Source organism: Alteribacillus iranensis, assembly GCF_900113025.1.
Classification (GTDB): Bacteria; Bacillota; Bacilli; order Bacillales; family Marinococcaceae; genus Alteribacillus_A; species Alteribacillus_A iranensis.
The window spans coordinates 57672-115342 of sequence record NZ_FONT01000002.1 but is presented as its reverse complement, the minus strand read 5'-3'; the positions used below and the strand labels follow the sequence as shown (position 1 = coordinate 115342).

Annotated in this window: 54 protein-coding genes, 1 pseudogene and 1 riboswitch (2 of these 56 cut by a window edge); of the genes and pseudogenes, 39 read left to right on the top strand and 16 right to left on the bottom strand. The window is 43.5% G+C overall.

The genetic code is table 11. The features are described from left to right. From BM095_RS04675 to BM095_RS16735, 3 genes are all read left to right on the top strand, one after another. Positions 1-976, top strand: partial view of a siderophore ABC transporter substrate-binding protein gene (locus BM095_RS04675; protein ID WP_091658218.1) — the 3' portion only. 5 nt of this gene lie to the left of the window's left edge; 976 of the gene's 981 nt are visible here — the last part of the coding sequence; its start codon lies off the left edge, out of view; the stop codon is at positions 974-976. 509 nt (positions 977-1485) lie between these two features. After that, positions 1486-2442, top strand: a complete 957-nt coding sequence (ltrA, locus tag BM095_RS04670; protein ID WP_245757812.1) for a group II intron reverse transcriptase/maturase — start codon at positions 1486-1488, stop codon at positions 2440-2442. Further along, positions 2439-2819 carry a group II intron maturase-specific domain-containing protein gene (locus BM095_RS16735; RefSeq protein WP_245757811.1) on the top strand — a complete coding sequence of 127 codons (381 nt, stop codon included), beginning with the start codon at positions 2439-2441 and terminating at the stop codon, positions 2817-2819. The genes ltrA and BM095_RS16735 overlap by 4 nt, the downstream gene beginning before the upstream one ends. A gap of 249 nt (positions 2820-3068) precedes the next feature. On the opposite strand, the gene BM095_RS16730 is transcribed toward BM095_RS16735, so the two are convergent. From BM095_RS16730 to BM095_RS04640, 5 genes and pseudogenes are all read right to left on the bottom strand, one after another. Further along, entirely contained in the window at positions 3069-3626 is a 558-nt protein-coding gene (locus BM095_RS16730) for an AAA-type ATPase lid domain-containing protein (protein ID WP_143083181.1), read from the bottom strand. Positions 3627-3719: 93 nt separating this feature from the next. Then, positions 3720-4519, bottom strand: a pseudogene (locus BM095_RS16725) (sigma 54-interacting transcriptional regulator); the annotation flags it as partial. A gap of 631 nt (positions 4520-5150) precedes the next feature. Then, positions 5151-6434: a GntP family permease gene (locus tag BM095_RS04650; RefSeq protein WP_091658210.1), complete on the bottom strand. Its 1284-nt coding sequence runs from the start codon at positions 6432-6434 to the stop codon at positions 5151-5153. A gap of 37 nt (positions 6435-6471) precedes the next feature. Next, positions 6472-7248, bottom strand: a complete 777-nt coding sequence (locus BM095_RS04645) for a 3-hydroxybutyrate dehydrogenase (protein ID WP_091658207.1) — start codon at positions 7246-7248, stop codon at positions 6472-6474. 220 nt (positions 7249-7468) lie between these two features. After that, entirely contained in the window at positions 7469-8836 is a 1368-nt protein-coding gene (locus BM095_RS04640) for a sigma-54 interaction domain-containing protein (protein ID WP_091658204.1), read from the bottom strand. Positions 8837-9684: 848 nt separating this feature from the next. Beyond that, positions 9685-9881: riboswitch (cobalamin riboswitch) on the top strand. A gap of 239 nt (positions 9882-10120) precedes the next feature. Between BM095_RS04640 and cobJ the strand changes: the two genes are divergently transcribed. The 17 genes from cobJ (at position 10121) to BM095_RS04555 (ending at position 26811) form a co-directional block, all read left to right on the top strand. After that, positions 10121-11740 (top strand): precorrin-3B C(17)-methyltransferase, encoded by a 1620-nt coding sequence (cobJ, locus tag BM095_RS04635; RefSeq protein WP_091658201.1) that lies wholly within the window; start codon positions 10121-10123, stop codon positions 11738-11740. 12 nt (positions 11741-11752) lie between these two features. Next, the gene (locus tag BM095_RS04630) at positions 11753-12598 is read left to right on the top strand and encodes a sirohydrochlorin chelatase (protein WP_091658199.1); all 846 of its coding nucleotides are present in this window, start codon (positions 11753-11755) and stop codon (positions 12596-12598) included. Positions 12599-12612: 14 nt separating this feature from the next. Next, positions 12613-13386, top strand: coding sequence for a precorrin-6A reductase (gene cobK / locus BM095_RS04625; RefSeq protein ID WP_091658197.1), 774 nt, complete (start codon positions 12613-12615; stop codon positions 13384-13386). Next, positions 13386-14060, top strand: coding sequence for a precorrin-8X methylmutase (locus tag BM095_RS04620; RefSeq protein WP_091658194.1), 675 nt, complete (start codon positions 13386-13388; stop codon positions 14058-14060). The genes cobK and BM095_RS04620 overlap by 1 nt, the downstream gene beginning before the upstream one ends. After that, positions 14041-15165, top strand: a complete 1125-nt coding sequence (locus tag BM095_RS04615; RefSeq protein ID WP_091658191.1) for a cobalt-precorrin-5B (C(1))-methyltransferase — start codon at positions 14041-14043, stop codon at positions 15163-15165. The genes BM095_RS04620 and BM095_RS04615 overlap by 20 nt, the downstream gene beginning before the upstream one ends. After that, the gene (cbiE, locus tag BM095_RS04610; protein WP_177194690.1) at positions 15162-16367 is read left to right on the top strand and encodes a precorrin-6y C5,15-methyltransferase (decarboxylating) subunit CbiE; all 1206 of its coding nucleotides are present in this window, start codon (positions 15162-15164) and stop codon (positions 16365-16367) included. The genes BM095_RS04615 and cbiE overlap by 4 nt, the downstream gene beginning before the upstream one ends. After that, on the top strand, positions 16367-17095 hold the full coding sequence (gene cobI, locus BM095_RS04605) for a precorrin-2 C(20)-methyltransferase (RefSeq protein ID WP_091658186.1): 729 nt from the start codon (positions 16367-16369) through the stop codon (positions 17093-17095). The genes cbiE and cobI overlap by 1 nt, the downstream gene beginning before the upstream one ends. Beyond that, positions 17092-17883 (top strand): precorrin-4 C(11)-methyltransferase, encoded by a 792-nt coding sequence (gene cobM / locus BM095_RS04600; RefSeq protein WP_091658183.1) that lies wholly within the window; start codon positions 17092-17094, stop codon positions 17881-17883. Before cobI ends, cobM begins: the two co-directional genes overlap by 4 nt. Then, the gene (locus tag BM095_RS04595; RefSeq protein WP_245757810.1) at positions 17876-18988 is read left to right on the top strand and encodes a cobalt-precorrin 5A hydrolase; all 1113 of its coding nucleotides are present in this window, start codon (positions 17876-17878) and stop codon (positions 18986-18988) included. The genes cobM and BM095_RS04595 overlap by 8 nt, the downstream gene beginning before the upstream one ends. After that, a complete protein-coding gene (locus BM095_RS04590) occupies positions 18978-20357 on the top strand; it encodes a cobyrinate a,c-diamide synthase (protein WP_091658178.1) in 1380 nt (459 codons plus the stop codon). The genes BM095_RS04595 and BM095_RS04590 overlap by 11 nt, the downstream gene beginning before the upstream one ends. Further along, positions 20354-21145: a uroporphyrinogen-III C-methyltransferase gene (gene cobA / locus BM095_RS04585; RefSeq protein ID WP_091658175.1), complete on the top strand. Its 792-nt coding sequence runs from the start codon at positions 20354-20356 to the stop codon at positions 21143-21145. Before BM095_RS04590 ends, cobA begins: the two co-directional genes overlap by 4 nt. Then, on the top strand, positions 21135-22169 hold the full coding sequence (locus tag BM095_RS04580) for a FecCD family ABC transporter permease (protein WP_091658172.1): 1035 nt from the start codon (positions 21135-21137) through the stop codon (positions 22167-22169). Before cobA ends, BM095_RS04580 begins: the two co-directional genes overlap by 11 nt. Before the next feature lie 9 nt (positions 22170-22178). Then, a complete protein-coding gene (locus BM095_RS04575; RefSeq protein WP_091658169.1) occupies positions 22179-23114 on the top strand; it encodes an ABC transporter substrate-binding protein in 936 nt (311 codons plus the stop codon). 14 nt (positions 23115-23128) lie between these two features. After that, complete coding sequence (locus BM095_RS04570) at positions 23129-23599, top strand: precorrin-2 dehydrogenase/sirohydrochlorin ferrochelatase family protein (RefSeq protein ID WP_091658167.1); 471 nt, start codon at positions 23129-23131, stop codon at positions 23597-23599. Between the two features lie 158 nt (positions 23600-23757). Next, positions 23758-24843 carry an NAD(P)H-dependent flavin oxidoreductase gene (locus tag BM095_RS04565; protein ID WP_322787593.1) on the top strand — a complete coding sequence of 362 codons (1086 nt, stop codon included), beginning with the start codon at positions 23758-23760 and terminating at the stop codon, positions 24841-24843. 38 nt (positions 24844-24881) lie between these two features. After that, a complete protein-coding gene (locus BM095_RS04560; RefSeq protein ID WP_091658161.1) occupies positions 24882-25796 on the top strand; it encodes a cation diffusion facilitator family transporter in 915 nt (304 codons plus the stop codon). 145 nt (positions 25797-25941) lie between these two features. Next, the gene (locus BM095_RS04555; protein WP_245757809.1) at positions 25942-26811 is read left to right on the top strand and encodes an NAD(P)-dependent oxidoreductase; all 870 of its coding nucleotides are present in this window, start codon (positions 25942-25944) and stop codon (positions 26809-26811) included. 133 nt (positions 26812-26944) lie between these two features. Here BM095_RS04555 and BM095_RS04550 read toward each other — a convergent pair whose 3' ends face one another. Next, complete coding sequence (locus BM095_RS04550) at positions 26945-27727, bottom strand: dioxygenase family protein (protein WP_091658159.1); 783 nt, start codon at positions 27725-27727, stop codon at positions 26945-26947. Positions 27728-27865: 138 nt separating this feature from the next. Here BM095_RS04550 and BM095_RS04545 point away from each other — a divergent pair, with 138 nt between their 5' ends. The 4 genes from BM095_RS04545 to BM095_RS04530 all read left to right on the top strand — a co-directional run bounded on the left by BM095_RS04545 (position 27866) and on the right by BM095_RS04530 (position 31206). Next, complete coding sequence (locus tag BM095_RS04545; RefSeq protein WP_091658156.1) at positions 27866-28414, top strand: helix-turn-helix domain-containing protein; 549 nt, start codon at positions 27866-27868, stop codon at positions 28412-28414. Positions 28415-28629: 215 nt separating this feature from the next. Continuing rightward, on the top strand, positions 28630-29475 hold the full coding sequence (locus BM095_RS04540; protein ID WP_091658154.1) for an ABC transporter ATP-binding protein: 846 nt from the start codon (positions 28630-28632) through the stop codon (positions 29473-29475). Next, complete coding sequence (locus BM095_RS04535; RefSeq protein ID WP_091658151.1) at positions 29408-30172, top strand: ABC transporter permease; 765 nt, start codon at positions 29408-29410, stop codon at positions 30170-30172. The genes BM095_RS04540 and BM095_RS04535 overlap by 68 nt, the downstream gene beginning before the upstream one ends. A gap of 14 nt (positions 30173-30186) precedes the next feature. Further along, positions 30187-31206, top strand: a complete 1020-nt coding sequence (locus BM095_RS04530) for an aliphatic sulfonate ABC transporter substrate-binding protein (RefSeq protein WP_091658149.1) — start codon at positions 30187-30189, stop codon at positions 31204-31206. 74 nt (positions 31207-31280) lie between these two features. Here BM095_RS04530 and BM095_RS04525 read toward each other — a convergent pair whose 3' ends face one another. The 3 genes from BM095_RS04525 to BM095_RS04515 all read right to left on the bottom strand — a co-directional run bounded on the left by BM095_RS04525 (position 31281) and on the right by BM095_RS04515 (position 34517). Further along, on the bottom strand, positions 31281-31760 hold the full coding sequence (locus BM095_RS04525) for a YugN family protein (protein WP_091658146.1): 480 nt from the start codon (positions 31758-31760) through the stop codon (positions 31281-31283). A 91-nt stretch (positions 31761-31851) separates the two neighbouring features. After that, complete coding sequence (gene uvsE, locus BM095_RS04520; protein WP_091658143.1) at positions 31852-32817, bottom strand: UV DNA damage repair endonuclease UvsE; 966 nt, start codon at positions 32815-32817, stop codon at positions 31852-31854. 374 nt (positions 32818-33191) lie between these two features. Beyond that, on the bottom strand, positions 33192-34517 hold the full coding sequence (locus tag BM095_RS04515) for a short-chain fatty acid transporter (RefSeq protein WP_091658141.1): 1326 nt from the start codon (positions 34515-34517) through the stop codon (positions 33192-33194). 166 nt (positions 34518-34683) lie between these two features. On the opposite strand from BM095_RS04515, the gene BM095_RS04510 reads away from it, so the two are divergent. The 6 genes from BM095_RS04510 (at position 34684) to BM095_RS04485 (ending at position 39467) form a co-directional block, all read left to right on the top strand. Beyond that, a complete protein-coding gene (locus BM095_RS04510) occupies positions 34684-34941 on the top strand; it encodes a hypothetical protein (RefSeq protein ID WP_091658138.1) in 258 nt (85 codons plus the stop codon). Further along, positions 34938-35318 (top strand): retropepsin-like aspartic protease, encoded by a 381-nt coding sequence (locus BM095_RS04505; protein ID WP_091658136.1) that lies wholly within the window; start codon positions 34938-34940, stop codon positions 35316-35318. The genes BM095_RS04510 and BM095_RS04505 overlap by 4 nt, the downstream gene beginning before the upstream one ends. Before the next feature lie 101 nt (positions 35319-35419). After that, positions 35420-36127, top strand: a complete 708-nt coding sequence (locus tag BM095_RS04500) for an aspartate/glutamate racemase family protein (protein ID WP_177194689.1) — start codon at positions 35420-35422, stop codon at positions 36125-36127. Between the two features lie 178 nt (positions 36128-36305). Further along, the gene (locus BM095_RS04495; protein WP_091658130.1) at positions 36306-37688 is read left to right on the top strand and encodes a vWA domain-containing protein; all 1383 of its coding nucleotides are present in this window, start codon (positions 36306-36308) and stop codon (positions 37686-37688) included. A 272-nt stretch (positions 37689-37960) separates the two neighbouring features. Then, entirely contained in the window at positions 37961-38569 is a 609-nt protein-coding gene (locus BM095_RS04490) for an IMEF encapsulin system ferritin-like cargo protein (RefSeq protein ID WP_091658128.1), read from the top strand. A gap of 49 nt (positions 38570-38618) precedes the next feature. Next, a complete protein-coding gene (locus tag BM095_RS04485; protein ID WP_091658125.1) occupies positions 38619-39467 on the top strand; it encodes a family 1 encapsulin nanocompartment shell protein in 849 nt (282 codons plus the stop codon). Between the two features lie 64 nt (positions 39468-39531). Here the strand turns inward: BM095_RS04485 and BM095_RS04480 are convergent, their stop codons facing one another. Continuing rightward, on the bottom strand, positions 39532-39996 hold the full coding sequence (locus tag BM095_RS04480; RefSeq protein WP_091658122.1) for a hypothetical protein: 465 nt from the start codon (positions 39994-39996) through the stop codon (positions 39532-39534). 227 nt (positions 39997-40223) lie between these two features. After that, positions 40224-40610: a heme-copper oxidase family protein gene (locus BM095_RS04470; protein WP_091658117.1), complete on the bottom strand. Its 387-nt coding sequence runs from the start codon at positions 40608-40610 to the stop codon at positions 40224-40226. A 169-nt stretch (positions 40611-40779) separates the two neighbouring features. On the opposite strand from BM095_RS04470, the gene BM095_RS04465 reads away from it, so the two are divergent. Further along, positions 40780-40980 carry a YjfB family protein gene (locus BM095_RS04465; protein WP_091658115.1) on the top strand — a complete coding sequence of 67 codons (201 nt, stop codon included), beginning with the start codon at positions 40780-40782 and terminating at the stop codon, positions 40978-40980. Between the two features lie 633 nt (positions 40981-41613). Here BM095_RS04465 and BM095_RS04460 read toward each other — a convergent pair. The 4 genes from BM095_RS04460 to fdhA all read right to left on the bottom strand — a co-directional run bounded on the left by BM095_RS04460 (position 41614) and on the right by fdhA (position 46894). Further along, positions 41614-43077 carry a sodium:solute symporter family protein gene (locus BM095_RS04460; RefSeq protein WP_091658113.1) on the bottom strand — a complete coding sequence of 488 codons (1464 nt, stop codon included), beginning with the start codon at positions 43075-43077 and terminating at the stop codon, positions 41614-41616. Between the two features lie 124 nt (positions 43078-43201). Beyond that, entirely contained in the window at positions 43202-44836 is a 1635-nt protein-coding gene (locus BM095_RS04455) for an amidohydrolase (RefSeq protein WP_091658110.1), read from the bottom strand. 403 nt (positions 44837-45239) lie between these two features. Further along, positions 45240-45653 (bottom strand): GlcG/HbpS family heme-binding protein, encoded by a 414-nt coding sequence (locus tag BM095_RS04450; RefSeq protein WP_091658107.1) that lies wholly within the window; start codon positions 45651-45653, stop codon positions 45240-45242. A 23-nt stretch (positions 45654-45676) separates the two neighbouring features. Next, positions 45677-46894 carry a formaldehyde dehydrogenase, glutathione-independent gene (fdhA, locus tag BM095_RS04445; protein WP_091658104.1) on the bottom strand — a complete coding sequence of 406 codons (1218 nt, stop codon included), beginning with the start codon at positions 46892-46894 and terminating at the stop codon, positions 45677-45679. 223 nt (positions 46895-47117) lie between these two features. On the opposite strand from fdhA, the gene BM095_RS04440 reads away from it, so the two are divergent. Continuing rightward, positions 47118-47504 (top strand): winged helix-turn-helix transcriptional regulator, encoded by a 387-nt coding sequence (locus tag BM095_RS04440; protein ID WP_091658101.1) that lies wholly within the window; start codon positions 47118-47120, stop codon positions 47502-47504. 328 nt (positions 47505-47832) lie between these two features. Then, complete coding sequence (locus BM095_RS04435) at positions 47833-49392, top strand: sensor domain-containing diguanylate cyclase (RefSeq protein ID WP_091658098.1); 1560 nt, start codon at positions 47833-47835, stop codon at positions 49390-49392. A 92-nt stretch (positions 49393-49484) separates the two neighbouring features. On the opposite strand, the gene BM095_RS04430 is transcribed toward BM095_RS04435, so the two are convergent. After that, a complete protein-coding gene (locus tag BM095_RS04430) occupies positions 49485-50768 on the bottom strand; it encodes a Na+/H+ antiporter NhaC family protein (protein ID WP_091658096.1) in 1284 nt (427 codons plus the stop codon). A gap of 219 nt (positions 50769-50987) precedes the next feature. Between BM095_RS04430 and BM095_RS04425 the strand changes: the two genes are divergently transcribed. The 6 genes from BM095_RS04425 to BM095_RS04400 all read left to right on the top strand — a co-directional run. Beyond that, positions 50988-51692: a FadR/GntR family transcriptional regulator gene (locus tag BM095_RS04425; protein WP_091658093.1), complete on the top strand. Its 705-nt coding sequence runs from the start codon at positions 50988-50990 to the stop codon at positions 51690-51692. Between the two features lie 284 nt (positions 51693-51976). Beyond that, positions 51977-53380, top strand: coding sequence for an FAD-binding oxidoreductase (locus tag BM095_RS04420; protein ID WP_091658091.1), 1404 nt, complete (start codon positions 51977-51979; stop codon positions 53378-53380). Beyond that, on the top strand, positions 53373-54695 hold the full coding sequence (locus tag BM095_RS04415; protein ID WP_091658089.1) for a (Fe-S)-binding protein: 1323 nt from the start codon (positions 53373-53375) through the stop codon (positions 54693-54695). The genes BM095_RS04420 and BM095_RS04415 overlap by 8 nt, the downstream gene beginning before the upstream one ends. A gap of 24 nt (positions 54696-54719) precedes the next feature. Then, on the top strand, positions 54720-56000 hold the full coding sequence (locus BM095_RS04410; RefSeq protein ID WP_091658086.1) for an aspartate aminotransferase family protein: 1281 nt from the start codon (positions 54720-54722) through the stop codon (positions 55998-56000). A 22-nt stretch (positions 56001-56022) separates the two neighbouring features. Then, a complete protein-coding gene (locus tag BM095_RS04405; RefSeq protein WP_091658083.1) occupies positions 56023-57447 on the top strand; it encodes an NAD-dependent succinate-semialdehyde dehydrogenase in 1425 nt (474 codons plus the stop codon). 162 nt (positions 57448-57609) lie between these two features. Then, on the top strand, positions 57610-57671 hold the 5' portion of the coding sequence (locus BM095_RS04400; protein ID WP_091658080.1) for a class II aldolase/adducin family protein. The gene runs 706 nt beyond the window's last position; the window shows 62 of its 768 coding nt (coding positions 1-62); it begins with the start codon at positions 57610-57612; the stop codon falls past the right edge of the window.

Sequence of the window (57671 nt, the reverse complement as noted above, 5' to 3'; positions counted from 1 at the left end):
GAAATTTCGTAATGTGGCAGGGATGTTATTGATGGCTTTAACGGTTTCGGCGTGTGGCGCTGGTGGAGAGGAAGAGGGATCCACAGAAGCTTCCGGAAGCAGCAACGGCAGTGAAGGGGGAAACAACGAAGCTGCTGAAGAAATCGTTATAGAACATCAACTTGGAGAAACAACCGTAGAGGCTAATCCTGAGGAAGTTGTCGTTTTTGACTTTGGCAGTCTCGATACACTAGACACATTGGGAGTGGACGTGGCCGGAGTACCTCAAGCAAACATTCCTTCATACTTAGAAGAATATGAAAGCTCCGACTATGAAAACGTGGGTGGCTTAAAAGAACCAGACTTTGAAAAAATCGCCAATATGGCACCGGATCTCATCATTATTTCTGGACGTCAGCAAGATGCCTATGAAGAATTCAGTAAAATTGCTCCAACCGTTTTCTTGGAAGTGGATACTCAGGACTACATGAATTCTTTTGAAGAAAACGTCACAACTCTCGCTAAAATTTTTGAAAAAGAAGCAGAAGCTGAAGAGCACCTAGCAGAAGTGAAAGCAGATGTAGAAGCATTAAATGAAAAAGTATCTGCGAAAGACGAAGAAGCTCTTATCGTTCTTGCCAATGATGGTAAAGTCAGCGCTTATGGTTCCGGCTCCCGCTTTGGCATCATCCACGATGAATTTGGGTTCCCGGAATCGGATGAAAATATCGAAGCATCGACACACGGACAAAGCGTATCCTTCGAATATATTGCAGAACAGGACCCGGATTACTTGTTTGTTATAGATCGCGGGGCGGTAGTAGGCGGTCAATCCTCCGCTCAGCAAGTTGTTGAAAATGAACTCACCGAAAAAACAAAAGCGTACCAAAATGACCGTATTATTTATCTTAACCCTGACTTCTGGTACCTCTCCGGCGGCGGCTTCGTATCCGTATCCGAAATGGTAAAAGAAGTAGAAAGTGTCATAGAAGGATAGAAGGGAAGCTGCCTAGGCTAATGAATAGCCAGGGCAGCTTTTTTAGTGCGCCCGGCATGGGCTATAACTTGGTGGTGAAAGTCCACTACAGGCTTGGCAGTGGGAACTGTTAGCCAAAGGCAAGGATGTCCATCGCGAGGTGGAATCTGAAGGAAGCCGGAGGCAAATTCCCGAACTGACGGACAGAAACTGTATACAAGGCTGAATTGGAATGGACGAGTTTGCTAAACAAAACGAAGTCCGATACTGCCCGAGTTCCATACAGTAAATACAGCAGTTACATGGGATGAAGGTTATAGCTCTTACCCGGGGAGGCCTCACGGACGGGTAACCCCCGGTTGAAATAAGATTTATCGTGAGGAGTCAGCAGAGGCCATAGTAGTTTCTGAATGGAAACGAAGGGCTGAACAATCTTAAATCTTGGAAAACAAGGAGGTGTAGGCATCGCCGCCTAAGCGCAGAAAACATCGCGGTACTGACCAAAAGATGGCTGCCTGTGGAGAGATAGGTTGGAAACCAAAGGGTACACAGGAGCGCGCAGGGATGCCGACATGGACATGAAAGAACAAGACGGTATCGAACTGATTGACAAAGTTATTGCAGGTAAAAACCTTTGGAGCGCCTATAAGAAAGTAAGAAAGAATAAGGGCGCCCCGGGAATCGATGGTATTACCGTATATCAACTGAAAAGACATATGGAAACATACTATCAGCCACTTAAAAAGAAATTAAAAGAGGGAACCTATCAGCCTCAGCCAGTCAAAAGAGTTGCCATCCCCAAACCTGATGGCGCGAAACGTTACCTGGGCATTCCATGTGTACTGGATAGAGTAGTACAACAAGCTATACTTCAAGTAATCGAACCCATCATAGACCCACACTTTTCTCAGAAGAGCTTCGGATTCCGTAAAGGCAGAAATGCCCATCAGGCAATTAAGCTTGCGGAACAATATTACGAGGATGGTTACAAGGTCGCGGTGGATTGCGACCTGAAAAGTTACTTCGATACAATCCACCATCAAAGAGTTAGAGCGTATCTGGAGGAGTTCATCCTGGATAAAACTGTCCTTAAACTGATCTGGAAATTCCTTCGATCAGGAATCCTTGACAAAGATATCTATATTGAGACGACAGAAGGTGCCCCGCAAGGGGGACCCCTCTCTCCAATATTGGCAAACGTCTATCTAAATAAATTAGATAGAGAACTTGAACAAAGAGGACATCGTTTCATTAGGTATGCCGATGACTTCGTTATATACGTAAAGAGTTCGAGGGCCGGTGAGCGAGTGATGCAAAGCGTCACAAAGTTCATCGAGAAAGACCTTAGACTCATTATAAATCAAAAGAAAAGTAAAGTCTGTGGGGCAACTTCAGCTATATTCCTTGGATTCAACATACAAAATCACATGGGAAAGTCGGGTGCCGGCCAAGCAAGCCGGCAAAACAGCGATTCAAACTTAACTTGAGGAAACTGACCAGTCGGAAACGTCCGGGAACATTCAGACAGATAATCAAAGAAATCAATCAGGTAACAGTTGGATGGATTAACTACTACGGGGTTTCTAGAATGAAGTATTTCATCATCAAAATCCAGCAATGGTTACACCATCGACTGCGACAACTCATCTGGAAAAGGTGGAAAAAGGTTAAAACAAAATACAGGATGCTTCGAAAATATGGAATCAATCACGACAACGCCATGAAATATGCAAATTCCCGGAAGGGATATTGGCGAATATCACGAAGTGAAGTCCTGCATATCGCAATAACAAAAGAAAGACTCACAAAGTGGGGATTAAAAGACATGTTCCAACTTTATGAGTCTCGATACTCAAAAGATTGAACCGCCGTGTACGGAACCGTACGCACGGTGGTGTGAGAGGTCGGCTAATCAAATAATGATTAGCCTCCTACTCGATTATTATCAACGGTTGCTGAAGCTAGAATTTGAAAGAATGACATACGTCGCATGAAAGGTTCATAGAGCAAAGAAATCGAGGGACGCGATGGGTACATGTCGTATGAACGCTTCATGAGACAAGAAATCAAAGTTGAGAGCTGAAATCCTGCTGTATAGACAGTGTTTTGCCGTTCATACGACAAGCATCTGATAGAATGCAAGAAAAATATGTCGCATGAAAGTTTTATAGAGCAAAGAAATCATGGAATGCGATGGGAACATGTCGTATGAGTGATCCATGAATGTTGGAGAGAAGTGATTACACTTCTCTCGTGAATAACGAGTCGGGGTTTCACCAAACACTGATTTATATTTTTGTAACTTTCTTACGACCGTTGGCTGGGTAACGCCAAGATACTTAGCCATGGCGGTGGTACTATTACAACGTTCCAAAGCCTCTCCGAGCACCCTCATTTCTGTCTCTTTCATAATCTCCGGTAGAGGTTTTCGACCTAAGGCATGTAACGAAACTGATAAATAATTGGAGTCGATTTGTTCTGGTAAATGTTCAGGCAAAATTGTTTGGTCGTCGACAGTTAAAATAAGTCTTTCCATAATGTTTGATAATTCACGGACATTACCAGGCCAATGATACTGGAGGAGACAATCAATGGTTTCATGTGAGAATTCTTTTTGTGTTTTATAGCGTTTAATAAATGTGTTTGTTAACTCCATAATTAACGCTAACAAATCTTCTTGACGTTCTTTTAAAGAAGGAATCGGGATATGAATAACAGATAGTCTGAAATACAGATCTTCTCTAAATAAATTTTCATTAATCCGTTTTTCTAAATCTCTATTTGTTGCCGTGATAGTCGGAAATTGACTGTCTTCGCTTCCGTTTCGCCAATACGATAAAATTTCTTTTCTTGTATAAGAGTTAGCAGTTTTGACTGCAAGCTAAAAGGCATTTCTCCGATTTCATCTAAGAAGAGAGTACCATCATGCGCTTCTTCGACAAGGCCTTTTTTTCCTTTTGGATTAGCTTCAGTAAATGCGCCGGGTGTATATCCAAAGAGCTCAGATTCTAAAAGTGATTCGGGAATGCTGCCACAATTGATGGAGACAAACTTCCCTTCTCGTTTACTCGTTTTGTGTATATGCTCGGCAAGTATTGTTTTTCCGACCCCTGATTCTCCAGTTAACAATACAGTTGCGTCTGTTTCGGCTACTTTATCAATCGTTCGCAACACATTTTTCATTTTCTCACTCTTCGCAATGATAGAAGACGGGGTTGTTTTCTTCAGTTGCAGCTCTACTAATTCTTTCTTTATGCTATTCAGCTCGCCTTCTACTTTTTTTACATATGCTTTTAGTTCCTCTAATTCGGTAACGTCTTGAGAATAGCAAGCAATATATTTAATTTGGTCATGATCATCATAAATAATATTTCCCGTCACGAGAAGTTTTTTACCATTCCGCGTTGTTTGAATTAAAGTTTGTTTCTTTTCTGTCTCAAGCACTTTTCGAGTAATGGAAGGCACAAACACTCCTTTTTTTTCCAAGTCGAACACAGAACTTCCGATAATTTCTTCTCTTTTCATATCAAACCAGTATTCCGTAGAGTCATTTGCATACAACACTTTCCGAAAAAGCGGGGCAATCGCATATGAATTACCTCTGCCTTTTTTCTTTTAAGTCTTTGTGCAAAATTTGGTTAGCTCTCCAAACCCCTTGCATTTCTTCCACCGTTGCTTTTTTATCAAAACTCCAAAAATCACCAAAAAATTGAACATTTCTAATAAATCCCTTTTCTTTTTTTAAAGGGTATGCTTGTTGACATTTGGTGTTTTGACATAAAATGAGCGTTGCGTTAGAAATTTCATCTATAAGTTTATTATCAGCTTTGATTGTTTTGGGTTTTCACAATGCTCACAAGTTATCATTATTTTTTTCATCTATATCACTCCAACTAAAACAATTAATCGCATTCTTGGAATGGTAATATTAAAAAATACCTTTTCCAAAAATTTCACCTGTCTTACACCCATATTAGCATACCTATTAACAGTTATGGAACGTTTGTTCTCAACTTTTTTGATCACGATGAGATTTATCATGCAGTTTTGTATACTAATACCTCTTAAACAAATAACACTTAAAAATAGGGTGCGAAAATCATTGCGATTTAGCACCCTATTGCTATTTCCTGTTTTGCACTCTTAAAGAGAACCTATTATCCTAACGAGTGACCGCTTTTCATTTTTGGCTATCCTAATAAATACCGAATGATGCGAGAAGAATAGCGACAGCGACGGAGAGAACGGGGATCAGGACAGCTACGATAAAGATGTCTTTGTAGCTGTCTTTATGTGTCATTCCTGTGATCGTCAAAAGCGTGAGAACTGCACCGTTATGCGGCAGGGCATCGAGTCCGCCGGATGCTAGTGAGGCGACGCGGTGAAACGCTTCAGGATCGATGCCGGTATCCATCGCGATTTCATAATAACGGGCACCGAGGGCTTCGAGAGCAATTCCCATTCCTCCGGAAGCAGATCCTGTGGCTCCAGCTAAAATATTTACCGCCACCGCTTCAGAGATTAATGGGTTGCCACGGATACCCATTAATAGGGCAGTGAGTCGTTCAAACCCAGGAACGACTTGCACGACGGTTCCAAAGCCGACAGCGGCGCTCGTGTTAATGATCGCAATAACAGAACCGCCTGCTCCTTCATTAATCGAATTCACGAATCCTTTGAATTTTGAAAGGTTTAATAACATGATGAGAACGATTCCTGAAATAAGAGCGACGACGATATCCCAGCCGAATAGGTTTAAAGTGACGAGAACAGTGAACAAAGGAAGAAGAGAAAGGACAAAATGCGGTGTGTCGCCTTCTACATCAAATATTTTGTTATCCTTCGGTTCTGTATAGGTTTCTCCCTTTTCTGTTAATTGCTTTTCACGCCAACGTAAGTAAAGATACCCGCCTACAGCCATGACGATGGCGGCGACGATTCCCATGATTGGGGCTGCCATTGCGTTTGTGCCGAAATGCTCCGTCGGAATCAGGTTTTGAATTTGAGGGGTGCCCGGCACTGCTGTCATCGTAAAGGTGAAGGCTCCTAATGCGACAGTACCGGGAATAAGACGCCTGCTTATGTTTGCTTCCCGGAATAAGGTTAAAGCCAATGGGTAAACAGCGAAAACAACAACGAATAAACTAACGCCTCCATATGTTAAAACGGCACAGGACACGAGAACGCCTAAAATGGCTCGTTTCGTGCCAATTACTTTTGTGAACGCAACAGCTACAGACCTTGCCATGCCTGTGTCTTCCATCAGTTTTCCAAAAATAGCACCAAGCATAAAGACAGGGAACCAGCTTTTTGCAAAGTTGACAAAGCCACTCATATAGGTGTCTGTGTAGGCTTCCAGCAGGTCAAGGCCTCCCGTCAATGCGACGACACCGGCCGCAATAGGAGCGACCCAGATAATTGACCAGCCAAGGTAGGCAAGCCCCATCAATACAATCAGGCCTAAAATGATGCCTAGCATGCAAACTCCTCCTTTTCAAATTATCCCGGTTCGTCAATTACTGGGCCGTGTAGCCGCCGTCGAGAACCGTAGCTTGCCCTGTAATTCCCTTCGCTTGTTCGCTTGCTAAAAACATTACATAATCAGCAATTTCATCCACACCGATGAGGCGCTTTTGTGGGACGAGGGGATAAATGACTTCTTCTAATGCTTTTTCAACGGAAACTCCACGATTTTTCGCTAAGTCTTCCATTTGGTTCCGAACGAGCGGTGTATCCGCATAGCCAGGGCACATCGCATTCACCGTAATTCCGTGCTCTGCCCCTTCCAAAGCAGCCACTTTTGTTAAGCCGATAACACCGTGTTTGGCACTGTTATACGCGGCTTTTCCGGCAAAACCAATGAGGCCATTAATGGAAGCCATATTAATGACACGGCCGCCGCCTTGTTTTTTCATGATCGGAAAGGCGTGTTTAATAGCCATGAAAGGAGCGACAAGCATCACTTTCGTAATCAATTCAAATGTTTCAGTTGGGAATTCTTCAATCGAAGCGACGTGCTGCAAACCAGCATTATTGATTAACACATCGAGTCGTCCATATGTTTCGACCGTTTGATCGATCGCTTGTTGCAGGTCTTCTTCTTTCGTGACGTCACAAGGTAAGCCAACGCACTCATACCCCTGCTCGACAAGCTCTTCGGTAACCGCTTTCAATTTTTCATGATCAATATCAGATAGAACGACTTTCGCTCCGTTGCGTGCGAAAGCGGCACCGATTTCATATCCAATTCCGCTCGCAGCTCCTGTAATAAATACAACTTTATTTGTAACCATAAGGCATCCTCCTTTTTTTCTATGCCTTATTTAATAAGCAAAAATTATGCCAGTTTGCTGAAAAGCGGTAAGAAGGGATATATCGAGATTTTTTATCAAAAATATAAAAAACTCTTTCCGAGATTTCGGAAAGAGTATGGTTTGTTATGTAACATTTTTTATGAGAGAAGGGATGGTGTACTTTCCGGGTTTTTGGAAAGTTTTCCGCGGACGTGGAAATTTATAGCTGGTATTTCTTTACTTTATCGTAAAAGCTTGATTTTCCAATTTTTAATTTTGCGGCGGCTTCTAATTTATCCCCATTTGTTTCTTGAAGTGCTTGAAGGATCGCTTGTTTTTCAGCTTGTTCCAGGATGTCTTTTAAGCTTTCTCCCTGTACATATGAGGGGGAGGGAGCGGGCTGCAAATAGTCAGGAAGATCTTCTAATGTAATGATTTCTTCGTTTGTTAAATGGACAGCTGATTCAATGACATTTTCAAGCTCTCGCACATTGCCGGGCCAAGAATAAGTGGTGAAAAACTCCATCACCTCGGAGTCAAGGTCGACGACGCGTTTGCCCGTTCGATTCGTAATATGGTGCAACAAATACTTAGCGGTAATTCGAATGTCTTCCGGACGAGTACGAAGGGGTGGAATCTCTATTTGAATGACATTAATTCGGTAAAAGAGGTCTTCCCGGAAGCGATTTTCTTCAATTAACTTTTCCAAAGGCTGATTGGTAGCGGTAACAATACGTACGTCTACTTTTTCTGGAGTAACAGATCCGATTCGTTCTACTTCTCCCTCCTGCAGGCAACGTAAGATTTTGACTTGAGCATCTTTGGGCATATCACCAATTTCATCAAGAAACAGCGTCCCGCCGTTAGCAAGTTGGAATTTTCCAGGTTTTCCGCCTTTTTGGGCTCCTGTAAAAGCACCTTCTTCATAGCCAAAAAGTTCAGATTCCAGCAAGTGATCAGGGATCGCTGCACAATTTACTTTCACGAAAGGTTTCGTGTGCCGCTCACTTAATTGATGAATACTATGGGCGAATAATTCTTTTCCTGTCCCGCTTTCTCCGCGCAGAAGAACGGACACATCACCGGAAGCCACTTTTTTAATTTTTTCTTTGACTTGATTTAATGCGGTGGAACTGCCAACCACGTCATGAAGAGAGTAGGTGGCGCCATTTTTGTCCTCTAGTTGTTTACGGTAATAATCCATCTGAAGAAGAAAATCCTTGACTTGGCTGTTCATCTTCATAAGTTCTTGAGGATCACGGTAGAGGACCGTACCAACGGCGCCGACTACTTTTCCATCTGCCCACACCGGCGTCCGGCTCGCGATCATATGATTCCCGCGAATATATTGTAAATCCGCAATTTCTTCCTTTCCTGTCTGTACCACAATGTGCATTCTCGAATTTTCAATGATTTCTTGCACAGGTTTTCCAATCGCTTTCTCACGGTCTACGCCTAAAAACTCACTATAATTTTCACCGAGGTAGGTGATCCGCCCCGTGTCATCCACGACAACAAACCAATAATCCGACTTTTCCAAAATAGTTTCAATGATTTGTTTACTGTATTTTCCGAATTCCTCTAGCATGTTTATCTCCCCCTTTCTTCGAATTCTTGATACTATTATTTTATTACAAGCTATTGCTATTAGCTAGAACGATAGATATACAGAGGAAAATATAAGCAGTGTGTTCATAGAAGTTATTCCTGTGGGTGGCGAGGTTAGAAATCAGTAGTTAACGACATTGAAAAAAGAAATCTTTGTTTCAGAGTAACTAAAGGTATTGGTTAATGACATTGGTAGATAGAAATTGAAGAAGAAGGTCAATAAACGATTCAGCATCCTGCTAATAGTGCCATACGGCAGAGCGGTCTGGAGGTCAAGGTCATTATACGGAGTGATTAATGACGTAGAAAAAAGAAATCTATGTTTCAGAGTAACTAAAGGTATTGGTTAATGACATTGGTAGATAGAAATTAAAGAAGAAGGTCAATAAACGTTTCAGAATCCTGGTAATAGTGCCATACGACAGAGCGATCTGGAGAACAAGGTCGTTATACGGAGTGATTAATGACGTAGAAAAAAGAAATCAACGTTTCAAAGTAACTAAAGGTATTGGTTAATGACGTTGGTAGATAGAAATTGAAGAAGAAGGTCAATAAAAACACAAAGGAATGAGTCGTTTTCTCCCTGTGTTGGCAAGGGGTTGGCCAGAGGAGAATAAAAAAAGCATTGCCAATTGTCGGAAGTTGTTTTAAAGTGAAAGATGAAACTAAGAAAAGCGAAAGGCGCCCGCTTATCGGCGACAAGCGCTGGAGACCCGCCGAGGAGGCTTTGCCGCCGCAGAGCGGGTTGAAGCGACCTCGAGCCGATGGCGCCTGTATCTGGACACTACATTCTTAGAACAAGAAGAATCGAAAAGAAGAAACACATACAACAAAATATTAGGGAAAGGTGAAAACAGGAGATGAACCTGTTTTCTTAAAAGGGAAGTCCGGTGAAAAACCGGCGCGGTCCCGCCACTGTAACTGGGTTGTTTGCTCGCTGAACCACTCTCGATTCATCACCGAGGGGAAGGAAGAGCAAACGGAAAACCAGGAGCCAGTAGACCTGCCTTTTTCAATAACACCGTTTTTACCTACGGGGTCATAGGGAGGTGTTAAAGGGCGCGGCCTTAACGATAAGTGTCTTATTGTCTTATGATATAGCCGTTCAAGCATCTTTAACATTTCCAATATGTTAGAGATGCTTTTTTTGTTGCTAAAGAAGTTTGTGAAAGGGTTAGCTACGTCTCTAGGTTCCTTCAGAAGAGGCAAGCCGACACACTCCCTTATACCCCTCACTAAAAAATGAAAAGAAAGGGTGGATCATGTGGCCACTGGGAAAATTTTTGTCGTTGGATTTGGTCCGGGAGATGAGGCGCATATGACTCATCGGGCGAAGGACGCGATTGTCGAGTCAGATAGTGTGATCGGTTATAAAACTTACATGGATTTGGTCAGTCATTTGATCAAAGATAAAGAAATCGTTCGTACCGGGATGACGGAAGAAGTCAGCCGAGCCCGTGAAGCGGTAAGGCAAGCAGAGTCCGGGAAAAAAGTGGCTGTTATTTCAAGTGGTGATGCCGGTTTATACGGGATGGCCGGTCTCGTGTATGAAGTGCTGATGGAGCAAGAGTGGCGGGAAGAGGATGGAATTGGTGTCGAAATTATTCCTGGAGTATCCGCGATAAATTCTTGTGCCTCCTTGCTCGGAGCTCCCGTGATGCATGACGCGTGTACGATCAGCTTAAGTGACCACTTAACGCCGTGGGAATTGATTAAAAAGCGTGTCGAAGCGGCAGCACAAGCGGATTTTGTTATTGCACTTTACAATCCGAAGAGCGGCAGAAGGACTCGTCAAATCGAAGAAACACAGAGAATCCTGCTGAAATACCGAGATCCGAAAACGCCAGTCGGTCTCGTGAAGAGCGCTTATCGCGAGAGAGAACATATCGTCATGACGGATCTTGCGCGCATGCTCGATTATGAAATTGGCATGCTGACAACAGTCATTATCGGCAACAACTCAACGTTTTACTATGACGGGAAAATGATCACGCCACGTGGTTATCAAAGAAAGTATACGCTGGGTGAGGATGAGCAGTCACTTAAGCCGGCGCAGCGGTTGAAGCCGGAAGCCGAGCCGTGGGCGATGCACGGCGGGGTGGATGACAGAAAGAAAAAAACAGCTCCCCAGCCAACTCGCGAGTCAACCGCCGACTTAGCGAATGAAGCCCTGTCCATGGTAGGTGATACGTCCGCCACAGCCGTACAAGAAGCACCGGCACCTTCTGCATTCAAGCAAACGTCTGTGTTTGAATTTGCTCTTTCTCCTGGTGTTTGGAAGAAATCAGTAAACGCATCACAGCTAGCACTACTTGCTGAAATCATCGGTGATCAAGGAGAAGTCACGTATACACCGAGTCACTATTTACGAGTGTCTCTCGAGACGGAAGAGCCCCAGGAAATTACACGAAAATTGGAATCGGAAGGGTGGTTGGTGTCCCCGGTAGGCGACGTAATACACGTAAAAGCCTGTGACTTCTGTGATGGAGAGAAAACAGGAGGCATTCCTTATGCGGAAGAGTTGAAGGAACGTTTAGGGGGTTTGAAAGTACCAAAAGTGATGAAGATTGGATTCAACGGCTGCGGAATGGCTTGTTACGGAGCAGTGGCTGATGATATTGGAATTGTCTATCGCAGAGGGGCATTTGACGTGTTTTTAGGGGCAAAAGCGATGGGCAGAAATGCTCACACCGGCCAGCCGGTAGCGGAAGGACTGCCACCGGAACGATTGATGGATACGATCGTAAGCATTGTGGACGAATATCGAGAAAAAGGAATGCCGAATGAACGATTTTATAAGTTTTTTAAACGCGTGCAACGAATTCAAAACTTCCAGTATCAAGAGATGTTCACACCGGTAGAAGTGAATAATCCATGTGAGTAAAGGAGTGGGGAAATGAAAGCAGTATTATTTGTCGGGCATGGAAGCCCATTGGATAAAGGAAACGAGGAGACTATTCAATTTATAAATAATATAAAAAATAAAATCAACGTTCCCATTATTGAGACTTGTTTTTTAGAATTTGCAGCTCCTAATATTGCATCAGGTATTGAAATATGTGTCGAAAAAGGGGCAACGAGCGTAGCGCTTGTGCCGATCATGTTTCTCCCGGCAGGGCATTCGAAGATTCATATTCCACATGCGATCGATGAAGCAAAGGAAAAATATCCGCTCGTGCATTTTACGTATGGACGCCCCATCGGAATCCACGAAGAAGTCGTGCGGATTTTGGAAGAGAGAGTTACCGCTGTATGGGAGCAGGAGGAAGAACATACTGATACGGCTCTATTAATACTTGGACGTGGGAGCAGTGATCCAGATACGAACAGCGAGGTGTATAAGCTGTCACGTTTAGTTTCGGAGCGTTTGAACCAACAAACGACGGAAGTCTCTTTTATTGGTGTCACCACACCGACCGTAGAAGAAGGAGTGGAACGCTGCCTCCGACTCGGAATGCGAAAAATCATTTTAGTTCCGTGTCTCTTCTTTTCCGGAGTTCTTATGGATCGGGTCGAAGAAAAAATGGATGCTTTTCGGAAGAACTATCCGGATAACGAATTTGCGAGCACTGATCCCGTTGGTTTTCACCCGCGTCTCGAACGCGTGCTATTAGAACGGACCGAGGAAGCGCTTGCTGGATCAGCTTCATTGAACTGTGATTTATGCCAGTACAGGCAGTTTGCCATGGAACATATGGATGGGTTGGATCATCACCACCATCACGAGCACAGTCATGGGTGAGGGGGAAAAGGTCAATGATTTTTATGTTAGCGGGGACGAGTGATGCAAAGGAACTGGCGAAAAGAGTGAAGGAAGAAGGACACGAGGTGTTGGCATCTGTCGTAACGGAGGAAGCCGCGAAAAAGTTAACCGATAGTGGTGTGACAGCGCGAGTTGGTCGATTATCGTCACAGGACATGATCACGGTTTTAAAAGAGATAGGAGCACAAGCTTTTGTAGATGCCTCTCATCCTTTTGCGGAAGAAGCTTCCCGGCATGCTATCACAGCTGCCGAGGAAGCCGGCATCCCTTATATCCGTTACGAAAGAGAGTCCATCACTCACTATGACGAAAAGCTGATGAAAGTACATTCGTATGAAGAAGCAGCGAAAGCGGCTGCTCAAAAAGGCGGAACAGTATTTCTAACTACCGGGAGCAAGACGTTACAAACATTTGCGGAGATCCTTCTGCCTTGTGACCACGTCCGGATGATTTGCCGGATGCTTCCGCGTATAGAAAATATGGAAAAATGCAAAGCACTTGGGGTGGAACAGCAAAACATAGTGGCCATGCAAGGACCTTTCACGAAGGAATTAAATCTTGCACTATACAAGCAGTTTGACGTCGATATGGTAGTGACGAAAGAAAGCGGCAAACAAGGATCATTTGATGAAAAAGTTACAGCGGCCCTAGAGCTGGGCCTGGAAGTTATTTTAATCAAACGGCCTAACATTTCTTACGGAATGAAGACAGCCGATGCGGAAGAAGTTGTAAAACAATTGGAGGCCTTATTGGAGGAGGAAGTGTAATGGATTTTTCTACAGAGTTTAAACCATTAACCGTACAGCCTGTTGAAATTGAGGGGAAAAGCTTTGAGATGATTACAGAAGAACTGGGTGAACATTCTTTTACCGCTGAACAGTATCCAGTGGTGCAACGGGTCATCCATGCCTCTGCCGATTTTGAGCTGGGGCGAAGTGTACAATTTCATCCTGACGCCGTCCGTGCGGGGGTAGCAGCCATTCGAGCCGGTAAGGACATCGTAGCAGACGTACAAATGATTCAATCCGGGATCAGTAAGCCGAAGTTGAAAGCATTTGGCGGTGATGTCAGTGTGTACATATCAGATCCTGACGTCATGGAGGAAGCGAAACGGCTCAATACGACAAGAGCGATTATTTCCATGAGAAAAGCGATCAAAGAAGCAGACGGTGGTATTTTTGCGATTGGAAATGCCCCCACGGCTTTACTTGAGTTGATTCGACTTGTGAAAAACGGGGAGGCGAAGCCAGGCCTTGTCGTCGGCATGCCGGTCGGTTTCGTATCTGCTCAGGAATCAAAAGAGGAGTTAGCAAAGCTTGATATTCCTTTTATTACGAACCTTGGAAGAAAGGGAGGAAGCCCGGTCACTGTAGCCGCCGTCAATGCGCTGATTCGAATTGCCGAAGAGCAGGTGAAACACGATGAAAAAGAAACCACCTAAAGACCCGAAAGATTTACGGCATGGGTACACGACAGGTGCGAATGCAACAGCTGCAGCAAAGGCGGCTTTACTGAGTTTAGCCTCGCAAACAGAAGTGAAGGAAGTGGACATCACTCTTCCGATTGGTGATCGTGTGACATTTCATATGGAGAAAGTCTCCTTTAAGGAAGATCAAGCGACAGCCATTATTATAAAAGATGCTGGAGATGATCCGGATGCTACTCACTTAGCAGAGATCGAAGCGACAGTACGCTGGAACGATAACATTGTCATCGATGGGGGAAAAGGGGTTGGCCGCGCAACGAAATCAGGGCTTCCGATAGCTGTTGGAGAAGCGGCCATTAACCCGGTTCCTCGAAAAATGCTCAAAGACATGGCAGAAGAGGTTCTCGGAGAAACGAAACATCGTGGAGCAGAAATCATCATATCCGTGCCAAAAGGAGAGGAAATCGCCGAAAAAACAATGAATGCGAGACTAGGAATTATCGGTGGCATTTCCATTCTTGGCACTCGGGGGACGGTCGTTCCTTTCTCCACAGCAGCGTTTCGGGCGAGCATTGCGCAAGCAGTCAGTGTTGCAACTGAAAGTGACTGTGACCACATTATTCTCTCTACTGGCGGTCGAAGTGAGAAATATGCCATGACACTCTTTCCAGAGCTTACGGAAGAGGCTTTCGTGGAAATGGGAGACTTTGTCGGCTTTAGCCTGAAGCAATGTAAAGGTAAGAAGAGAAAGCGAGCCACTCTCGTCGGGATGATGGGGAAATTTTCGAAAGTAGCGCAAGGTATTATGATGGCACACTCCCGCAGCGCGCCTGTCGATTTCGAGTTTCTTAGAGATTTGGCAGCAGAGGCTGGTGCGGATCACTCTCTCTTGGAACAGGTGGAAAACGCCAACACCGCATCCGAAGTGGGAAATATTTTGAACGAAGCTGGGTGTGATGACTTTTTTACGTTGCTTTGTGAACGGGCTGCGAAAAACGGTTATGACCATGCAGGGGGAGGATTGGAAGTGGAAGTGATATTAATGACAATGAAAAATGATTTGCTTGGACGGGCTGTATACGGAGAGGTGGAAGAACAGAAGGCAGGGAAATCATCATGACGATTAAGGTAATTGGGATTGGAGAAGACGGAGGAGAGGCGCTGCATCCGACGTATCGTGAGTGGATTATGAACAGCAGTCGATTGGCGGGAGGTCACAGGCAGCTTGCTTTTTTTCCTGAATATAAAGGCGAAAAAGTCGTCCTCGAAGGAGGCTTACGAAAGACCATTGACGCATGGCGGGAGGATGAAAAAGACACTGTCGTACTTGCTTCCGGAGATCCGTTATTTTACGGAATTGGTGCTTATTTAGCGAAAAAATTGCCAGAGGTACATATTTACCCATCGATGAGTTCGATTCAGCTCGCATTTGCAAAAATAAAAGAAAGCTGGCATGATGCTTCGTTTGTCAGTGTGCATGGCCGCTCGCTGAAAGGATTGGCACAACGGATAGACGGCAAGAAAAAAGTGTGTCTCCTCACAGATAAAGAAAATACCCCAGCGGTGATTGCTCGTTACTTGGATCGTTTCGGAATGGACGAATACCGCATGTGTATCGCAGAAGTATTAGGAGGTGAAAAAGAAAAAGTAACCTGGCTTTCCCTTCCTGAAGCCTTCGAATATGAAGCAGATCCATTGAATGTTGTGATCTTAAAAACAGAACATCGAAGAAAAAAGCAGCCGCTCGGTTACCCAGATCATATGTTTATGCAGCGAAAGCCAGATAAAGGGCTGATCACGAAGAAAGAAGTACGTGTTCTCAGCTTGGCCGCTTTGCAGCTTCAGAAAGACAGCACAGTTTGGGATATAGGAACATGTACCGGCTCGGTTGCGATTGAAGCAGCACACATGGCTTCAGAAGGAGAAGTGTATGCCATTGAAAAGAATGCGGATGATGTCGAGTTTGCCCGAGAAAACAGCTATAAGCTGCGCGCGGATCTGAATTTATACCATGGGAAAGCACCTGAATATCTCGATGAATGGCCGGACCCTGATGCCATCTTTCTTGGGGGCACGGGAGGTAACATCCGGGAACTTCTCACGATTTGCGTGAACCGCCTGCGGTTAGGAGGACGAATTGTCTTGAATGCGGCGACCATTGAAACGTTACACGAGGCAATGAGCCTATTCAAGCAACTGGACTGTGAAGTAGAGATAACCATGTCCCATCTTGCCCGCAGCAAACCTATTTTACATATGACACGATTTGAAGGGTTGAACCCGGTGTATATTATGACAGCTTCAAAAAAGGAGGAAACTTGATGGCACAATTAGGAAAGGTGATCGGTGTAGGAGTGGGGCCGGGAGATCCGGAGCTATTAACGATAAAAGCATACCGGACTTTAAAAGAAGCCGATTTGGTAGCTTATCCGAAAAAACGAAGAGGCGCCGACAGCTACGCGAAAAAAATCATTGCACCCTATGAACAAGCAATAAGAGAGAGTCTAGGACTTGTATTTCCGATGACGAAAGAGAAAGACGTCTTGGAGCGGGAATGGAACCGAATTGCAGAAGAAATATATGAGCATGTCAGCCAAGGGAAAACGGTGGCATTCGTTACGGAAGGTGACCCGATGCTCTATAGTACTTTCATTCATTTATGGAAGACAATGAAAGCGAAATATCCAGACGTAGACATATCATCGATACCGGGAATTTCCTCTGTAACGGCTGTGGCTTCCCAACTTATGATCCCACTTGCTGATGGAGATGAGTGGACGGCGGTTATCCCAGCCACCGAAGGCCGGGAGAAAATGAAAGAAGCTCTCTTACAACATGACGGGGTTGTTTTCATAAAAGTAGCGAAAGTTCTTCCGATGATGATAGAGCTTTTAGAAGAGTTGGGGATGGCACAGTCAGCAGCGGTAGCGACGAAAGTGACATCAGAAGACGAATGGATTTGGAGAAATGTAGACGAGTTAAAGACGGCAGAACTCGAATATTTGACGTTAATGATGGTCAGGCAGGAAAAGAAAGAGGTGGTCGTATGACACAGCCGCTCGTCCATATTATCGGAGCGGGGCCGGGGGACCCAGAGTTGATTACAGTAAAAGGTCAACGATTGATTGAAGAGGCCGACCTTATATTGTATACAGATTCACTTGTAAATCCCGAACTGTTCACACATGTAAAGCCGGAAGCCGTTGTGAAAAAAAGTGCGGGTATGCACTTGGAAGAAATCGTAGCCCTTATGGTGGACGCTGTGAAGGATGGAAAGCGAGTCGCTCGTGTACATACGGGAGACCCTTCTGTATTTGGCGCCATTTTAGAACAAATGAAAAAGCTAACGGAAGCGGGTGTGGAAGCGAAAATAATTCCGGGGGTCAGTTCTGCTTTCGCAGCTGCGGCGAGTGCTGGTATCGAATTGACCGTACCTGAATTAACACAAACGGTTATTTTGACGAGAGCGGAAGGGCGTACCCCGATGCCGGAAAAGGAAAAGCTCGCCGACTTAGCCGCTCATCAATGTAGTATCGCATTGTTTCTAAGTGCTACCCTCATTAAAAAAGTAGTTCGTGAGTTCATCGAAGCAGGCTGGAATGAAAACGATGCGGCCGTCGTTGTTTACAAAGCAAGCTGGCCTGACGAAAAAGTAGTTCGTGCGACATTAGGCACGCTTCATGAAGCGATGCGGCAGCATAAAATTACGAAACAAGCGATGGTGATTGTTAGTAAAGCGGCCGATGAAAGCATTATTGAAAAGGGAACGTTCGAATCCAAATTGTATGATAAGACATTTACGCATGGTTACCGAAAAGGAGCGGCTGTCCATGAATAACATCGCTGCAGTGGCAATTACGAAGCATGGTGTCTCACTCGTTCGTCGTCTTGCTAAAGCCTTACCCGGAACCGACATCTTTTATATGAAGAAGTTTGAACAAGGAGATGAAGAGAAAAAAGGCTTTACTCTTTTCGAAGGCTCCGTCCGAAAACAGCTCCCTTCTTATTTCGAAAAATATGACGGGATCATTATGATTATTTCGCTCGGAGCAGTCGTTCGAATGATCAGTCCTTTACTGAAGGATAAAAAGACAGACCCAGCCGTTGTAGTTATTGATGACCGTGGAGAATTTGTGATCAGTGTACTATCTGGACATTTAGGGGGAGCTAACGGCTTAACGAAGACAGTTGCTTCCCAATTAGACGCCACTCCGGTGATCACGACGGCATCTGATGTTCAAGAAACCATTCCAGTGGATATTTTCGGCAGAGCATTTGGTTGGGTACCGGAAGACTTTGAACAGGTGATCCCAGCTAGCGCTGCCGTTGTTAATGAAGAGCCGCTCGTTATTGTTCAGGAGTCAGGAGAAAAAGATTGGTGGACGTATGACAAAGACCTGCCAGGACACATGACTGTCGTATCTTCACCAGAGGAAGCGAAAGAGTTAGATGTTAAGGCCGCTCTCGTTATCACACATCGGAATTTGACAGCGACAGATAAAGAAAGCCTCCCGGAAGTCCGCATGATTTACCGTCCAAAAGTCGTTCATATTGGAATTGGCTGCAACCGGGGGACGGAGGCGGATGAAATAGAGGCTGTTATCGAATCCACGTTACAACGCCTGCAAATTAACCGCTTATCCGTCAAACAAGTGGCTACGATTGATTTAAAAAAGGATGAAGAAGGCCTTTTAAAAGTATGCGAGAAAAACAGTTGGCCATTTGTGTATTATTCTCCGGATGAATTAAATCAAGCCCCCATACAAAATCCTTCCGATGTCGTGTACAAATACACAGGAGCGTACGGAGTCAGTGAACCAGCAGCTGTTCTATCTTCAGGAAATGAACGATTACTGCTAGAGAAAGAAAAGTCAGGGAATGTGACCATATCCATTGCCATTCAAGAATCATTCGGTACGAGGGGGAGTGAACATGAGATCTAGAATTACTATTGCAGGTACGGGCAGCGGTACTGGGAAAACAACGGTTTCCATCGGCTTGATGGCAGCTTTTAAAAAGCGAGGCTTGGCTGTACAAGGATTTAAATGCGGACCGGACTATATTGATCCTAGCTATCATACGGCGGTTACGAACCGAACGTCACGTAATTTGGATAGCTGGATGCTGGAGGAAAGTACTCTCTTCGATGTATTTCAACGTGGCAGTGAAGATGCTGATATTTCTATCATCGAGGGTGTGATGGGAATGTATGATGGAAAAAGCCCCGAGTCTGATGTGGGGAGCACCGCAGAAATTAGTAACATTCTAGCGTCCCCCATTATACTCGTCGTCCATATCGGCGCGATGGCCCGCAGTGCCGCCGCTATTGTGAAAGGCTTTCAGTTGTTATCCCCCAAAGTAGAGATCGGTGGGGTGATTGTGAACCAGGCCGGCAGTGAAGGACATTACCAACTTTGTAAAAAGGCAATTGAAAAAGAGTGCGGTATTCCAGTTGTCGGTTATTTGCTGAAAGGAGCCGTTCCTTCTATTCCCGAACGTCATCTCGGATTAATTCCTGCCATAGAACGAGGAGAGCTAGATAGCTTCTTTGAAAAACTTGGTGAAACAGTTGCAGAAACCGTTGACTTGGAACTTATTCAAGAAATTGCGAGACAAGCCGTCGTTCTTCCGAAGCCTAATATTTATGACCCTTCGGCGGAAAAACAAGCGACTATCGCTGTCGCCCAGGACGCGGCTTTTAATTTTTATTATCCTGAAAATCTTGAGTTGCTTGAGGAAAATGGAGCAGAGTTGATTTACTTCAGTCCGTTGGCAGGAGAACCGCTGCCGGAAGAAAGCCATGCATTATATATTGGAGGCGGCTTTCCAGAAGAGTTCGCGGTGGAATTGGCTGCTCAATTCAAAGTGAAACATTCCATTCGCAAGGCGGCACAAGAAGGTATGCCAATGTATGCGGAATGCGGGGGCTATATGTTCTTCATGGAGGAATTGGTAAAGACAGATGGTTCGTCTCATGACATGCTCGGTCTCATTCCAGCTGTAGCTACCATGAAAGACCGACGAGCCGCCTTAGGATACCGGGAAGTGACGGCGTATAAGGATACGGTTATTTTACGAAAGGGTGAATCAGCAAAAGGGCATGAGTTTCACTATTCGACGGCAGACCTCACAGGAGAAGTTGAAGCTGCTTATGATGTGAAAGCTTTGAGGAAATCTGGTCCAAGCGGGTACAGCGAGGGCAATATTACAGCCTCCTACATACACCTCCATTTTGGATCGAACCCTCAGGTTGCCCAACGATTGGTTCATCAAGCGTGGCAATGGAAGAAAAGCATGGAGGCGGTTAGATGAAACAAGGATATGTTTTTTTAACAGGTGCAGGACCCGGCGATCCGAAACTGCTTACGATTCGGGCATTAGAGTCAATTCGGGCAGCAGACATCATTATTTATGACCGGCTCGTGAATCAAGAGATTCTGAACGAGTGCAAACCGGATGCGGAATTCATCTATTGCGGAAAGTTTCCTAAAAACCATACGCTCCGCCAGGAACAAATCAATGAACTGCTTGGAGAAAAAGCGTTGGAAGGGAAAGTGGTGACTCGTCTGAAAGGAGGCGATCCTTTCGTTTTCGGACGGGGTGGGGAAGAGGCTGTTTATCTTGCTTCTCTTGATATTCCGTTTGAGGTCATTCCAGGAGTGACGGCGGGAATTGCTGCTCCTGCTTATGCTGGCATTCCTGTCACCCATCGTGATTACGGAGGCTCTTTTGCTGTTGTAACTGGTCATCTCCCTCATGAAAAAGACAAGAAACAATGGGAAGCTTTAGTCGTTGGTATTGATACCGTCGTATTTTATATGGGGATGAATCAGTTAGACGCGATTGCCAATCAATTAATGGACAGTGGGAGAGCAGCCAACACGCCGGCGGCGGTTATCGAATGGGGAACGACGTCACGGCAGCGGACCGTAACAGCATCTCTTCGCACTCTTTCCTCAGAGGTCAGAAACAGAGGAATTTCGAACCCGGCCATTGTCATTGTCGGGGACGTGGTTCATCTTCGCGATGAAATGAATTGGTTTACGGAAGAAGCGGATTATTTATTTAGAAAACCGGCGGAACTAGGGAATGAAACATAAAAAAACGAGCTTCTATGTGTTGTTTTTCTTCTCACTATCTATTCTGTTACTAGTTGTTATTCTCGCGTCTTTAATGCTCGGTTCAGCCTCTATCCCGCCCAGCGATGTTATGCATTTACTGTTTAATATGGCACAAGGCGGGGGGAGTAGCAATTTGACTCCAACCGAACAAATTATTTGGAGCTTGCGGTTGCCGCGAACGGTTTTAGCGTTAGCTGTCGGTGCAGGGCTCGCGATCGTCGGCGTAGCTATCCAGGCCCTCGTTAAAAATCCGCTCGCTGATCCTTACATATTAGGTATTTCATCAGGAGCTTCAGTCGGTGCTACGCTTGTTATTTTGGCAGGAGCCTTTTCATTTTTAGGAACGTACGCTGTATCAGGAGCCGCTTTTATCGGGGCTTTGTTAACGGTGATTGCAGTGTATTTGTTAGCTCAGGAGAGATTCCGTATATCTGTAACCAGGCTCTTATTATCTGGCATTGCTGTCTCAATGATGCTTAGTGCGGTTACTAGCTTTTTAGTTTCCACGAACCCTCACAAAGAAGGGATTCAAACGGCTCTGTATTGGATTATGGGGAGTGTGGCTGGAGCTACTTTAGAGCAGCTCTGGATTCCTATAGTGTCCGTTGCAGGGGGATATATATTTTTACAATCCTCGTATCGTTCCTTGAATGTTCTTGTAACAGATGATTCGACAGCTCGCTCATTAGGCCTGAACATCGCATCCTACCGGCTGTTACTCATTGTGGTCACGGCTTTGATTACTGGAGTTCTCGTCGCAGTCAGTGGAGCGATCGGCTTCGTTGGCTTAATGATTCCCCATATGGCGCGGATGATCGTAGGAGCGAACCACCAGGTGCTGCTCCCGGCAAGTGCCATGCTCGGAGCTATATTTATGGCAGCAGCAGATATTGCAGCCAGAGTTGTCATTGCCCCTGAAGAATTACCGGTCGGAATCATAACGGCCATGTGTGGCGGCCCGTTTTTCATTTGGCTGCTGCGAAAAAGCAATTATTCTATTTAGGAGGAAGAAATGAAGAAACTACTTATCTTTTTCGCTTGTCTCTTGCTGGCCGCGTGTCAAGGAGAGAGTAAAGCAGAAGAAGAGGCACAACATAAAATAAAGGTGGAGAACGGGGAAGAAACCGTCATCGTGGAACAAGCACCCCAACGAGCGATAACGATGAATCAGCATGTGACCGAAATCATGCTTGCGCTTGGATTAGAAGATCGCATGGTAGGTACTGCTTACTTAGATGATGGCATTCACCCTGATTATCAAGAAGCGTACAAAAGCGTCCCTGTGTTGTCGGATACTGATCCTTCCAAAGAAAGTATTTTAGCGGTAGAGCCGGATTTTATTTATGCTGGCTGGGAAAGTGCTTTTCAAAATGAAGCCGCCGGCAACCGTCAAGCATTAAAAGAATACGGGATTGCCAGCTATTTGCAGGAATCATCGAACATGGTGAATCCACAATTGGAAGACCTTTTTCGTGATATCCGCAATATAGGAACACTATTTGAAGAAGAGGAAGCAGCAGATCAATTAATTGAAGAAATGACGGCCGAAATAAATGAAGCAAAACAGCAGATTCCAAAGAACGTGGAGCCTAAAAAAGTATTTGTGTATGACAGTGGAGAAGATGCTCCTTACACCGCAGCTCAGAATATGTTAAATACCTTAATTGAAACAGCGGGCGCCGACAATATATTTAGTGACGTAGAGAAAGGCTGGGCTTCTGTCAGCTGGGAAGATGCAGGCCGTGAAAACCCGGATGAAATCATCATTATCGATTATGGAGAAACGAGCACAGAAGATAAGAAGGCATTTCTTGAGAAACATCCGGTCATGAAGCATACGACAGCTGTGAAAAATGAGGAATACACGGTGATTCCTTTATCAGAGGCTTCGGAAGGGATTCGGATTCCTGAAGCCTTTCAAAAAGTAGTGGAGGGACTGTATAATTAAAGCGGTGATGTCTAATGTTTAATTTTCCACTATTCTTGGATGTAACGGATAAAAAGGTCGTTATCGCAGGCGGAGGAAATGTAGCGCTGAGAAAAGCGAGAAAGCTGACAGCGGCCGCTGCGAATGTTATCGTGGTAGCGCCTCATATAGTATCTCCTCTTTACGAGATGTATAAGGAAGGAACGATTGACTGGATGGAAGGAAAGTTAGATCCGGAGCATATACGCGATGCTTTTCTTACCGTTTCTGCTTCCGGAAGCTCAGAAGCGCAACACATTATATCGCAAACAGTCCGTCCCGATCAGCTCGTAAATGGAGCCGATCAGCCAGCTATCGGAAATGTGGCCTTCCCGGCTTCTGTTGAAGAGGAAGAGATACATATCGCCATTTCGACGAAAGGAAAAGATCCTTCTCGCGCCAAAGTGCTAAGAGAAGAACTGGAAGAATGGTTAAAAGAGAGACAAACTAAAGATAGACATGAATAAGTTAAAAGAATAGAAGCCCGGTCACTAGCAATCTGCTAGCGGCTGGGTTTTCTCTATTTATGTATTATCATGACAACAATCAGCATAGAAACAAAGGAATAAAAAGGAGTCGACAAGAAGTATAGAAGGATATAAGTTTTAAAGAGAGGGTTAAGATGATGAGAACTGAATTAACGAAGCTACTGAATATAACATATCCAATCATTCAAGCACCGATGGCCGGCGGTATTTCCACGCCAGAGCTCGTAGCTGCCGTTTCCAATCATGGCGGACTTGGAATGATCGGTGCCGGCTACTTGTCCGCCGAGCAAATGAAACAACAAGTACAAGAGGTAAGAAAGCAGACTACTCAACCAGTTGGCGTGAACCTGTTTGTGCCGGAAGAAGTCGAAGTTACCGGGAAAGAGTTGGAAACAGCAGATCACTTTTTACAAGGGGTACGAGAAGAGCTAGGTATTGAAAAGCAATCAGCTCCAACCATTCCATCGGAAGAAGATAGATGGCAAGCATTTGAGGAACAAGTGGACGTCATCATACGAGAACGTCTCCCTGTTTGTTCTTTCACTTTTGGTCTGCCCCCTAATGATGTGATTACTGAAATGAAAAAAAAGAACATCATATTAATTGGGACAGCTACCACAGTGGAGGAAGCCTTAGCCGTTCAAGAGGCTGGTCTAGATATGGTCGTTGTGCAAGGCAGTGAAGCGGGTGGCCATCGTGGTAACTTTATTAACGACCATGAAGGCAGTTTGATCGGTCTCATGTCGCTGATTCCTCAAACTGTTGATCACGTAGATATTCCTGTGATCGCCGCTGGAGGGATTATGGATGGAAGAGGACTTTCCGCCGCTTTTGCATTAGGTGCCCAAGGAGTACAAATGGGGACTGCATTTTTGACCTGTACAGAAAGCGGAGCATCTTCTGCTCACAAACAAGCAGTAATGGAAACTAGTGAAGAGAAAACAGTACTTACGCGTGCGTTTTCTGGAAAATGGGCACGCGGGATACAAAATTCGTTTATCGCAAACAGCCGGAACATAGAAAGTCAACTACCTGGTTTTCCCGTCCAAAATATATTAACAAAACATATGAGAAAAATAGCAGGAGAAGAGCTGAATACAGACTATATGTCTTTGTGGTCAGGGCAAAGTCCGCGGCTTGCTGAACCGTCCACGGCCGCTGAATTAATAAATAGAGTAATGGAAGAAGCAAAAGACACAGTTCAAAGACTTAGCAATTCGTAGCATTATCCATAGATGGGAAGAGAAGGAGAACATATCAGATGCAGACTTCATCGAACACAAACCAAGATAATCATATTTTAAAAATATCTATTTTCGGAGGAGTTTTGTTCTCCGTGTTAGGAATCATTTGGGGGATCATTGCGAACTCCCAAATGATAATTTTTGACGGCTTGTATTCCTTCGTTAGTCTCGGGTTATCATTTTTATCATTGTTTGCGTATTCTTTTACTCAAAAAGTAGATACAGAGAGGTTTCATTTTGGGAAAGGGATCATCGAGCCGTTAGTTATTATGTTTAAAGCGAGTGCCATTATAGCGATGTGTCTTTTTGCGTTGTCGAGCGCAGTTATTGACTTGTTTAAAGGCGGGCGGGAAGTGGCTTTGGGACAAGCTGCGATTTATGCATTGATCGCAACAGGATTATGTATATTGTTTTATTGGAGCATGAAAAGAAAAGAAGGAAGCTCGGAATTTGTAAAAGCGGAAGCGGCTCAATGGCTGATGGATACGCTTTTAAGTGCTGCCGTGCTCGTAGGTTTTGTGATTGCTCTCATTCTCCACGCTTCGCCGTTCGCGTATATTACACCATACATCGACCCATTCATGGTTTTAGCCGTTTCTGTCTATTTTCTGAAAGTCCCGGCACAAATGTTCGTTCGTAATGCGAAAGAAATACTCATGATGGCTCCACCAGGTAACATTCAGACACATGTTGAGAAAGTCGTACAGCAAATAAAAGATAAATATAGAATCGAAGAATCTTTCGTGAGAATTTCAAAGGTAGGGAAGACAGTGTTTATTGAGATTGATTTTGTGTTGAATGAAAAAACGGTCGTGCAAACGGTGGATGAGTTCGATACTGTCCGAGAAGAAATGGATAGGAACCTGCAGCTCGATGGGTATGATGAATGGCTGACTTTGTCATTTACCAAAGATAGGAAATGGGCGTTATAGTAGAACTTCTGAGGAGGATGTATAAAGAAAACTGAGCTAAAGGTGAGAAGAGTATTAACGCACAAGTCTCTCTCTGGTTCGTCAGACAGGAAGATGCAATGTTATAATGATTTTGAACTTACTTTCTAAAATGAGGGTGATACGTATGGTAATCGGTTTTGTCGGGACAGGTGTAATGGGAAGCAGCATGGCACGTCGTCTGCTTCAGCATGGCTACGAAGTCATGGTATACACGAGAACGAAAGAAAAAGCCCAGCCTATTTTATCAGAAGGGGCGGAATGGGGAGAAACAATACAAGATGTCACTCGAAGCTCGGATGTCGTTATTACGATGGTAGGTTATCCGAGTGATGTAGAAGAGGTGTACTTTGGAAGCAATGGTATTCTGGAAAGTGCAGAAGAGGGTACATACGTAATCGACATGACGACGTCGAAACCGAAGCTGGCTCAGCAAATTTCTGAGAAAGCGAAGGAGAAAAAACTGTATGCGCTTGATGCTCCTGTGTCAGGAGGCGACATTGGGGCAAGAGAAGGTCGTCTCACCATTATGGTTGGAGGAGACAAAGATGCCTATGAAAAAATGAAACCTGTGTTTGATATTCTTGGGACAAACGTTGTCCTGCAAGGGGAGGCAGGTGCAGGACAGCATACAAAAATGGCGAATCAAATCACAATAGCATCGAATATGATAGGCGTTTGTGAAGCCATTGTATATGCACAAAAAGCAGGACTTGATCCAGAAAATGTGTTGAAAAGCATTGAATCCGGAGCAGCTGGAAGCTGGTCTTTGAGTAATTTAGCGCCGCGGATGTTGAAAAAAGATTTTGAACCAGGCTTTTACGTCAAACACTTCATTAAAGATATGACGATCGCTCTAGAAGCAGCGGAAGAAATGAATATGATGACCCCCGGTCTGGAGTTGTCTAAATCACTCTATGAAAAACTCGCAAAAGAGGGAGACGCGAACAGCGGGACCCAAGCGTTAGTAAAATTATATGCAAGAGACCTCTATTAATATATAAAAAGCACGAAGGTATGTGTATCCACCTTCGTGCTTTTTTGCAGTTAAGAAATATCTGTCCTGATTCAGGTGTCATCAGCTCGAGATCGCTTCAAGGCTTCACTTGATGTCTCGTCCGATGGTATGTCTATCCGAATTGCCACACGCTGTGGCTTAAATTGCGATAACGGTAACTGCGATGAAGAAGTTTAGCTTCTTTTACATCATCTGCGGCTCCCATGGCGTAAAAAATGGGAATAAAGTGTTCGTTCCCATAAGGAGGGACAGCCATGCTGGCGGCAGGGGCTTTATCTTCGTAATCAAAGAGAGTGGGAAGGTTCCACCCGTTTACATGCTGTTCGAGCCACGCATCAAACTCGAGTGCCCACTCATCCACTGTATCACTATCATCATGCATGCTTAATATCCCTAGATTATGAACAGTGCCGCCGCTCCCAATCACAAGTACATCCCTTTCACGCAGGGAGGATAATGCTTTTCCGATCTCATACTGTTCTGCGGGAGTGAGTCTTGGATTGACGGACATCGATATCACAGGGATATCCGCTTCAGGATAAAGCATTTTTAAAACGACCCAGGCTCCATGATCAAGACCCCGTTCAGGGTGAACATTATAGGAAATACTATGAGCGGAAAACAATTCCTGAATGTCTTTCGAAAGCTCATGATCTCCTTTTGCAGGATATTCTATTTCAAATAGTGCCCGCGGGAATCCGCCGAAATCATGAATCGTGCTGTATTCATCGACATCGCTCACCTGCTGGGTGTTTGCTTCCCAATGAGCAGAGAAAAGAACAATCGCCTGAGGACGCGGAAGGGTGCGGCCAAGCTCTTCTAAAAACTGTGTATATTGATTATCTTCAATCGCCAAGAGCGGAGCCCCATGGGCGATGAATAGAGAAGGCATCATACGACAACTCTCCTTATAAGTTTTCTTATATGAATATTTATTTCTTAAAAGATAACAAAAAGCGTCTTGGCTTGTCAACAATATTTTTGTTAATATGTAAATAAGTTTCATATGAGAAAACACTTGGAGGATATCGATATGGATATAGGTTCAGCTGTGCGCACGATCAGAAAACGTAAAAATATTACAATTGCACAAATGAGTGAGGGGACAGGTTTGTCGAAAGGCTTTATTAGTAATATGGAAAATAACAATACTTCTCCTTCCATCAATACTTTACAGACTGTCGCTCAGTTTCTCGACATTCCTCTTCCTTATCTACTCTTAGAGAAAGAACAACGGATGAAAGTGTTCCGCAAGCAGGAACGACAGCAAACAATTCATAACAAGGAAAATGTTAAAGTAGAGCATTTGACTTCCCGGGCAGGGCTAAGAATGCAGAAGGTAGAATTGCCTCCGGGTGCTGCAACAGGAGAGGAACCCCATGCCCATGAAGGTGAAGAGTGTCATCTCGTTCTCCACGGTACCATTCTTGCAGAACAGGGAGAGGACTCGGTCGTATTGGAAGAAGGGGATTCATTCAGCTGGAATGCTATCGTCCCTCACTACGTGAAAAACATTGGAGAAACACCAGCAATAATATTGATAGCCATTTACTCCAACAATCTCCATGAGGACTTATTATAGAGAACGAAGAAGTAAGCAATCCGGTGCCTTTTCTTAGGTTCTATAACCAAGCCGCATAGTTGGTAACATGGAAAAGACTCCCGCTTAGCCAGACGAGCTGCGGGAGTCTTTTTGTGTAACTTAGATAAAAGGTTTGACACTTGGGGCATTCCCACATATACTATTACTATAAAACTTATTAATATTATCGGAATTAAAAAGTTGGTGATCAATAAATGGCTGATGTTCTCATCGACCAAGTGGAGAAAACATTTTACGATAAAACGAAAGATACTTCCTTTACAGTATTTAAAGATATACAAGCGGAAATCAAGTCAGGGGAGTTCGTCTCTCTTCTAGGCCCTTCAGGGTGTGGGAAGTCCACCTTGTTGAATATTATCGCTGGTCTGGAAGAGCCGACAAGCGGTGTCGTTGAAGTAGGGGGAAGAAGAGTGACAGGGCCGGGACCTGACCGAGGGGTTGTATTTCAAGAATCCGCCCTCATGCCTTGGCAAACGGTATTAGACAACGTGATGTTTGGCTTAAAGAAAAAAATGAACAAAGAAGAAGCGAAAGAAAGAGCAGAATATTTTTTGAAGCTCGTTCATTTAAGTAAATTTATCCATTCCTACCCGCACGAGTTGTCGGGAGGGATGAAACAAAGAGTGTCCATTGCCCGAACGTTAGCGTTGGACCCGGATATTTTATTGATGGATGAACCGTTTGGAGCACTTGATGAACAAACCCGGTCGATGCTTCATAAAGAAGTGACGTACATTTGGGAAGAAACACAAAAAACAGTTGTATTCGTGACACACAACATACGCGAATCCATATTACTATCGGATCGCATTGTATTGATGGGAACACGGCCAGGAAGAATTGTGGAAGTGTTTGATGTGCCAATGGAACGCCCGAGAAAAACGTCCAGCAAAGAATTTGGAGAATTAGAGGAGCGTATCCAACAGAAGCTGGCGAAAGAAATAGAGAAGGTCATGAGAGAGGAGTTAGGCGATGATTACAACAGTAAGAAGGGTGCTCTTCTTTATCATACTGATCGCGATATGGGAAATCATATATAGATTTAACCTTTCTTATGAATTTTTTTCGGTGACCGCCTTTCCTTCTCCGATCAATTCAGTGAGAGAATTGTATCTCGGATTTTTTGAGACGGGGATATTGTTAGAGGCGTTGGGCACGAGTTTTCAGAGGTTAGTCGTTGGATTCATTATCGCTATGATTGTTGGATCGTTACTTGGATTGTTGCTTGCGCGCTCGAAGCTTGCAGATGAGACACTTGGTTCGCTCGTCATTGCTTTGCAGTCGATCCCAAGTATTGTCTGGCTTCCGATTATGCTGATGCTTTTTGGAGGCGGGAATGTGTCGATTATTATTATTGTTGCGTTAGGGGGCACTTGGGTGATGACCTCCAACATGCGACTAGGAATTAAGTCCGTCCAGCCGATCTTAATCAGAGCAGCGAGAACGATGGGGTACAAAGGCGCAGAGCTTGTTTGGCGTGTAATGATTCCTGCATCGGTTCCTTCCTTTCTCTCTGGAACACGTCTTGCCTGGGCATTTGGCTGGAGAGCATTAATGGCGGCTGAATTAATTGGTACGGGCGGTTTAGGGCGTACCTTAATGGATGCGAGAGACTTTTACAATATGGATTTAGTAATTGCTATTATGATTATTATTGCAGCGATTGGTATTATTATGGAATTTGTTATTTTTGACAGGTTAGAAAAGAAAGTATTTTCACGTTGGGGATTATCTTAAAAGGAGTGGGGACATTGAAAAAGAGGATATCAATCTTGTTTATTGCTGTATTAACAAGCTTACTGGCTGCTTGCGGGCAAGGAGGGGACGATACGGCGTCTGGTGAAGGAGGAGAGCCGATCGAGCTTGGGTATTTCCCAAACCTTGACCATGCAGCGGGCATCGTCGGGATTCAAAATGGATATTTTGAGGAAGAGCTCGGGGAAGGAAATATAGAATTTAAAAACTTTCCAAACGGAAATGATTTTATTGAAGCGTTGGATTCTGGATCATTAGATATTGGTTATGTCGGACCCGGTCCCGCTATTAACTATTTTCTTAGCGGTGGCGATGTGAAAATTCTGAGTGGGGCCGCAAATGGAGCAACATTGATCGTGTCGAGAGAAGATTCTGGTATCGAGTCACTCGAGGACTTCGGCGGAAAATCGTTTTGTACACCAGGTAACGGGTGCACGCACAACGTACAACTTGAAATTATGTTGAAAGAACTTGGGCTCGAATCCAACCGAGTGGGCGGTACGGTTGAGCATCAATCTCGTGTCGATCCAGCATCGATGATGGTTCGTTTTGAACAAGGCGAAGTGGATGCAGCTGCGGCACCAGAACCGTGGGGGACGTACCTTGTAGAAGAATTTAATGCGAATGTTGTGACAGAGTGGGATCAAGTATTCCTCGGAGAAACACTGCCGAGTGTGGTTCTTGTCGCTTCTAAGGAGTTCGTCGAAGCCAATCCTGAAAAAGTAGAAGCTGTATTGAAAGCTCATCAGAAATCAGTTGACTTTGCCGTAGAAAATGAAGAAGAAACACTTCAAGCAGTAAATGATCTCATTTATGAATTGTCACAAACTGAATTTTCAGAGGAGGTCCTCACAAAAGCGTGGGATCGGATGAATATTTCCTCTGACGTTTCTGCGGAAGCTCTCCAAAGCTGGGCGGACGCTTCTTATGAACTTGAATTTTTTGAAGAAGAACCAGATTTAGAAGGGTTTGTAGATACGTCTATTATCGATAATTTAGAAACAGATTCGGAGTAATGGAAAAGAAATAGGTAAGGAGCCCCCAATTCTTTTAATGAAGGATTGGGGGGCTTTTGTGGTATAGAAATGGACTATCTTTTCTCCGCTTCCAGTTCCTCTTCGGTATTCTCTTCATCGATTTCCGCTTCGTCTCCTTCTGTGACAGGTATGTACCTTAATACTTTGGAGACGACATCTTTTCCGACTTCTTCCCATTTTTGCTCTTGTTCAATATTTCCGTCTTTATCAATCGGAGTTTGAAATTGGTTAAACCCTAATGCAGTTTGTAAGGAATCATCATCTTTATCTAATCCATAATTCACAATGTGCTTAATCACATATGGCGTTCCAAAGACAATTTCAGCACGGGGTTGGTCCAGCATTCCTTCCACCACTTTAAAAGGTAAACGGATATACATTGATTCTGGTCCCTCTTGGGAAATGACAGCATCAAAACAGCCATTGTCAAAGTCCCAATTGTCCCCAAGTTCAAATCCGTGTTGCTGTAAAATATGATGAACGGTTCCGAATGCACCATGTTTTCCTTCTAATTCTGTTTCTAAAGTAAGCATAGATAGCCTTCCTCCTGTATCTTACGTATTCTTCACTTAGTATGAACGAGAGGGAAAGAACCCATACTCTTTACTTGGCAGTAATGAGTCTCTACGTTATTCGGAATGTAGCTTGATCAATCCATTCAATGTCAGCGTAGTGGTGAAGATCAGTTACCAGCTTAAACAATGCTTCATCTTTCTTTTTTGCCTCAATCATACAATCTATTTGTTCCGTGCTCCCTTTAACTTTCTTTAAGAAATCCATGAACATACCAGGATCAATATAATCGGCATGAGCTCTGTATTGACTTTCACTTTTAGGGCTGGAGATATGCATTTTTACAGGAAGTGGAGAATCTTTCCATGTTCCAAGTACACGTTCCCAATCTTCCTCCCATGCAGCCTTTTCATGATGAGCTAAGTGATGATGGATATCAAAAGCGAGAGGAATATTCAATTTTTCGCATAAGTATAACGTGTCATGGAGCGTAAATGATTTATCATCGTTTTCCAACATGATCATGTGCTGGATGTTCTTTGGTATGACACCCCAATTTTCAATAAACGTTTCCAACGCTTTTTCTTTATTATTATAAACACCACCGACATGCATCACACAGCGGTGAACCGGATCAATTTTCATGGCTCGGAGCATATCATAATGAAGTTTTAATGTATGAAGTGATGCTTTTACTACTTCACTGCGCGGGGAATTTAATAAAACAAAGTGATCCGGGTGGAAATCAAGTCTCATCTCATGTTTTTTCGCGAATTCACCAATCGCTGCAAAATCCTCTTGGAGAGGTTGAAGGTAATCCCAACCTGCCAAATCTTCATGAGTCGCTAAAGGGATGAGACGTGAACTCAAACGAAAGAAATGAATATCATGAGCGGCATTATGTCGTAACAGCCGTAAGCAGTTTTGGAGGTTGGATGATGCAATTCTTTCTAGCTTGCGCTTAGCCGCTTCTTTATCAGGAAACGTGGAATAATGTTTATACGTCATCGTTTGAGAAGGAGAGCTGTTCTTTAATTGAACGATCATGGCCACGTAGCCGAGCCGAATAACGGTCATAATGAAACCTCCCAGGAATATTCAAAATATCGGGAAAGGCAAGGATTTTGTCTGCCCTGCCGATGATACTTCTGTTAAAAGTGCAGACAACTGTTAAGGATCCTTTGCAAATCACGCAAACGTTAGAAGTTCCTTTTTCTTTAGCCGATCTTCCATCTGGCAGTGCAGACAATGAAAGGAAGAGCACCTTTCTTTGCTGCCCCTTCAGATCATGGCACGGCTAAAAAAGGAGCTTCCGCTTTTCTTCATAACGTTCGCAATCCATGGTGCGTTTATACCCGGGAAAAACAGGAGGGAAAACTACTCTGGATAGAATTAAGCCAATAAGAAACGGGCAGAAAGAAAAGACCTTTCTACCCGCGCGGGAGAGAATACTAAAAGAAGAGAAGTCCGATGGAAATAGGGAAGAAGCTGTAAATGAGGATAATAACACAAAAGCCCATGATGTCACGTACTTTTAAGCCAGCGATCGCAAGAAGAGGCAAAGCCCAAAAAGGCTGAATCATATTCGTCCACGCATCGCCCCAAGCGACAGCCAATGTTGTTTTCGCTGTGTCGACTCCTAACTCTAAGGCTGCCGGGATCATGATAGGCCCTTGGATGGCCCATTGTCCACCGCCGGATGGAACAAAGAAGTTAACAAGGCCAGCACTTAAGAACGTAAAGAGAGGGAGTGTGAATTCGGTAGCCATATTGATAAACCACATCGAAATTTGTTCGGACAACCCGGAAGCAACCATCATTCCCATAATCCCCGCATAAAAAGGAAATTGAATGATGATTCCGCCGGCATTTTTCACTGCGTCCGAAACACTGCGAAGGAAACGGCGTGGTGTTCGGTGAAACATAATTCCAAGAAAAAGGAAAATAAAATTCACGATGTTGATATTTAAATCGAAACCATTTTGAACAAAATGAAAAACAATGAATGCCAGGCCTAAAATCCCAATCAACAAGGAAACGATTTTACTGTTTTCTATACGTTCTGCTGGGGAAGGATGTTCAGGTAAAGGAACCTCTTCCGGTTCATTTTTTTGTTTTTGCAGAAACGACGGTTGATTCTTTTCTAATGATCCTCGCGTACGAAGTAAATACCGATTTAACAAAGGAAGCGTAGCTAAAAGAACAACAATAATAAATAAGTTGGCGCTGCTGAATAACGTTTCCGTAACAGGAACCGTCCCCATCGTATCTTCTAGAAAGTGCCCAGGCGTTGCGATCAAGAGCGGAGCAGAAGCAGACAACCCGCCGTGCCAGAGTAAAAAACCACTATAAGCACTAGCCATTAGCAAACGGTAATCAACATTCGGAACTCTCCTGGCTACATGGATACCAAGTAGTGCTCCGACGACAAGACCGAAACCATAACTGATCAAACATGCGATAGCAGCAACAAATGTTACGAGTACAATAGCCTGGCCGGGTGTGTTGGCGAGCGTACTGATTTTTGTTAAAATCCGGCGTACGATCGGTGTGTTAGCTAAAATATAGCCAGTTACAACGATGAGTGACATCTGCATCGCAAATTCCAGCAGGTCCCAAAAACCAACGCCCCAATACTCAACCATTTGAACAGGAGAACTGTCTGTGAAAAAGAGACCGAGTACAAAGACAACGAAAGTTAATAAGACCGCGAACAGGAAAGCATCGGGAAGATAACGCTGCACCATCCTGTCAAAAAAATTGGTGAGAGCTTGCAAAAAAATCCCCTCCTTCACCTCATGCTGTCAGCTTCCTCACCAAGCTGCACTATAAAAATATGAGCAATATGCTCGTTGTAGTACAGTGATTAGCAGGAACAAGAGGAGAAGGGCGAGAAATGAATACAAACATCTATTATCGTTAGACGGTTAGGAGGAATTCACGATGGAGTGGAATCGGATCCGAGAGTGGTATCCTTCCAAATGGGTTGTGATCGAAGCACGTTCGTCTCACTCCCATCAAGGCTATCGAATACTTGATGACATGGAGGTGCTAGAGGTGTTTGAAGAGCCAATGAGTGCCATGCGATGTCACGCTAATTTACAAAAAGAAAATCCGACAAGAGAATTGTATTTCTTTCACACGTCACGAGAGTTGTTAGATATTCATGAAAGGAAACGGGTGAGGTTCCAAAAAGTATGATTGCGATTAGGGAATTACATGGACTGCCATTCATCGAAGCTTCCGTCACCTTCCGTGGAAACACGATTGACCTTCCTCTTATTTTAATTGATACCGGTTCGGCAGGAACGATTTTAAATGTAAACCGTTTAGAAGAAATCGGCGTGGCACCAGAGCCTGACGATAAAGTCGAAGTGATTTACGGAGTCGGAGGACACGAATTTGTTTATACAAAACCGATGGACGTTATAACTCTTGGGAATGGAATCCGTATTGACGACTACATGATAGAATTAGGGACAATGGATTATGGGATGGACATCGACGGGATTATTGGTTATGACTTTTTAAAGGAGCTCGGAGCTATCGTTGATTTAGATCATTTGAAATTGAGATGAAAGAAAATAAAATTCGGTGAGTATATCTGTATATAAATTGGGAATCGATGAAAAGAGGACCTTGTAGGTTGCAATGCTGCTTTGAGATATGGAGGGTCACGATGATTTATAAGGCGCAAAAAGGACAGATCAGTTACGGGGAAGAGATAGGGATTATTATGATGGATGCTCACGTACCTTTCATACAAGGAGATATAGGACACGCGGCGACCTTTTCATTTCCTGTCCGCTATCAATACGTCCCGGGCCTTACTGTAAACGCCATTTATAATGAAAACATAGATATTTTTCCTCAAGTAGTGACCGCTGGGAAACAATTAATCCAGGAAGGTAACGTTAAGGCAATCACGGGAAACTGTGGTTACTTCTTAACATTTCAGGAGGAGTTAGTCAGAGAGCTGAACGTACCTGTATTTATGTCCAGTCTGTTGCAACTGTCTCTGCTTGAAAAAATGATTGATCCAACTTCACAGAAGATAGGAATTATCACCGCTGAGTCGTATCGTCTATCGGATGACCTTCTCCAGGCCGCAAACATTGATCCTGCAAGCGTACATATGAAGGGCATGGAACAAAATCCTCACTTTGTCGAAGTAGCCATTCAAGAAAACGGAATCTTAGACAGTGAAAAACTTGAGCAAGAGACGGTGCAGACAGCGATGGAACTCGTTATGGAACATCCCGACACAGCGATCGTGGTAATAGAATGCAGTATATTATCTCCCTATTCAAAGGCAGTTCAGCAGCATATTAAGCGACCGGTTTATGATTATATCAGTTTAGTGAATTTTGTTCATGCCGGTCTTTAAGAAACTCGAAGTTTCTTTTTACTTTCAGTGTGAATAAGGAATTTGTATTCAGTAAAGAAGTATGGCTACCTTTCTCCTGCATCTTATTTACGAGGGAAGAAGCAGGACTCTAGCAGAATAGGCATGCCCCGCTTGTTATGTTATGTTCATAGAAGTGGAACAACAGGGGGATTGTTTTATGAAAAAGAAGCTTGCGGCAATAGGGCTGTCTTCACTCATTGCTTTTACTTTAATGGGATGTGGGGGAGACGAAGAGTCCTCCGCTGATGCTGAACCGGAAAATACGGAAGAAACAGAAGAGAAAAACGAGGAAACGGTAGAAGAAGTAACCAATGATGAGTCAACAGATGATTTTGAAGTGGCTACCAGTATCGAGCAAATTATCGAAGAGGAGCCTGGACAATACGCAGGCACGAAGTATAATAAAGCCGTTGTACACCGGGCGTTGGACGAAATGGATTTCGCCGGGGACGATAGCTTTGAAGTGTATGCTAAAATCCTGCCTCTTCTGAATGAGTCGGAAACATATAAAGACATGTATCAATCAACCAAAGAGTTTAATGCAGAGATAGAGTCTGCTATTTCAGGTACACCGGAAGGATTAGACCTCGATGGGACAGAAGGTGGTCTACCGCCAGCGAATATTGTCATTTTGTTAGACGCGAGCGGAAGTATGTCCGCAGTGATAGATGACCGAACGAAAATGGGGCTCGCGAAAGATGCGATAAATGATTTTGTGGCATCCATGCCTGAAGGAGTCCATGTAGGTCTTCGCGTTTTTGGGCACGAGGGCAGCAGTGAGAAAGAAGACAAGGAAATATCGTGCGACAGCACAGAGTTAGTTTATGGATTGGAAACCTACGACAGCAACACTTTTAACGAATCTCTAAAACAATTTGAACCGACAGGATATACTCCTCTAGCCAAAGCGATAGAAGAAGCAAAAGGTGATTTTGCAAACGCAGGGGATGCTCAACAGAATATTGTTTACGTTGTCAGTGACGGGGTAGAAGCTTGTGGAGGCAACCCCGTAGCAGCAGCGAAAGATCTACAAGAATCAGATATTGAAGCCGCAGTGAATATCATAGGCTTTGACGTCTCAAGCTCTGACCAAAAAGAATTAAGAGAAATTGCTGATGTAGGAGGCGGCTCCTTTGAAACTGTCCATTCAGCAAGCGATTTCAACCGCTTATGGGAAAAAGAACGAGTGCGACTGTATAATGAGTGGAGCTCATGGACGGCATCCAATTATAACGAAGTATCCAGTGAACAATCTAGCAAATTAAACGAGCTATACAGTAAAGAGTCTAACTTTGCAAACCTGACATTCAAAGAAGAGTCTCGTTTAAAAGAAGCGGTGCAATACTTGAAAAATAATGAGAAGATAGATAATGAAGTCAGCCAGGAAGTTCGCAGCATGGTGATTCAACGGCAGGACGTGTTGGAAGAATTTAGAGATGACATGGACGCCCTTCAAGATAAAATTAAAGAAGAAGGCGATCGTATGAAAGACACTATTCAAGAAAAAGGCGATGAAATGAAAGAAAAATATCGAAATTAAATGAATGACCGCAGGCAGAGAATATGCTGTCTGCGGTTATTTTGTAAAAACGGTTCCTCGTATCAAGAAGACGACATGTATGGGAGAGAAGGACTTTCCGTGTAAGAGAAAGGTGGTTTAGAGAGGAGAAAAGGGAGGAAAAAGAATGAAGACAGAGAAATTATATTATAGTCGCTATTTGTTTTTCAGAAATCTCTGATTTGTGCCATTTGGTGAGCATACACTAGTAATTAGGAATAAAAAGATTATGATAGAGAAGTGGAGGTGGATGTATGGATATGTTTTCCGAGGCAGAACGTATTTTTAAAGCAACACGTGATGCCCTAAGTGAATTTAAAGATATTATTACACCAGTGATAGAACATGCAAAAGATGAGCATGAAAGGTTGTACTGGCATCACATTTATGAGGAGGAAGACCACCGTCTGGATCGGTTGGACCAACTGCTTCCAGCGCTTGAAGCATTTCAAAATAAAAAGGATACACCTTCTGGGAACAACAGTGAATTCGTTCGGTTGTTGCAAGACATCAGTTTAGAAAAATTCGGTTTACATAACTTCCTAGAGCATTTAGATCTCTCCTTGTACACCTTTGAAGGTACCGAATTTGAAGAAAAAATTAAGTCCTTGCGAAACATGACAGCCGAAGATTATGAGACCTCCAAACAGCTGCTGGAGCAAATGAATGAAGAGTTTAACGTAGGGCTCGACTATAAAGCGGCAACACCCACTGATGAGAAAGAAGAATTGGATGAAAGCTTGAAAGTAGAAGCGTATACGGGGGAACCCGCAGAACAAGTGGAAACTCAAGTTGAAACGGAGAGCGAAAAAACTGAAAAGCATAAGAAGAAGCTGACAGTCGGAAGTTTAAAAAATAGATAGCGATAGGATTACCAGAAGTAATGGTAAAAGTTAAACTGGGGGTTTGTTTATGGATAAAACAACAATATTTGCCGATTCGCCGTTAAATAATGAGCAATGGAATGCACTTGACCAAACGGTGTTTGAACATGCGAAAAAACAGCTGGTTGGAAGAAGATTTATTGATATATACGGACCACTGGGAGAAGGAGTCCAATCCGTCCCAACTGACATTTACGAAGCACCAGGAAGAGGAGGTATGAGCTTTCATGGCTCGGATTCCGAACTTTCCACGCCAACTCGTCGTGTCAACTTAACAGTACCTTTATTGTATAAGGATTTTATTTTGTTTTGGCGTGATATTGAACAAGCAAAAACATTGGATAGTCCCATAGACTTCTCAGCTTCTGCCAACGCAGCGCAACAGTGTTCTTTGTTAGAGGACGATCTCATTTTTAATGGATCGAAGGAGTTTAAGCTAAAAGGTCTTATGAATGTGAAAGGAAGACTTACTCATATTCGTAGTGATTGGATGAAATCCGGGAATGCTTTTGGAGATGTAGTTGAAGCTAGAAATAAACTGCTGCAAATGGGGCACACCGGTCCGTTCGCGCTCGTACTATCACCCGAATTGTATGCATTGATTCATCGCGTTCATCAGGATACAAACGTATTGGAAATTGAGCACATCCGTGAATTGATGACGGCGGGAGTCTTCCAGTCGCCGATGATCCGAGGAAGCCGAGGAGTCGTTGTGGATGCAGGACAGCAAAATGTAGACCTTGCTATTGCCAGTGATTTTGATACATCCTTTTTAGATGAAGAAAACATGAATTATTTATTTAGAGTTTACGAAGCCATCGTTCTCCGCATTAAACGTCCAACAGCGATATGTACGATAGAAGAACCTGAAGAGTAGATGCGGATGAAGACATGTTAAAAGGAAACCAATCGTGGGAGTAACACGGTTGGTTTCCTTTTATCTAGGCTATCGTATATATTTTGTCTTCAGGGATCACGGAGCTGACATCGACTTCTTGGTGCACATTCTTTAAGCCAATGTCTTCAATAAGCAACATCGCTTCTTCTAAGAAGAGAGGATTTAAGCTATCTTCATTTAATTCAAACAGGCGTTTTAAATATTTTAATTTCTGCTGCATTTTTCTATGCTTAAATGCTTCATTGTTGAGTTCGCATATCTTTTTATGTTGGGGCTGATGAATAAGGCTGACTTCTTTTACATTCACCATAAGAGTCTGCCCATCCTCTGTTACACACGTCATCGAACACACTGCCGAACCAATTAACTCTACTTTTGTCACGACCACATTCTCGTATTCTTCTCCAGAAGTGAGACGAAGATAATCACTTTCAATGACACCGCCTACTTTTCTCTCATTGCGAAGAATAGAATTCATATCGTCAAAGCCTGTAACCTGTCTGTTCATGACGATGACTCTCCTTTTTATCCTTAAGTATTTACTATTTAAGTTATTTTATACCCATGACGTGATAACGATTCTCATTATCATAATTGTAATCGATAAAGAAAGGCAGGTCAAGGGATTATTGTTAGAAATGTCTAAAATTTTAATGAGTAGAAATGAAGCCGAGAATTTTGTGTTTTTACGGTATGGAGAAGAAAGATGGGAGAAGGAATACTAGCTTTTTGTGTTTATAGCTGGGAATTGGCGGTGTGATCGATGTTCCGAAGTACATTAATAATAAAACACAATATACCGAGAATCGTGATAACCCCACCAATAGTAGCGAGGAGGTAGAAAGTTGGTATCTCAGTTGCAGCCCCCAATACAATTGCAAACATCATTACGGGAAGCCCTATGTTATGAAGCCAAAAATGCCAACGTGCGGCAGGAGTTCTTTCAAGCATAGGAAATAAATGATACAAGAGACCAGCGATGGCCAGTGACGTCCATCCAAGCAAGTTTAAGTGAATATGAACAGAGGTTAGATTCATCAAGTGAGTGACAGATAAGAACAACCCAAGTAACACGCCTATGATGAAATATATAACCGCTATCTTCATTAAACGAATTCCCAAGACGGTCGTCCTCCTCTCTTTAGAGGTGTAGTACCACACGAATTATATGAGCGTGTCACTCAAAAAATGTTATCTTTCTACACAAATACAGATATAAAAGAGGAAGTAGGAAGGTAAAAATTTTTAGCATGACGACGATACCAAGTGTAAGTGGGAAAGGGGGAATTAGATGGATATCGCTCTATTATCAATGGCTATGAGTCAAGGAAAAGTACAACAAGATACGTCCGTCGCTTTAATGAAGAAATCGATGGATCAAGCTGAAGGACAAGGAAAAGCTCTTGAAAAATTAATGTCTTCTGCCGATGTGCAGAAAGTACAGCAGGCAGCTCAACCGCATCTAGGCAGCCGTATTGATTTAAAATTATGATAACAAAGCTGTATTCGCAAGCTTAGTTGCTTGGAACGCATACAATTCGTAAGCAGCGGCCGCATTTCTTAGGAGACGGCTGCTGCTCATCTGTACTCGTCTCTAAAACAACAATCTTTACAAAACAGCCTAACAAAGGGGTGGGGTTACGTAAGCATTCGGAAGTTGCCCCAAAACTAGTGGCGAACCAGGAGGAGGTCACGGAACGCGCCGAAAGGTACCCAGTCAGAGAGGACATGAGTTGCTCGCGTCACGCAAAGGAAGGAACGTTTCCCAGTGGATATCCATAATCTTCAGGAAGTCACGCAAAGCCGAGACCATACCCAAATGATTCCGAGACGTCTGATCCGGTCACGCTATTGCTACTTCCAGGCTCAGCGCTCCATCGCATCCGCAAACCTCCTGTTCCTTAACCAAGAACCTTTCCGACTCAGCGCTTTAATATTAATCAAACGTTGTTTAAGAAAGCACTGTTTTCTGGTAGCCTCTGACACATCCTTGTTTTGGATCATTATTGAGAGTCTTATAAACACAATGAAAAAGCGCCGGCCTCTTCTTAAAGAGAACCGGCGCCTTTGTATGAGAAAAAGGATATGAGGTGTCCTGTGCATTCTATTTACATCGATCTTGTTCTTAAGAAGTTTTTCTTTGAGCTGGTGTATCCTCTTGGATTTCTTCTATAATATTGCTTTCTGGCTTCGTCATGAAGGTTACAGCTAGAAGAACAATAATAGAAATTGGCAGTCCAAGGAACACGGGATGCCATCCGAATGGGTGACCAGCGAGTTGCCAGATAACTGCTACTACCAGGCCAGTCCACATGGAGGCTAAGCCAGCTTTACGAGTTGGGCGCTTCCAGAACAATCCAATAACGATCGGTGCAAGTAATGCAGATACGAGCATGGCTGTTCCGGTAATCCATAGCTGCACGAGCTGTGGAATATAAAGAGCTAACAGCACGGAAATAAGGGAAACAATCCCAACCGACATACGGCTGTACAACAACATATTTTTTGTTTTGTTTTCGTCCTTCAAACGTGGCTTAATAAGGTCATTTACAATAGAAGATGATGCAGCCAGGAAGAAGGAGTCAGCACAAGAAATAACAGTTGCCAATAAGGCAATCATCATTACAATCACTAATGGGAATGGGAAGACATCCCCTACTACGTAGTAATAGACTAACGCTGGATCAATATTGTCAATTCTTAGTCCATAATTAGCGAAGACACCAATAGCAACCGTAATGACACTAGTAATGATGGCTAAAACTGCAGAAAGTAAAAATCCATTTTTTGCGACTTTTAAGCTCTTTGCAGCCCAGAAACGTTGCCATACGTCTTGTCGTACAAATTGATAGGCACCTAATGTTAAGAAGAGCACCGCAAGTTCAGTCGTAGAAATATTAAATATGCTTAGGCTTTCTGCTTCACCTAGAGATTGTGCGTTTTGAGAAATGCCTTCCCAACCGCCAGAAGCTAGAATAACGACGACGAACAATACGAAGATACCTACTGTTTGAATGGTGCCATGCACCGCGTCTTGCCATATGACAGCTTTTAGTCCGCCAAAGTACGTTTTCATTGTGAGTAAAACCCAGCCAATAAGAATACCAATCGTCATGTTAAGTCCATTCGTTAAATTTAAAATTGTCGCAATAGAGACGAACTGCATCCCTGTAATTGCACAATAGGCACATAAAACAGCTATAACAGTCGGGATACGAGCACCTTCACCGTAACGAAGTGCAGTATAGTCTCCCATTGTCACCATGTTATATTTTTCGCCAAGCTTTCTAATCCTGGTTAATAGGAAAAAGCCCATGAGAAGCATAGGAATACCTAAGGAAAAACCTAACCATAGTTGTCCCATTCCTAAACGGTAACCATCTGTCATGTATCCAAGTAGAATGGAGCCACCGACAGCTGTACCAATAAAAGTTAAAATGAGGGGATACATAGAAACAGTCCGTCCCGCTACATTATAATCGTCATACGTTTTCACTCGTCGATTAATAAATACGGCAGTTCCAAATAGGAAGAAAAAATAAACAATTACAGTAATACCGATAATTAACTTCTGTTCTTCTGTAAACATGATTTTAACACCCTGCCTTCTTAAATGAGTAATATCTTAGTTGAGAGATTAATGATATCGCTTTCACCATTCTGGGTCAACTGGAAATTAGGTTTTATTACCATGAAACTTCTTAAATAAGGTGTCATCCGAGAATGGTATGATGCTCTTTGTTTCGTATTTTTTCATATTTGACTTGCCCTTCCACCATGGTTAATTCTACTTCGAGGTCTTTGATATCTTCTTTCTCAATTTCCAGAGGATCTTCATTAATTACGATGAGATCAGCGTGTTTTCCAACCTCCAGGCTCCCGATAAGATTTTCATCAAACCCGCTATAAGCAGCGTCCCTTGTATAAGCTTTTAACGCATCCTCTGCGCTGATTTTTTCCTCCTCTCCACAAGCTTGACCACCAACGGTTTTTCTAGTGATGGCAGCATACATTCCTAGAAAAGGGTTTCCGTTACAGATAGGCATGTCGGAATTCCCAGGAGCAACAATGCCATAATTCTTAAAGGAAGCTTGTGGAAACGCCTTGCTCGTACGCTCTTTTCCTAAATTGAGAAGATAGCTTTCACCGAGTGAATAGATAAATCCAATAGAGGAACCGGCAACGATGTTATTGTCTGCTATCCGTTCTAAATGGTTATCTGATGGCAGACAACAGTGTTCGATCCGGTTTCTCATCGAACGGATCAGATCTTGATCTCCTGCATTTTCAATGGCGGTGACAGCTTGTTCGATTGCTAAATCTCCGATTGCATGAATAGAAACGCGCAAACCATTTTCAATCGAACGGCGTACATGGTGATTAATTTTTTCCTGGTTCATATAAAGAACGCCGTGATTATCTGATTCACCTTCAAATGAATCCGAAAAAGCAGCAGACCTTCCTCCGACACCGCCGTCAAGCATGTATTTCATACCTTGAATATTCAGACGGTCATCTCCGAACCCGCTTTGGAGACCAAGCGAGAACATCTCCTCTTCATAGCCCTGAAAGCCAGTTTGCGTAATGCCCCATATCCAGAGACGAATTTTCATATCCAGAATTTGATCATTATAAAGCTCCTGATAGACCTTCATTTGTTCAACATTTACGGCCATGTCATGGGCTGTGGTAATTCCCCATTTCAAGAACTGCTTTTGGGATTCTTTGAAAGCTTCTTTTAATTGTTCAGGCGCAGGCTCTGGTATGTGAAACATCTTCGCAGCATTTTCTTGCGCGTAACCATTAAACTCTCCTGTTTCCTTATCACGAAGAAAACGTCCGCCATCTGGATCTTTCGGGTTTTCCGGAAGGTTTGAAGCTTCCAGCGCCTTTTTATTTACTACAGCATTATGTTTACATTGTCGCTGTAGGATGACGGGATGATCTGGAGCGACTTCGGTTAATTCTTTCAGTGTAGGAAAACGTTTGTCTTTCAAGCGCCCTTCATCCCAACCGTGACCGATAATCCATTCGCCCTTTGGAATTTCTTGGCTTCGCTCTTTTACTTTTATCAATATATCATCGATCGTAGGCGCAGCTTCAGGGCGTAAGTCTAGAAGCAGAAGATCAGCAGCATAAATGATAGGATGAGCGTGACTTTCTATGATACCTGGAAGAATAGTACGTCCTCCGGCATCTATTACTTTTGTATTCTCACCTTGCCAATCTTTCGCTTTCTCTCCAACAGAGACAATTTTTCCATCTTTGATAGCTAATTCATGAACCTGAGGATTGCTATCATTCATTGTATAAATGTTGCCGTTTTGAATAATCGTATCAGCACACATCACATCACCTTCCTTGATGTTGGAATCTATGAGATTTTTGTGACAAGTTTTTCTTTTCTTTTAATATTGCAATATTCATGCCAAGTTTGTTTTATGGGAATATATGTAAAACGTTGTCAAAACGCTTACATGATACTTACACATAACGACAAATAATTTGAAAAATACATATTTGATCTTAAATCGAATCGACAATTGTCAAAAATGGATCAAAAAATATCTATTTTGCTGAAGTTTTGATCTGTTAATGGATCTTACGGTGGGCTGAGTGAACCATATTAAGGTAGGATGCGAGAGAAGGTGATAATTATTTACGAAAAGAGACAGGAAAAGAACGCCCTGTTTACGTTTTACAGGACGTTCTTCCAACCTTTTATAATATTGCGGGGGAGGGGGTGGAGGATTAATTTATTTGTTCAAAAGCACGTACGCCAGCTTCTGCTACTTGTACGTCATGTGGCACGGTGCTGCCGCTAACGCCGATAGCGCCAATCACTTTGCCGTCACGTTCGAGAGGGATGCCGCCTCCGAATACGACAATGCGTCCATTATTGGTTGTATTTAATCCATATAATTCTGCATTTGGCACGGTTGCTTCCGCTAATTGGGAAGTAGGCATCTTTAAAGCAACCGAGGTCCATGCTTTATTTTCTGCGATATCAACACTGGCAATCCAAGCATCATCCATTCGATGTTTTGCTACGAAATTTCCTCCCTCGTCTACAATAGCGATAACCATGGAAACACCAATCTGTTTTGCTTCTTGTTCAGCACCTTCAATGATCTTTCTAGCTTCTTCTAATGTTATTCCGTTCATAAGTATAAACCTCCTCGTTTAAATTAGTTACGCACGAGTCCGTGTGGGTCAATAACAAATTTTTTAGCCACTCCGCTGTCAAATTGCTGGTATCCATGAGGAGCCTCATCTAGGGAAATCAGTGTGGCATTAACCGCTTTCGCAATATTTGCCTTTCCATGCAAAATAGAATTCATTAAATCACGGTGGTATTTCATCACAGGGGTTTGACCTGTCACAAAGGTGTGTGCTTTCGCCCAGCCTAATCCAAAACGTATGCTTAAGGAACCTTGTTTCGCAGCTTCATCTGCAGCGCCTGGGTCCTCTGTGACATACAGTCCAGGGATGCCAAGCTGACCAGCTGCCCTAGTGATGTCCATAATGGAATTTAAGACAGTGGCAGGAGCTTCTTGTGCATTCTGTCCGTGAGCGGAAGCTTCAAAACCAACAGCATCGATTGCACAATCTACTTCTGGTGTGCCGAGAATCTGATCGATCTGCTCCCCAAGGTCATCGTGGTCTCTCAAGTTGATCGTTTCACATCCAAAGCTGCGAGCCTGTTCTAACCGTTCGGGAATGAGGTCGCCAACGATAACAACAGAAGCTCCTAGTAACTGAGCAGAATGAGCTGCTGCCAGCCCTACTGGTCCTGCACCCGCTACGTAAACCGTCGCTCCCGGATGAACCCCAGCACTTACGGCGCCGTGATAACCCGTTGGGAAAATATCAGAGAGCATCGTTAAGTCCATAATTTTATCCATCGCTTGATCTTTATCAGGGAATTTTAGCAGCTGAAAATCAGCGTAAGGGACCATCACATATTCCGATTGACCGCCTACCCAGCCGCCCATGTCAACATATCCATAGGCAGACCCGGGACGGTCAGGGTTCACGTTAAGACAGACGTGAGTATGCTGTTCCCGGCAATTTTGGCACCGTCCGCAGGCAATATTAAATGGTACTGACACCATATCGCCTTTCTGTATAAACTCCACGTCTCGTCCGGTTTCAATGACTTCTCCTGTAATTTCATGTCCTAATACAAGACCTTCAGGGGCGGTGGTGCGTCCCCGTACCATGTGTTGGTCACTGCCGCAAATATTGGTCGTAATCACTTTTATAATGACGCCATGTTCACACTTCCTTCCGACGTTGAGCGGGTTTACGCCGGGTCCATCCCGCAGAACAAGATCCGGATAATCAATGTCCTGCACTTCGACTTTTCCAGCACCCATGTAAGCAACAGCCCGATTTCCTGCCATTACGCATTCCTCCTATAGTTAAGTAATGAGCGGTTAACAGATCCTTTGCATTGAAGAATAATAAGTACTCCAGTAAAATAAAAGGGAGGTAAAAAAAGGAAGAAGGAATCTTAGTCCCCGATGAACTCCCTGATTTAACTTTACCAAGAGCAATCAGTCACCGAAAGAATGCACTTTATTGTAATAAGGTAACCTTAAGGAAACTATAGGAGGGTGACAGCGGTTGGGAGATGTTCGTGAAGAAACGTTAAAGAAAATTAAAAATGGCCAGTTTAACTGTGAGAAAGAACTGACTCTGTCGTTAATAAGTGGAAAGTGGAAAATCACCATTATCTATTACTTAGGAACAGATGGAACGCTCCGCTTCAACGAGATCCGGAGGTTGTTCCCGAAAATCACCCATAAAGTGCTTACCACACAGCTCCGCGAATTGGAAGAAGACGGTATAGTGAATAGACAAGTTTACCCCGAAGTTCCGCCAAAAGTAGAATACTCACTGACAAAAAGAGGAGAAAGTTTAATGCCAATCATTCATCACATGTATGATTGGGGGAAAGAACACATCCATTCTTTCGCAAACGCAGTGGAAAAAAATACGCCTATCAGTTAACGCCTGGTTTCGTTTTTCTGAAAAATGAGACAACGATACTATAGATATCTCATAAAAAGTAAAAATAGTTCTCAAGAGGAAGGATAAAGAGTATAATGAACTAGTAAATTTCTCATGAAACAGAACGAAAACAGGGTTCGTTTTACCCAAAACGTGGTATAGCTAAGGGACGAATGTTCCGCCCCCAGTATGGCCTATGATGAGGACAGGTGAACCTGTCACAGCTGCGCAAGGCGCTTCGTTCTCTTAAAGTCAATGTGTAGTGTAGAAGAAAAACACGAATCATTTGAAGTTTGCATTGGCAATACTATGTTGGGGGATAAACTATATGCGGAGTAACCGAGAAGGCAAAGATATACACGCACTCCAGTACCTTTTAGCACAATATGAACAGTTATTAGAAGCGGTAGCTAGAGCATCCAATCAGTTGATTGTGACAGAGGACATTCCACTAGCCATTGAAAAATCTCTTAAGGCTTTTGGAGAAGCGATAGGTGCCAAAAGAGCGTTTATCATGGAATATCATCCTCATTCTGATACAAAAGAGCCGGCTCTTAGTATGAGATATGAGTGGGTGGCGGAAGGAGAACGTCCAGCGATAAACGATCCCGATGAACAAAATGTACCTGTTCGGCAAAAAGGAACAGAGCATGTCATAAAACAATTAAAAGCGGGTAACATTGCCACCATGCACATAGATACTCTTCCAGACAGCACACAAGAGAACCTGCTAAAGAAAAAAATTCCCACTCATCAGCTTGTTCCTATTATTATAGGTCAGAAGTTTTGGGGTTTTTTTGGAATTATGGATGAGGACGAAACGAAGTGGGGAGACGTCAATTCCCGTGCATTATTTACAATAGCTGGGAGTCTTGGTGCAACGATCAAGCAATTAGAAGAACATGAGGCGAGAGTTGAAATAGATCATAAGTTTGCAGACGTGGTGGCAAATGTACCTGGAGTCATTTATCAATGGGTAGAAAGAGCGGATGGGACTTACGCAATGAATTTTGTTAGCTCGAAGTTAGAGGACATGTTCGGGATAGATGCCAAAGCGGTGGAAGAAGATGTGCAGGAACTGACTAAATATATTCCTCCTGAAGATTGGAAAAATTACAGGCATGCCATACATATTGCTAAAACGGAAATGACGCCGTGGGATTTTAAGGGGCGTTTTCGGACAACAGAGGGAGTAAAGTGGTGGCATGGTATTGCACGTCCCTCGCTCTCTAGAAATGGCGATATCATATTTAATGGCATTTTAATGGATATTACAGTACAGAAGAAAGATGAAGAAGAGCTGAAACGGAAAACTCTTGAGTTGGAAGAAGCGAATCGAAAACTGGAGAAAATGTCGCGTGTCGATTCGCTTACCGGCATTCCTAACCGAAGACAGTTTGATGAGTTTCTTACATTTACTTGGGAAAGTGCCCGACGAACAGCTTCTGACGTATCTATTATATTTATCGATATTGATGACTTTAAAGCCTATAACGATCATTACGGACACTTAAAAGGGGACGACTGTCTGAAAGAAACGGCGTCGATCTTAAGAGACGTGTTGAAACGATCCACAGATTTTGTTGCAAGGCTCGGAGGGGAAGAGTTCGTGGCGGTTCTCCCGGATACTGATCCAGAAGGAGCTGTCCTTGTCGCCGAACGAATGCGCGCCCGTATCGTAGAAGAAAAAATGAAACACGAAGGCCCGAGAGGCGGAACATACGTTACAATTAGCGCGGGCGCAGCAAGCGCAAGACCTGTGGATAAAAAAGTAACCATGCACCAGCTCCTTGATATGGCGGACCAAGCGCTATATGAAGCAAAAAGCAATGGAAAAAACCAAGTTGTTTGTAAGAGCTGTGGTGTGATGAGTACCGATAAGAAGTGAGATGTGATTGGCTGTACGCTACAAAGAAAAGGCTGTAGTGAGAGTTTCTCATTACAGCCTTATTTTCATATATACAACGAGGAGTCAAAAGGTTATTGTTTCCTGAAAAAGAGAAGAATCGCTATAATACCACTGACCCCAATCAAAATTTGATAAAAAGAATAGGGGAGGATGGCCAGAGGAGAAACGGCAGCAAGTCCAGTTGCCGCGAGCATCTGTCCGCTGTACGGAACGAGGCCTTGAACACAGCAAGCGAAAATGTCTAATATGCTTGCGGATTTTCGACTCTCGATCCCATATTCTACTGCAATATTTCTGGCTAATGGACCACTCATCAAAATGGCCACAGTATTGTTTCCTGTCGACGCATCGACAGTACTAACCAGTCCGGCAATTCCAAATGCTGCTCCTCGCTTTGTCTGAACTCTTTTATTAATAAACTCCAGGATGAAAGCTATTCCCCCGTTATGCTTGACTGTCTCTACCATCCCACTCAGCAATATCGCTAAGATGGCGATATGTTGCATGCTCCCTATCCCTTCTTCGGCAACTTGCAGAAATTCCAAAAACGTAAATGAACCATTCAACAAACCGATAGCGCCGGAGAAGAGAATTCCTCCAATTAATACGATGACAACATTCACTCCTAATAAAGCAATAATAAGAACAGCTATATAAGGAAAGATCGTAATAATATCAAAATGGTAATCTCCACTCACTACTGCCTCTCCGGTCGGAATGAGAGCGAATATGACTGCGGCAGCAATAGCAGCAGGAAGAACGATGAAAAAATTCGTTCTAAATTTATCTTTCATTGTCGTTTGTTGAGTACGCACGGCTGCGATAGTTGTATCGGAGATCATTGATAAATTATCACCGAACATGGAACCGCCAATGACTGCCGCGAGTGCTAATGGGATAGGGGATCCTGTCTGTTCAGCGATTCCGATGGCGATGGGCGCAACAGCAACGACCGTCCCTGTCGAAGTCCCCATTGATATGGAGATGAAACAGCTAATTAAAAAGAGACCTACCATAAGAAGGTTTGGCGGTAGGGAGGATATCCCCAGGTTTACGATAGAATCCACAGCTCCGGTGGCTTCTGCTACGGAAGCAAACGCTCCTGCCAATATAAATATCAAGGCAAGCAAAATAATATTCGGACTGCCGCCGCCTTTTGTGAATATAGTAACTTTCTCCGCAAACGACACTCCGCGAATCATTGTAATCGCAACAATACTTGCTATTAACGCAGCCACAATAATAGGCATGCTCTTAAAGTCTTGGGTGATAGCTGCTGAACCAACAAAAAGTAACACAAATATAGCTAAAGGAAGAAGTGCAAATGGATTCGCTTTCCTCATTTCCTCACTCATCGAAGATCGTCCTTTCTACTATTCCTGTTAGAACGAAATTGAGTGTAACACTGTATGGCGGCGATGTCCAAAGAAATAAAAGAGACCTTAGTAACGTTATTTCCAGATCATCCTTTGACACCAATAACAAAAATTTTCTTGAAATAAAGTGAAGGTTATATTATTGTATACTTATAATACAAGTTAACGTTTTATTATTCACTTAGGAGATAAATAGAAATGAAAATAGAGCGCAAAAAAGTATCTATGCAAGTGGTAGATCATTTAAAACAAATGATCAAAGATAAAAAGTTAAAGCCTGGTGACAAACTTCCCTCCGAAAACCAATTAACGGAAATGTTCGGAGTAAGCAGGACGCCTGTTCGAGAAGCGTTGAGTGTTCTCGAGGCAAGCGGCCTCATTATGTCCCGTCAAGGAGGAGGAAGTGTCGTTCAAACAGCTTCTATTGATCATTTTCTGGAAGAAACACAATTTGAGTTCGTTGATTCTCAAGATATTTTAAATTTGCTCGAAACAAGGATCATTGTCGAAACAGGAGGAGCCCGGATGGCGGCAGAACGCCGTACCTCCGAAGATTTGAAGATAATAAAGAAAAAGCTGGAAGCTGTCCGGAAAGCTTACGAACATAACGAGATCGGACATCAGGAAGATATTGCTTTTCATACAGCTATTACAGAAGCGACTCATAATCCGATACTGCTTCGAACGATGAAAAATATGTCAGACTTATATGAAAAAGCAGTGAAATTTTCCTTGATGAAAAATATGGGAATTCTAGGAAAGCGCACGAAAGTACTTAATGAACATGAACGACTTTTTAATGCCTTGGAATTGGGAGACAGCGCGGAAGCCGAGAAAGCAATGTATGAGCATTTAAATAACGCGAAGAAAAAGTTTGAACAAGAGATTGGCCGATTACCTTAACATCCCTGCCAGCATGTCCTGTGCAAAGAGAGCAACTAAGATTTTTTGAAAGATAAAACATTCAGAGTGATGTCTAGCTTCAGGCGTCATCGGCTCGAGATCGCTTCAACCCGTACTGCGGCGGCAAAGCCTCCTCAGGCCCACACGACGTGGGTCAGTTCGACGTTGGCACAGGACGTGACGTTCTTAGTCGAACTTCCTTCCAGCGCTTGTCGCCGATAGGCAGGCGCCATGTGCTTTTCTTAGTAAGGTGTGAAAATTTCTTTCAATAGGAGGCGTTTCTTTTGGAAAAATGGAAAGAAGCATTAACCACGTTTATACCAAAACAACAAATTTTTACAGAACTTGCGGATCGATACAGTTATAGCTTTGACGGTTCGTTTGGTGAATTCCTTCCGGATGCGGTCGTCCAAGTGAAGACGAAAGGTGAAGTCATCCATTTACTGAAAGTGGCTAATCGCTACCGAGTCCCAGTTACACCAAGAGGACAAGGGACGTGTTTAAGTGGCGGCCCGCTGCCCGTGAAAGGTGGGATTGTACTGGATATGTCGCAATGGCCGGCTACGATTGAAGTGATTCCGGACGATTTAATAGCGGTCGTATCTCCAAGTGTTCTTACCGCAGAGATTAACAAAGCAGCCGAAGAGCATGGATTGATGTATCCGCCTGATCCAAGCAGTGCTCATGTGTCTACTATCGGAGGAAATTTGGCAGAAAATTCAGGAGGTCCTCGCGGTCTAAAGTATGGTGTCACGAAAGATTATGTGATTGGTCTTGAACTCGTCACTCCTGAAGGAGAAGTGATTAACACAGGAGGCCGTACAATCAAAAATGTCACCGGCTATGATTTAACGAAGATTATTGTTGGTTCGGAAGGGACTCTCGGAGTAATTACGAGAGCTACTTTAAAGCTCGTACCAAAACCACTGGCGGTTCAAACGTTGATGGCAGTATTTAACGATGTGGAACAAGCAGGTAAAGCTATTTCGAAAACATTAACATCAGGGATTGTCCCTTCAAAAATGGAGTTTATGGATCAGGCTTGTACGATTGCCGTGGAAAACTATAAACCATCGGGGCTTCCGGTCGATGCGGCTGCGGTTTTAATTATTGAGCTGGACGGTCATCCTTCAGCGATCCAAGAGGAAGCGGAAGCGATTGAACATATAATGGTAGAGCTCGGTGCGGTGAATATAAAAGTACCAAAAGATGAGGAAGAAGCGGCTAATATTTGGCATGCGAGAAAACAAGTATCACCAGCTATTGCGAAGATCAAGCCAACGAAAGTCTCAGAAGACGCCACCGTTCCGCGTAGTAAAATTCCGGCTATGATTGAACGGTTGGAAGAGATTAAAGAAAAATATCAAGTGGAACTGGTTGTCTTCGGTCACATTGGGGATGGGAATCTTCACCCAAATATTTTATGTGATAAACGAGATAACGAGGAAATGGAACGGGTAGAATTAGCGGTTGGAGAAATATTTCAAGCTGCTATCGACCTTGGAGGTACACTCTCCGGTGAACATGGCATCGGTACAATGAAGGCTCCTTTTATGGAACAAGAGCTTGGGGAGGTCGGTTTGGAAATGACAAAGAGAATGAAAGACAGTTGGGATCCAAACGGCATCATGAATCCGAATAAGATATTCCCTGAAAAAGGCCAGAAGCTGGTGCTGCGAAATGAGTAATATACAAGAGCTTCAACGAAAACTGAATTACGATAAAACCTTTGACTGTGTGCAATGCGGGTATTGTCTGCCAGCTTGTCCTACCTATGAAACGATGGAAAAAGAAACTCATTCTCCGCGTGGGCGTATTAATATGGTAAAGATGGTGGCTGAAGGAAAAGCCGATCTTGAGGATTTACAAGAACCCATTGATAAGTGTCTTGGCTGTATGGCCTGCACGACAGTATGTCCAACCGGTGTAGAATACGGCGCCATTTTAGAAGGAGCAAAGGAAACACTAGAGGACAACCAACAGAAGTCTAAGCCACAGCAAAAAGCAGAAGACTTTTTATTTGGAACATTCTTCCCTTCTTCGTCGTGGATGAATCGGCTGGGAAACGCAGCCTGGCTGTATCAAGCGACAGGACTGCAAAAAGCAGCTCAGGCATTAAAATTAACAACAGTTGCTCCGCTGCATTTGGATAAATTTGAAAAGGTTCTGCCGAAACAGCCATCTCCGAATGAAAGGAAAAATCGCCCGCAACGGGTATTCCCGGATGGTCCGTCAACTGCAAAAGTCGCCTTCTTTACGGGATGTGTGATGGACAGCACCTTTTACCGGATCAATGAACAGACCATTGAATTGCTTCGCTTAGCGGGAGCGGAAGTCATTCTCCCAGAAGCTCAGACGTGCTGCGGGGCACTTCATGCTCATTCTGGTAAAACAAAAAAATCCAGGGAACTGGCGATGGAAAACATTAAAGCCTTCGAACAAGAAGATGTCGATTTCATCGTTAATAATGCGGGAGGTTGCGGGGCTCGCCTTGTAGAATACGACCATCTTTTCGAATCAGGAAGCGACTGGCATGCAAGAGCAAAAGCTTTCACGAATAAAGTGAAAGATATCTCCGAGGTATTGGTTGAATTAGATGGTCTTGAATTTACAAAGAGTGTTAATAGAGTCATCACGTACCAGCCGTCATGCCATATGACAAATGTCCAGAAAGTCGTGGCCCCTCCGCGTCAGTTAATGGATCAAGTACCTGGACTTCAATTAAAAGAGTTAAACAATCCTGATTTTTGCTGCGGTTCAGCAGGAATCTATAACATAGTGAACTACGAAGACTCAATGGACATCCTTGATCGCAAAATGGAAGACGTAACAACAGTTCAACCAGAAGCTATTGTTACTACAAATCCTGGATGTCTCTTACAAATGAAAATAGGGATAGAGCGGGAGAAAGCAGGGAAACACATGGAAGCTGTTCACTTAGTTGAGCTCTTAATGGAAGCAGCGCCAACATCTAAAGAAAAAACAACTTCCATAAAAAGATAAATTTTATAAAAAGGCGGGAATGATATGACAACAAAAACAACGAAAGAAACACTTGCACAACGAGCAGAAAAGGTAATGCCTCCTATCGCTAAACGAGCAACGGAGTTAGGAGTAGTGAAAGCAGAAGGTCATTACCTTTACGGGGAAGATGGCAAAAAATACTTGGATTTTGCGAGTGGTGTGGCTGTAACAAATATCGGACACAATCATCCCCGTGTTGTAGAAGCAGCGAAAGAACAGCTCGATGAAATGATTCATGCTGGTCATAATGTAGTGTATTATCCAAGCTACATCGAGCTTGCTGAAAAGTTGAATGACCTCACTGGCGGCGACAATATGGTATACTTTAGTAATAGCGGTGCGGAAGTAAACGAAGGTGCTATCAAACTAGCAAAAAAAGTGACAAAACGCCCTGCACTTATCTCTTTCAAAAGAGGATTCCATGGTCGTACACTTGGGACGACGTCGATTACAGCATCAAGCTCGTCATATCGTGCCGACTATGAAGGATTAATGCCTAGTGTGTATTATGCAGATTATCCTTATGCCTTCTATCATGGACGCACAGAAGAGGAAGAAACAGATCGTTGTATTGCTCAGTTAGAAGAGTTGTTTCAGTTACAAGTCACTCCTGAACAAGTGGCCGCTATTATTATGGAGCCGATTCAAGGGGAAGGCGGCTATATCGTACCTCCTGTAGCATTTGTCCAAAAAATAAGAGAAATCTGTGATAAACACGGCATTCTACTCATTTTCGATGAAATACAAACAGGATTCGGCCGTACTGGTAAAATGTTTGCCTACGAGCATTTTGACGTAAAGCCTGATATTGTTACACTAGCAAAAGGAATCGCTTCCGGGTTTCCTTTAAGTGCTCTCGTTGCGAAACGTGAGTATATGGAACAATGGCCGGCAGGGACACACGGAGGAACATTTGGTGGTAACCCAGTTTCATGTGCTGCTGCTATAGCAACTATTGATGTGCTCGAAGAAGAAGGATTAGAGAATGCAGTGAAACAAGGAAACTATTTTAAACAGCAGCTTCAGAAACTTAAAGAAAAGCATGATTCTGTTGGGGAAGTAAGAGGTCTCGGCCTGATGCTGGCGATGGAATTAGTAGATGAAAAAGGGCAGCCAAACCCTGATAAGTTGAATCAGATTAGAAAAGCAGGATTGGAACAAGGTGTTATTTTGTTAGGCTGTGGCACCGAAAAGAATGTTTTGCGTTTTATTGCACCAACTACAGTAGAGTCTGCTGAAATTGATAGAGTCATAACACTAGTAGACCAAGAACTTTCCAAATAATACATACAAGGGAGATGAAGAGATGCTTTATATTAATGGGGAATGGACAGAAGGAATCAATAAGGAAAAAATGGAAGTTATCAACCCGGCTACAGGAGAGCTTGTTCAAGAGACAGCAAGAGCAAGCGAAGAAGACACAGAGCAAGCAATCGAAGCTGCATCTGCCGCTTTTCCTGCTTGGAAAAAAACTCCTGCGAAAGAAAGAGGAGCGTATATTTTAAAGGCTGCTAATATAATGAGAGAGAGACTAGATGAAATCGCAGAGACTCTTACAAAAGAAATGGGTAAGCCTTTGAACGAAGCAAAAGGGGAAGTAAATCAGAGCATTGAATACTTTGAGTGGTTTGCAGAAGAAGGAAAGCGTCTGTACGGTGAAATTATTCCTGCATCTGTCAACTCCAAGCGCCTCATGGTTGTAAAAGATCCAGTAGGTGTTGTAGCTGCGATTACACCGTGGAACTTCCCAGCTGCAATGATTGCCCGTAAAGTAGCACCAGCTCTCGCAGCAGGATGCCCGATCATTGTAAAACCAGCTTCTGCTACTCCGCTTTCTGCTATGAAGATAGTAGATGCGTTCCATGAAGCAGGTCTTCCGAAAGGTGTCTTGAACTTGGTCATTGGATCTGCTTCCAAGACAGCTGGTCCAATGATGAAGAGCCCAGAAGTACGTAAAGTAACATTCACTGGTTCTACAGAAGTAGGAAAAGTGTTGATTGAACAATCCGCAGCGACAGTGAAGAAAATGTCTATGGAATTGGGCGGCCATGCGCCATTCATCGTGTTTGAAGACGCAGACCTCGATAAAGCAGCAGAAGCTGTAGTGGGAAGCAAGTTCCGTAACGCGGGGCAAACTTGTATCTGTACTAACCGCGTGTACGTCCAAGAATCTGTAAAAGACGCGTTTATTGAGAAGTTTGCAGCTAAAGTTAGCGACCTTAAAATTGGTAACGGACTGGAAGAAGGCGTAGAAATTGGTCCACTGATTGAGCCATCTGCTTTAGATAAAGTAGAAGAGCACATTCAAGACGCTGTTCAAAAAGGCGGTAAAATTGAAACTGGTGGTAACCGTGTCGCTGGTCAAAAGAGTGATCAATTCTTTGAGCCAACCGTTATTTCTAATGCAAATGATGAAATGCTCATCACCACAGAAGAAACATTCGGACCGGTTGCTCCTGTTTACACATTTAAGACAGAAGAAGAAGCAATCAAGCGTGCAAACCATAAAGAATACGGCTTAGCAGCTTATTGCTTCACAAATGACCTCAGCCGCAGCCACCGCATCATGGATGATCTTGAATACGGTATTGTAGGTATCAACGATCCAATTCCTACCACAGTTCAAGCTCCGTTCGGTGGTGTGAAAGAAAGCGGAATGGGACGCGAAGGTGGAAGACAAGGTATCGAAGAATTCGTAGAAGATAAATACGTTTCCATCGGTAATATCTAATTGGAAAGAGAAATGGCCATTAATCCAAGTGATTAGTGGCCTTTTTTTGAAAGTATTATGTTGATGTGAAAGTGATCCGGTTTCGGGTGTCCAGATGGATGGTTTACCTGTTTATTACCGACGTTTTTGTAAAGAAATTATTCATATAAAGGAGTGTCTCAGATGAGTGATTTGATCGATCATCAACAGTTCAACAACGCATCGAGAACAGTAGAGGAAGAAAG

Bases quoted from the DNA above. Each gene is read 5' to 3' on its own strand.
- BM095_RS04495 (WP_091658130.1), top strand. From the start codon at position 36,306: ATGAAAAAGAAGCTTGCGGCAATAGGGCTGTCTTCACTCATTGCTTTT.
- BM095_RS04570 (WP_091658167.1), top strand. From the start codon at position 23,129: ATGTTTAATTTTCCACTATTCTTGGATGTAACGGATAAAAAGGTCGTT.
- fdhA (WP_091658104.1), bottom strand. From the start codon at position 46,894: ATGGCAGGAAATCGGGCTGTTGCTTACATGGGTGCTGGAAAAGTCGAA.
- cobM (WP_091658183.1), top strand. From the start codon at position 17,092: ATGACACAGCCGCTCGTCCATATTATCGGAGCGGGGCCGGGGGACCCA.
- BM095_RS04500 (WP_177194689.1), top strand. From the start codon at position 35,420: ATGATTTATAAGGCGCAAAAAGGACAGATCAGTTACGGGGAAGAGATA.
- BM095_RS04435 (WP_091658098.1), top strand. From the start codon at position 47,833: ATGCGGAGTAACCGAGAAGGCAAAGATATACACGCACTCCAGTACCTT.
- BM095_RS04430 (WP_091658096.1), bottom strand. From the start codon at position 50,768: ATGAGTGAGGAAATGAGGAAAGCGAATCCATTTGCACTTCTTCCTTTA.
- BM095_RS04590 (WP_091658178.1), top strand. From the start codon at position 18,978: ATGAGATCTAGAATTACTATTGCAGGTACGGGCAGCGGTACTGGGAAA.
- BM095_RS04645 (WP_091658207.1), bottom strand. From the start codon at position 7,248: ATGGTTACAAATAAAGTTGTATTTATTACAGGAGCTGCGAGCGGAATT.
- BM095_RS04505 (WP_091658136.1), top strand. From the start codon at position 34,938: ATGATTGCGATTAGGGAATTACATGGACTGCCATTCATCGAAGCTTCC.
- cobK (WP_091658197.1), top strand. From the start codon at position 12,613: ATGATTTTTATGTTAGCGGGGACGAGTGATGCAAAGGAACTGGCGAAA.
- BM095_RS04525 (WP_091658146.1), bottom strand. From the start codon at position 31,760: ATGCTTACTTTAGAAACAGAATTAGAAGGAAAACATGGTGCATTCGGA.
- BM095_RS04405 (WP_091658083.1), top strand. From the start codon at position 56,023: ATGCTTTATATTAATGGGGAATGGACAGAAGGAATCAATAAGGAAAAA.
- BM095_RS04555 (WP_245757809.1), top strand. From the start codon at position 25,942: ATGGTAATCGGTTTTGTCGGGACAGGTGTAATGGGAAGCAGCATGGCA.
- BM095_RS04465 (WP_091658115.1), top strand. From the start codon at position 40,780: ATGGATATCGCTCTATTATCAATGGCTATGAGTCAAGGAAAAGTACAA.
- BM095_RS04550 (WP_091658159.1), bottom strand. From the start codon at position 27,727: ATGATGCCTTCTCTATTCATCGCCCATGGGGCTCCGCTCTTGGCGATT.
- BM095_RS04595 (WP_245757810.1), top strand. From the start codon at position 17,876: ATGAATAACATCGCTGCAGTGGCAATTACGAAGCATGGTGTCTCACTC.
- BM095_RS04455 (WP_091658110.1), bottom strand. From the start codon at position 44,836: ATGTGTGCTGATACGATTATTCAAAACGGCAACATTTATACAATGAAT.
- BM095_RS04615 (WP_091658191.1), top strand. From the start codon at position 14,041: ATGAAAAAGAAACCACCTAAAGACCCGAAAGATTTACGGCATGGGTAC.
- BM095_RS04535 (WP_091658151.1), top strand. From the start codon at position 29,408: ATGATTACAACAGTAAGAAGGGTGCTCTTCTTTATCATACTGATCGCG.
- BM095_RS04510 (WP_091658138.1), top strand. From the start codon at position 34,684: ATGGAGTGGAATCGGATCCGAGAGTGGTATCCTTCCAAATGGGTTGTG.
- uvsE (WP_091658143.1), bottom strand. From the start codon at position 32,817: ATGACCGTTATTCGGCTCGGCTACGTGGCCATGATCGTTCAATTAAAG.
- BM095_RS04565 (WP_322787593.1), top strand. From the start codon at position 23,758: ATGAGAACTGAATTAACGAAGCTACTGAATATAACATATCCAATCATT.
- BM095_RS04575 (WP_091658169.1), top strand. From the start codon at position 22,179: ATGAAGAAACTACTTATCTTTTTCGCTTGTCTCTTGCTGGCCGCGTGT.
- BM095_RS04580 (WP_091658172.1), top strand. From the start codon at position 21,135: ATGAAACATAAAAAAACGAGCTTCTATGTGTTGTTTTTCTTCTCACTA.
- BM095_RS04620 (WP_091658194.1), top strand. From the start codon at position 13,386: ATGGATTTTTCTACAGAGTTTAAACCATTAACCGTACAGCCTGTTGAA.
- BM095_RS04560 (WP_091658161.1), top strand. From the start codon at position 24,882: ATGCAGACTTCATCGAACACAAACCAAGATAATCATATTTTAAAAATA.
- cobI (WP_091658186.1), top strand. From the start codon at position 16,367: ATGGCACAATTAGGAAAGGTGATCGGTGTAGGAGTGGGGCCGGGAGAT.
- BM095_RS04630 (WP_091658199.1), top strand. From the start codon at position 11,753: ATGAAAGCAGTATTATTTGTCGGGCATGGAAGCCCATTGGATAAAGGA.
- BM095_RS04650 (WP_091658210.1), bottom strand. From the start codon at position 6,434: ATGCTAGGCATCATTTTAGGCCTGATTGTATTGATGGGGCTTGCCTAC.
- BM095_RS04640 (WP_091658204.1), bottom strand. From the start codon at position 8,836: ATGCTAGAGGAATTCGGAAAATACAGTAAACAAATCATTGAAACTATT.
- cobA (WP_091658175.1), top strand. From the start codon at position 20,354: ATGAAACAAGGATATGTTTTTTTAACAGGTGCAGGACCCGGCGATCCG.
- BM095_RS04450 (WP_091658107.1), bottom strand. From the start codon at position 45,653: ATGAACGGAATAACATTAGAAGAAGCTAGAAAGATCATTGAAGGTGCT.
- BM095_RS04410 (WP_091658086.1), top strand. From the start codon at position 54,720: ATGACAACAAAAACAACGAAAGAAACACTTGCACAACGAGCAGAAAAG.
- BM095_RS04460 (WP_091658113.1), bottom strand. From the start codon at position 43,077: ATGTTTACAGAAGAACAGAAGTTAATTATCGGTATTACTGTAATTGTT.
- BM095_RS04485 (WP_091658125.1), top strand. From the start codon at position 38,619: ATGGATAAAACAACAATATTTGCCGATTCGCCGTTAAATAATGAGCAA.
- BM095_RS04540 (WP_091658154.1), top strand. From the start codon at position 28,630: ATGGCTGATGTTCTCATCGACCAAGTGGAGAAAACATTTTACGATAAA.
- BM095_RS04415 (WP_091658089.1), top strand. From the start codon at position 53,373: ATGAGTAATATACAAGAGCTTCAACGAAAACTGAATTACGATAAAACC.
- BM095_RS04425 (WP_091658093.1), top strand. From the start codon at position 50,988: ATGAAAATAGAGCGCAAAAAAGTATCTATGCAAGTGGTAGATCATTTA.
- BM095_RS04480 (WP_091658122.1), bottom strand. From the start codon at position 39,996: ATGAACAGACAGGTTACAGGCTTTGACGATATGAATTCTATTCTTCGC.
- BM095_RS04545 (WP_091658156.1), top strand. From the start codon at position 27,866: ATGGATATAGGTTCAGCTGTGCGCACGATCAGAAAACGTAAAAATATT.
- BM095_RS04490 (WP_091658128.1), top strand. From the start codon at position 37,961: ATGGATATGTTTTCCGAGGCAGAACGTATTTTTAAAGCAACACGTGAT.
- cbiE (WP_177194690.1), top strand. From the start codon at position 15,162: ATGACGATTAAGGTAATTGGGATTGGAGAAGACGGAGGAGAGGCGCTG.